This window comes from Stieleria tagensis, from assembly GCF_024129865.1.
Classification (GTDB): Bacteria; Planctomycetota; Planctomycetia; order Pirellulales; family Pirellulaceae; genus Stieleria; species Stieleria tagensis.
Map to the genome: position 1 here is coordinate 230,686 of NZ_JAMYFE010000033.1, position 50,555 is coordinate 281,240.

A 50,555-nucleotide genomic window follows, 5' to 3' on the forward strand; every position below is an offset into this window, starting at 1 on the left:
TGAAATCCAAGACAGTCGCCGAGCAGTTGATCGCGATCCTGGTCCACGCCCCCAAACCGCTCCGTGAGCGGAACGAGAAAATTCCACAACCGTTGGCGGACCTGATCCACCGATTGATGGCCAAGGAACCGCGTGACCGCGTCGCCAGCGCCGCATTGCTGGAATCGGAGTTGGACCGGGTGGCGGTCGAATGTGAATCGAAATCGGAAATGGCCCAGGCGATCAATCAATTGCAACTGGGGCTGGAACAGGCAGTCAAAAAACGAGATTCTGGCGACAGCGGCGTGGATTCAATCGACTCCGGCCAATCGCCGCCGAATCCGTTCGAATCGCTGCCTGATGTGTTGCCCACAACGGCCGCGCTGCCCAGCCCCTCCGGCGTTCATTCGCTCGGCGCAGCGGTGGGGCCCACCGCATCCGCAACGGGTTCGTCCGCTACCCGTTCTCTACCTGGCGCGAGTGCCGCCGCCGGCCGACAACCCAGCAAACAGACGGTTCCCGCCGGTGAGAGTTCCAAAGGGCTGTGGATCGCGATCGGAGTTGTCGTGGCGCTGCTGTTGGCGCTGATCCCAGCGGTCGTTTACTGGAGCACGACCAGTGCCATCGCACGCCAGCAAGACGGCGCAGCGGTGGTCGTCTCCGATCGAAACTCGGATTCGGGGGCCTCCCAGTCAAACAACAACAGTCCGAATATCGCCCCCAAAGCACCGTCAAAAGCTCCGGCAAAAACGCCCAAGCCGAAAACCCCGTCGCAGCCGGCGGCGCCCGCCCCGCCGGCCGACGAAGCGGAGGTTTTGGTGACCAAAGTGACGGCCAAATCCATTACCGACATCGCACCGGCCGGCGCGACTTGGATCGTCAACAAAGATCACTACAACGGCTCGTTCGAACAAACCGAACCGGCGGCCGATGAAACGGTAATTCCCGGCTGGACGATGCGTCGCAGCGGCCCCGACGCCGGTTGGAAAACGACCCCCAAATCCAAACGCCCCAACGACAAAACACACGCCTATGCCGGTGCCAAAAGTGAACTCGTCGTGACCAGCGAAACGCTCAACCACGCCGCCAATGAGGGAGATGTTTTTCGTGTCGGAGCCAGCATCGGTGGCGAAGGCCCGGGCATGACGGATTATCAGGTTGTGCTCGGTTTCCGCGACGATTTCGGGCCGCCGTTGCGATACCAATTGGCGGCCGTTGCCAACAATGTCCCATGGAATGCCAACCGTCCCAAGCGATTGCAATACGAGTACACCGCCGATGCGACGGTAGCCGGCAAACGACCGTTTGTTGAATTGACCGTTTCCAACAAAAAACGGATTCGGAAACGAGCGATGTTGGACGACATCGAGGTCACGGTTGAGCCGGCCGCCAAACAGTCGCCCAAATCTGTTCCCGGTCCTGATCGCACGACCGAAATGGCCGACGCCCAACCGCGTCCTGACTCCACCCCCATGCCGGCCGATCCCGATCCGATCGAGCCTGCGAAATCGAATGCGGTCGCGCCGAATAGCCCGCCGATCAGCACTCATCAAGTCACCGTTTCCACCGCGGAAGAGGGCGGTGCCGATGCCACGGTCAAACGCGGTGCCAGCAGCAATGACCCGTTGGGCGAAAAACCCGTGCTGGCAATCCAAACTCGAAACGACAGCCAAATCCAGCACATCTATCTGCGGTTTCCGATGGAATCGGCTCGCGGTGAAGGATCCGGCCTGGGCAATTCCGGCCAACCTCGCAATGGCCGCAACCAAAACAACAAAAAAACCAACCCGCTGGACTTGGCGTCAGCGACTTTGAAACTGGTCTACCTGGTTGCTGATCGCCCCAGCGGCGTGGTGGTACGGGTCTATGGATTGGATCAGCCGGTCAGCGACGTCTGGCCAGAAGAAAAAATTGTCTGGAGCAATTCGCTGTCAACCAAAGGGTTGGACTCGTTACCGCTGCTCGCCGAACAGGCAACCGACTCCGACAGTGCGACCCTGGAGATCTCCAGCCCCAAACTCGCAGAATTCTTATCCGCTGCGAAACAACGCACCGTCACGCTGATCTTGACGGCCGTTGATGGCAGTCATCTGCTGACATTTGGGGCCAAAGAGGACAGCCAACTCGAGCCACCCACGTTGCTGCTTGAGATCAAGGATTAGTCGAACGCGCATCTTCGACGGCGCTGGTGTGGAGGATTTATTCGACTCGGGTGGAGGCCAGCGACGGCGTGCCAGTCACTTAGGAGTCTGATTCGTCTTGTCGTGCAACAGCGACTTGCCGCTTCGCTTTTGCTTTGCCGTTGACCGTACGGCCATTGCGTCCTGACGATCGCGTGTAATCACTATCGTAGTATCCGCTGTAGCCGCCGGCGCCATCGAACTTGCTTCCCGCACCAAAGGCGTTGAGCATCCAGCCGACGAAATTTCCGCCCGATTCGTGGATCCGCCGCATCGTGTTGAGCACTTCGTCGCGACGAGCACGCGAGACGCGTACGACCAAAACGCTGCCGTCCAAGCGTGGCAAGACGACGACCGGATCAGACACCGCCAAGACCGGCGGCAAATCGACCAAGATCACACTGAACTGGGTCTTCAACTGATCCAGAATCTCGTCAAAGCGATCTGACTGTAGCAATTCCGCAGGCACCTTGGTGGTCGACCCGGCAGTGATCACCGACACGTTCTCAATCGAAGTCGGTTTGATGGCTTCTTCGATTGACAACTTGTTTTCGAGCAAGTCGCACAGGCCGTCGTCTTTCTTGACACTGAAATATCGGTGCGCGGTGGGGCGACGCAGGTCCGCGTCAATCACCAAGACCTTCAAATCCACTTGCGCGAATGAGACCGCAAAGTTCGACATGATCGTCGACTTGCCATCGCCCTGCATCGGGCTGGTGAAGCCGATGGTTTTTAGTTTGCCGGATTTGATATCCAATAACATCATCGTCCGGCCCAGGCGAAACGCCTCGGCATCCGGTGACAACTCGGCGGAAATCAATCCTTCGATGCCACGATCGATCGACATCATTTTGCCGACGCGGCCCAAATTGGGCAGCCCGATCGCATCGTCCAATTCGGCAGCCGATCGGAAACGGCTGTCTCGGACTTCCGATCCGAATGCAAACGCCAATCCGCTGCACAACCCCAACATCAATCCCGCGGCGCCACACAGCGGCAACTTGGGCCAAATGTGAAGCCCCAGACGTGGCACCTCTAGAAATTCATACAGATACCCGCTCAACCCACTCGCCGTATCCAGTTCGCGCAGTTGGGTCACAATGCCATCGAACAACGCTTCTTGACGCTCGATGTTTTTCTGCAACACCAAATCTCTCAGTTCATATTCGATCAATTCTTTGGCTTTCACTTCCGCATCGTTCGACAGAAACTGGAGCTCCTTGCGTCGTTCGGCCGCGGCAGCCAAGTCATGCTGCAAAAATCCTGTGTAGGCCTTCAGCAGACCTTCCGGAGTCAACGTCGTGTCGTCGAACAGCCCGTTGGGATTGGTCAAGTTCTGGTTGTCTTGCAAGAATTCTTTGACCAGTGCAATCTCACTTTCGATCTCTTGCACCTTAGGATGCCCGGGACCGAAAATCGCATTCAAACGCTGCTTCTCGCTACTCAACGTCAGCAAGTGAGTGAACTGGGTCCGCGCCTCTTCAACCTTTGCCGGCAGCGTCGAACGAAACTCGGCGGTGTTGGCTGAATTCATCTGTAGACCGGCAAACAATCCCAACCGTTCCAGTGACTCGCTATCGATCAATGCTAGTTTGTCCAGGTTATCGATCGGGTCGGTTGACTCGTCCAGTTCCTTCAACACCGAAATGACTCGATCCAGACGCGTCGTCAACGTCGACTCTTGGATGTCCAAGTCCAACATCTCGTCTTGCAGTCGACGGAATCGATCTTGATAGACGTTGCTGCTGCCTTCGCCCTGAAAGAACAGCGGTGCCTCCTGTCGGGCGCGCAACTGTTCCTGTTCGGCTTTGGCCAACGACGATTCGATGTCGCTTTTCGCTTCTTGCACCAATTCGTTGGCCCGACCCATCACCTGTTCGACCTGAGCCACGATGAATTTTTCGTATTCTTTCATCACCGCCGTCAGAACCAACTGTGCGTCTTCGGGATCGGTATGGGAAAACGCGATGTTCAAACTCTGGGCGGTTTTGGCCGAACCGGCACCGCCTTTGACCAAATCCAGATGTTCGATGACGTAGTCGGTCGAATCGGTTGTTTCGGTCAGATGCGGAGTGATGGAGTCCAGATTCGTCAGCCCGTTGGACTCCAGCGCCTTGCCGACGATCATTCGGCTGGAGATCAGCTCGATATGATTGGCCAGCGTGTCCTCTTCCACGACGCCGGTGCCCGTTCCGGCCGTAGCACCACTGTTGCCCAAGCCGGCGGTCCGCTCGGCGATCAGCAGTTTGGCATGGGACTGATACCAGTCGGGCGCATTGAGCGCATAGATCACACCTACCGCCAGACCCAGAATCGACAGCAATCCGATCAGCCACCGTTGGCGACTGACAATCTCCAAAATGTCCATGGTGTCGGAATCAGCCGACGCGGCGCGACGTGTTTTTTTATTCGTTGACTTTGCCGATGGCATAGCAGCTATTCTCTTCGCAGAGGTTTCGAATCGGTTGGGTTCGACCGATCGCTCTGCAAGGGGGCTCGGGACAGAGGTGGTTGGCCGCGTATATTAGTTCCGATGCTGGAGCGGGCCGTCAAGCATCAAGGTGCGGTGGTACGGATTGCCACCGTTGTGGTCCACCTGCGCACGTTAAAGCGACGTGGTAAAAGAAAAGGATATTCAGGGTCACTCGGATTTTGCGGAAAATCCGGCCAAAAACCTCACTCTCGCCTACATCTACCTGAACAAGCGACACCCCATTCTTGGTCGCAAAAAGTCATTCCACTCTCAAGAAACGCTTTTCCGTGACCACTTTTACCCCACGCACAGCCGGAACAGCCGACGCAAACACGCATGTTGACGCGTCGCAGCCGAAGCCCGCCTGGCAGCAATCCGGCGAGCGGCACATTTGGATGCCGTATTGCCAAATGAAGACGGCGCCGCAGCCGATCGCGGTCCAGCGAACCGAGGGGGTCTACCTGCACCTCGCCAACGGGCGGCGGCTGATCGATGGGTTGGCATCGTGGTGGTCGGCTTGTCATGGCTACAACCATCCGCACCTGGTCGCGGCGATGCAGCGGCAGGTGGCGACGATGTCGCATGTGATGTTCGGCGGGGTCCAGCATCGGCCGGCCCTGGCGCTTGCCGAACGACTGGCGGCGCTGTTGCCGGGCGATCTGAACCGCGTGTTTTTTGCCGACTCGGGATCGGTGGCTGTCGAAGTCGCCATGAAAATGGCAATCCAATTCCATCGCAATCATGGCCAGCCAAACCGCACCCGTTTCGTCTCGTTTGCCAACGCCTACCACGGTGACACCACCGGTGCGATGTCGCTGTGTGATCCCCAGCGCAGCATGCACGCGGAATTCGACGGCGCGCTGCTGCAGCAGATTCACACCGAACTGCCGCGTGACGCTGACGCCGTCGATCGGTTTGATCAACTGCTACAGGAAAATGGTGATCGATTGGCCGGCGTCTTCGTCGAACCACTCGTTCAAGGCGCCGGTGGAATGCGGTTTCACGATGCCAGTGTGCTGCGCTCGATCGCCCGGTGCTGTCGACGACACGGCGTGCTGTTGATCGCCGACGAATTGGCGACGGGTTTCGGACGCACCGGATCGATGTTTGCCATCGAACAGGCCGACGTGGTGCCAGACATCATTTGTTTGGGCAAAGCGTTGACCGCGGGCATGATCGGCCTGGCCGCAACTGTCGCCACCGATCATGTGTTTGACGCATTCTGGTCCGATCGGGCATCCGACGCTTTGATGCACGGGCCGACTTTCATGGCCAATCCGCTGGCTTGTGCCGCCGCCGGTGCGTCGTTGGATTTGTTTGAAAGTGAACCTCGATTGGATCAAGTGGCATCGATTGAGTCCGATTTAGTGTCGTTGCTGGCTCCCTGCCGCGAACTGCCGGGGGTGGTCGATGTGCGTGTCAAAGGCGCCATCGGGGTGGTGCAGGTCGGGCAATTGGATCATGTCGATCGATTGCGCAGTGCATTGATTGACCAAGGCGTCTGGATTCGACCCTTCGGAGACTGCATCTACACCACGCCGCCCTTGGTTGTTTCCCCCACTGAACTTCGACAAATCGGGCGGGCGATGGTGTCGGTGACCGAGCAGTGGTCGACGTGGCCGCGCTAGCCGACGCCGAATTCCTTTTTCGCGTATGTTGTTCCCGCCGCTCGTTCCGAAGATAATGGCCATCCCGATTCCGTCGGTGGACGACGTGCCCCTGTCCCTGTTTCCCTCCACTCTTTTTTTCCTTCCCATTGAAGTACCGGTGTCCTCGCATGAATTTATTGAAGTGTCCGGGCGGATTTTCCGCCGCGTTTGCATTGATTTGCATGATCAACGTTTCCGGTGTTGCGCCGGCAGAATCCGACGCGAACCAATTGAGCGAAGCGGAAAAACGAGGCGGGTGGGAATTCCTATTTGATGGTCAGTCCACCGACTCCTGGCGCAACTACAAAAAAGATTCTGTCAGCGAAGGCTGGAAAATCATCGACGGTGCGTTGGTTCGCGCGGAAAAAGGTGCCGGCGACTTGATCACCAAACAAAAATACAAATCGTTCGAACTGTTGCTCGACTACAAGATCAGCCCTGAAGGCAATAGCGGGCTGATGTTCCATGTCACCGAAGACAATCCGAAACCATGGAACAGCGGTCCGGAAATCCAAATTCAGGACAACGCCGATGGGCACGACCCGCAAAAATCGGGCTGGCTGTACCAACTGTACAAACCGTCCGCCCCCAAATGGTCCAAGAACAAAGCCGAAGTCGACGCCACACGCCCGGCCGGCCAGTGGAACCAAATCTATCTGCGGGTCACGCCGGACAGCGGCGAAGTTTGCGTCAACGGAGTCCGTTACTATCAGTTCGATCTTGGCAGCAAAGATTGGAAAAAACGCGTCGCCGATAGCAAGTTCGCCGCCTACTCCGGTTTCGGTGCCGCCGGCGAAGGCCATCTCTGCCTGCAAGATCACGGTAACGAAGTCGCGTTTCGAAACATTCGTATTCGTCGCATCAACGACGATGGTACGGCCCCGCAACCGATCGACGGAAAACTGGGACTCAAAGGTGAGCTCGCGTTCCCGAATCTGAAGTGGGACCAGTGGGAACCGATCGATGAGAACGGAAACCTGCGTGAATTGCGTTTGATCGAATTGACGCACGCCGACGACGACAGCAACCGACTGTTCGCCGCATCGCAGTACGGTGCCATCTGGAGCTTCAAAAACGACCCCGAAACCTCTCAGTCACATCTGTTTCTCGACTTGCGAGACAAAGTTTATGACTGGAAAAAACCTGGCGCCAACGAGCAAGGTCTGTTGGGACTGGCAATGCATCCGCAGTTCAAATCCAACGGCAAGTTCTATGTCTATTATTCCAAAGCCGGCGCCAGCAAGTCGATCATTTCGCAGTTCACGGTCTCGGCCGATGACCCGAACAAGGCCGACCCGGAATCCGAATTGGTCTTGATGGAAATCGACCAACCCTATCAAAACCACAATGGTGGTAGCATCGAATTCGGTCCCGACGGATTCTTGTACATCGGATTGGGCGACGGCGGCGACCGCAATGACCCGCTGGCCAACGGCCAAAACCTTTCCACCTTGCTGGGATCGATCCTTCGCATCGATGTCGATCATCCGGCCGAGGGACTCAACTATGGGATCCCCAGCGACAACCCGTTTGTCGACACCCAAGGTGCCCGACCCGAAATCTATGCCCATGGCGTTCGCAACCCTTGGCGGATCGCGTTTGACAGCCAGACCGGCCAACTTTGGATCGGCGACGTCGGCCAAGAACTTTGGGAAGAAGTGAATCTGATCACCAAAGGCGGAAACTACGGTTGGAGTGACCGCGAAGGCATGAATAACTTTGGCAATCGTCCCGCCGTTGAGGGTGTCGGCAAAGCCATCGATCCGGTCTGGCAATACGACCACCGCGTCGGACGCTCAATCACCGGCGGCCGCGTGTATCGCAGCGACAAGCTGGCTGAATTGGCTGGCAAGTACTTGTACGCCGACTATGTCACCGGTGTCGTTTGGGCATTGACCGTTGATCCCAACAGCAACCAAGCCACACGCAACGAACAGGTCTTTCCGGACAGCGTGCCAGTCCTTGGATTTGGCGAAGACAACCAGGGCGAGGTCTATTATTTGACCAACAGCCCGCGCGGTGAATGCATCTATCGATTCGCCAAATAGGCTGGATCGGCTAGTTTGTCTCCGGGCTCTGCGAGCCCGGACCGGCAACTTCGAGACGTCAAACGTATTACTTACGTTTGCATCAAGAAAATGAGCCAGTGTTTTTCCTCTCCCACTGGGAGAGTCGGGCTCTCTGGCCCCGAAGAGGTTCGTGGAAACCTCCCCGGGCTTACACCCGACCCTCGTTGGAAAGGAGGGTGAAATCCGTCACTGTCCCGGATGGGAACGGCTGAGCAACCAGGACGGTTGAACGTCTGCGGTGGGTCTGCCCAGCGTTTTCAACCGGCTTGATTAGACGTCAAACACCACGACCAGATCGACGGCTTGGTGACCACCAATGGTCAGTGTCACCGCACCATCGTCGCATGTCACGTCGTCGGGCAGCTCGGTCAACGGTCGCTCGATACCGGAGCGATCGGCCAGGAAGGCGGCACTGGCAGACGTACAGAACTGCAGCTTGACCTTCGAGGATTTTGGCCTGGTGGCAACCAGTTGCAATCGTGCCGAAAGCAATCCGTCGTGGCGGCGTGCCGTTTCCATGTCGGTGATCAACACATCGCTCGATGAAACATGCACCAGCCAAGCCTGACTGGTGTTAACGGGTTGATCACCAGATTCGATCGGGATCAGCACTGGTGGCGCCAACGACGCGCGGGCGATCGCCACAGGACTCGGTGAGTCCAAGGCATAGGTGATTTGGAAATCAAATCCTTGCTGGTCGTCCTCTGATGGAACGATTGATCCCACCAAGGTATCGACAAATCGGTCTCCGACACGACGATGCAGCGGTAGTCCTGCTCCCGAGATCAAGGTTTGTTTTTCGGCTTCGTCGACCAACACGCCCAGCGGTGCGACGATGCGTCGTGACGAAGCGCTGTGGACTTTGTCGCGAACCAAAGCGCGGACAATTGATGCGTCGCCAGCGACAGCGGTTCGGACGGCAAAGTAGTTTTGCCACAAATCGATCGAGTCCGTTTGTTTACCGGCTGCGACGGGCACCAGGTTGCCGTTGATCTGCAACTGCCGGCTACCGCGCTGCAGCTGATACCGCAGTGTAAAGGTCGCTAATGGCTGGCCGTCCGCGGATTGGAGTCGTCCGGTCGCTTCCAGCTGGCCGCAGACCCGATCGGAATGCAGCGTACGGATCTGATCACAGATCATCTCGCCACCCTGCGAATCGCTACCTCCGGATCCACTTGATCCACCACCGATCGCGACCAGTCGCATCGACAGTCGGTTGCCACGCGATGCGCTGAACACACCGCCGATCCCGCCGGTGGATTCGTTCAGTGAAACGGCCATGAATTCATTCCGCAACACACCGTCTTCGGCGATCCCTTTGCCGCGTCCTAACAGGCGTTTCACCATGCCGATTCGTTTGATCGGCTCGCTGCCGACCAGACGCGTGAACCCGGTCGCTGGGGTGTCAAACGTCACCCCGCATCGCCCCTGGCCGACATCGCTGACCGCGTAGATCGACCGTTCTTTGGTGGGCGCACCGCCCTGCAAAACGGCCTGGGCGCGAACGGCTGATCCGTGTGGATTGAAACACAACAGCTCGTGACCGCAGTTGGTATCGGGACTGCGTGTGACGCCGATCGCATCGCAGATCGCCTGGGGATCCATTTGGTCGATTGGGGGCCGATTCGGGTCTGCCGCCGCGGTCTCCAATAGCCGAGGGTTGGCCAATCGAGCAATCGCAGTGGCCACCCGCGCCGTCTCCCGTGCGACCGAGTGGCGAAACGACTCGGCCATTGTCTGCAGTGTCACTGTCGAATTTGGATCGCTGATGATCTCGCCCAGCACCGTCGCCGATTGGCGTGAAACGGCGGCGAGTGATCCGTTGTGATAGGGCCGTTCGCCGTCAATGAAATACTGGTCGAGTTGCCAGAACCGCCCGAGCGCTACACTCCAGGTCGCCGCGCGACACAGGTCACGATACGGGTCGCAAACTCGATCCGGCCAGTGCACCAACAATCCGGTCGCGATTTCGCCGGTGTCGATCGCCTCGCCCAGTCGCGCGCCGATCGACAGAAACGCGACATCGCTGGCGGCATCGATCGGCTTGGCGGTCAACGCTTCGATTTCCGCACCAGCGCTGGCCACTTTCACTTTGCTCTCTTCGCCGAATCCGGTTCCCGTCGAAAAATCGATTGGGATCACACCGACGTATCCGTCGGCAACCAGGGTTGGGATCAGGTCGACGGGCGTCATCCCGGCCAGCTGCGCGAACACCTTGGGCATTGTCCCCACCGCGGATTCCGCCAATGCGAATCCCGATTCAAACGCCGTGCGTCCGTCCGACATGGTCATCGCATCCAAACAACCCATCCCGGCGCGAAGCGGGCCATTGGCCTGCGGGGGCATCCCGCCGCCGGCCCAACCGATCGCGGGTTGCTGTAGCGTTTGCCGAAACAATTGATACGGCTGTTCCTCGCCAACAGTTTCGCCGGCACTGCCAGCGGCATCCACCATCGCGGCTGCAACCGCCCCATCGATCAAGACATTGCGTGGTGTACCCAGGATGCCGTTGGCCTCGTCGGCCGTGCGGGCGCTGTCTTGCAGGCGTTCCAACCAGCCGGATTCAATGGCGGTGTCCAAAACGCCGGGGGTCAATAACGTCAAATCAACCAAATGGGGGTCGGTCGAAAAATAGTGATCGCGTTCTTCCGACAGGCAATCAAAGACGTCGTGCAGTTTCTGCACGGCGAGTTCACCGTCGCGCGCCAAGAATGCTTTGGCCGCCTCGACCACCCGGCCTTGAACGTACAGTTCGTCTAGGTTGCTGGTGTACCGCAGCCGGCGGGTCATGATCTGAATTTGCAGTGACAGATAGCCGGCGGCAAAAAAGTCTTCGACGCCCAACCAGCGACCGCTGTGCAGCAACGGTTGGCAGGCCGCATCTTCCGAATCCAGTTCCAGTGCCGCGAGCATTTCCGTCCGATCGGCCCCGACCACCCAGCGGCAGTCCGGATTCGCATCGCATTTTCGGCGAAAATCAGGCGGCAATTGCTCTAGCGACGAATCGGGAACCACGATCACCCGCGAGCCGTCCGGCGTGGGCGGGGCGTCAGCGCGATACCAAGTCGGCAATTGCTCGGTTTGCGCCAACAAACGCGGATGCCACAACACAGACCACCCGGCCAACAGGCTGCGGGCGTCGGATTCGGCACCACCCACCGGAAAATCTTCTAACGTGGTCGATGGCAGTAAAACGGAGCACTCGTCGAGCGGAGCCATGAGGATCCAAATAGCGGGGGGGAGGGGACAAGTAGGGCGTCAATCGTCGTGAAATAATTTGACGGCGAACGGGACAGGCGGATAGACTATCAGTGGCTGAATACTTTCCACGACTGGCTTGTTATTGTTTTTTCTACGCCACTGGTCAGAATGACGGCCGACGAATTGCCTGACTTACGGCAATACGCCTCCTTTTCCAAAATCATTCTTCTCATCTTGTTTGTCGATCCATTTCCGCCAACGCGGACAGAATGTCGTTGATTGATACGAATTTGAAACCCCCGGGGCGTTTGTTCGCTGGGCTGCAGCGATCGAAAATTTGTGTCAACCAGTACATTCGGATCAACTCCCACACTCTAAATGTTGCATCAATCGTGACCAATCGTGGATACGAAACCATGCGGCGAGTACTGTGCGTGAACACATCCGAGCGACTTTTTTGCCGAAGATCCTCAATTTGGCTTAGAAATCTGCCACAATTCAATTGTAGACAAGCAAACTTGATTGCGCTGCGCTCTAATTTTTCCACTTCGCCGATCCTGTCCCGTTAACTTTCCTTAGCGTTTTACTATGGCCAAAAGCTCTTCCGTTTGGGGAATCGAAATTGGGCAATCCGCGCTCAAAGCGCTGCGTTGCAAATTGGTCGATGATGAAGTGGTCGCCGAAGCGTTCGACTTCATCGAATATCCCAAGATCCTGAGCCAGCCCGAAGCGGTGCCCGAGGAACTGATTGCCGAGGCGATCCTTCAGTTGCTCGAACGCAACGAGGGCATGACGGACAAAATTTGTATCAGTGTGCCCGGCCAAAGTGGTCTGTCCAAGTTTTTCAAACCACCGCCGGTCGAAGTCAAAAAGATTGCCGACTTGGTGCGTTATGAAGCGCGGCAACAAATCCCGTTCGAACTGTCGGATGTGGTTTGGGATTATCAGATGATGCCCGGCAGCCTAGTCGAAGACGGCTACGCACTGGACAGCGAAGTCGGTTTGTTCGCCATGAAACGCGACCAAGCCAATCGCCAATTAGCACCCTTTGATGAAGGCAACTTAGAAGTCGACGTGGTGCAACTGGCGCCGATCGCACTTTACAACATGGTCGCCTATGACCGGATGAGCGAACGGCTGGAAGGTGAAATCTTCAACGCCGATGACCCGCCGCCGTCGAGTGTCGTGCTGTCGATCGGTACCGACAGTTCGGACCTGTTGGTGACCAACGGCTTTCGGATTTGGCAGCGGAGTATGCCGATCGGCGGGAATCACTTCACCCGCCAGCTGACCAAAGACTTGAAGATGACGTTCGCCAAAGCCGAACACATCAAACGCAATGCCCGCGAGGCGGTGGATCCGAAATTGATCTTCCAGACCATGCGTCCGGTGTTCAACGATCTGGTCACCGAAGTCCAACGTTCCATCGGGTTCTTTCGCAGCATCGATCGCAAAGCGGAAATCAACGAACTGTTGATCACCGGAAACACGGTCAAAATGCCTGGGTTGGCCGCCTACCTTGGTAAAAACCTGGGTTTTGAAGTCCACACGCTTGACCGTTTCAATCGGCTCAGTGGCGATGATGTGCTGTCGATCCCGACCTTCCGTGACAACGCGACGACCTTTGCCGTCTGTTACGGTCTGTGTCTACAGGGGCTGGGCGTTGGCCAGATCCACACCAGTTTGGTCCCCCAAGAAATCATCACGCAGCGGATGATCCGGGCCAAAAAGCCCTGGACGGTTGCCGGTTTGGCGGCGTTGATGTTCGGCCTGTCCGCTAATTTTTACTTTGCACAAAACAGCTGGAACAAAAGTCACGATGACATATGGAAGGCTGCCAACGCAGAAGTCGTTAGCATGGAATCGTATGCCACCGACCATCGCAATCAGGACACCGAACTAGACAAGAAACTGACCTACTTGAACGCGGTCGGACAAGAGATCGCCGGTGACGCCGAAGACCGCTTGGCGTGGATGGAATTGATTCGTGGCGTCAACCAGATCATCCCCCATGGCAAGTACGAAGGCGTCGAGCCTGGGAAGATGCCAACGGCCAAAGAGGTGCCATACGAAGATCGAATCGATTTTCATATCACTTCTTTCGAAACCAAACACTTTGACGACATCGCCCCGTGGTACGAAAAACGCAAGTCGCGTTTCAAAGAGGAAAACGCTGACTGGTTGCGTTTGATGGACGTCCAGAAGGCTGCCGATGGCGAGGTAGCGGTCGAAGACACCGGACCGACCGGCGAAGCCTGGGTGATCGAACTGCAAGGCTATCACTACTACAACAATCCGGAACGCGTCGGACTCGATGGCAACAACCACATCCGCCGCTACCTGACGACGGCCTTTCGTGATCCCTCCCTGCTGCCGCCCGATGTCCAAAACCGCATCATCGAGCTGCCTGATCCCAAAGATCCGGCCAACACCATCAAGTACACGCCGAAGGAAATCGGTATCACTTATCCGTTGCTGCTGAACATCGAAAACGTCATCACCGACTCGATTCCGAACCCCGATTACGAACCCCCGGCAACCACGACCGGTGTGGCCGTTGTCGCAACGGAACCCGTCGAAGGCGAAGAACCCCAGTATTTCAAACCACGGCGGATGGATTTTGTGTTCCAATTTGTTTGGAACCAAACCAACCACTCCGAGCGGATGGAAGCGCGGCGGTTGAAAGCCGAAGAAGAAAAAGCCATGCAACAAGACGGTCAAGAACCGGGCGACGAGGAAATGGATAACTCCGTCGCCACCAACCCCTAACATTCAACCCCCGCAATCCGCATCCGGTTTCACCGAAATCGCGGAAACGCAGCGTCTGTCCCACTCGTTCACTCAACCGAAACACACATCATGGACCAAGTCAAACAGTACCTGGCCGTCGCAATCAAATATGGATTCTGGATCGGCAGCGCCGTCATCCTGATCGGTGCGCTCGCGATTTGGTATTTGACGACGAGTGACCTGGACCAGCAGACGACGCGGCAGATCAGCAAGATCGAAGGCGACTTCAGCAAGGTTTCTCAATTCCGCAACGAGTTGCCGACGCAGCCGAATGAAATCTCGCATGAAAAGATGCAAGTCAAGATCGATGCTCAAAAGCAAGAGGTGCTCACCGCATGGCAGTCCGTGTTCGATGCTCAGCGCGGCATTTTGACATGGCCCGAAGTCATGCAAGACAGCTTTCTAAACGAATTCAAGTATGCCAAGGATCCGGAAACCGGCATCGTCGATAAGACCAAACTGAAACTGCCGTTTGAAAAATACGAGTTGTTCCCACCGACGGAAACAGACGATGCCGTGCCACCGTTCCTGTTGCGTCGTTACGAACAATACATCGACCAAGTCCTGCCAGATTACGCCGCGATCGCGCAAGCCAAATGGACCGCAAAGTACACCAAACGCGGTGGCGGGGCGATGAGCATGGAAGACTCGATGATGAACTATGGACGCACACGGCGTCCCACCGTGGACATCACCGGTGCCAGTGATGAACCCGTTGTTCGCTGGAGCATGACCAGTCAGGAAGCGGTCATGAAAGACTTGTTCCCCTGGCGCGGTACCAAAGATTATCCGTCGGAATTGGACGTTTATTACTCACAAGAAAACCTCTGGATCCTGCGCCAATTGCTGCAAATTGTGGCCACTGTCAACGGTGATGCCAAGCAATCGTTTGAAGCCAAAATCCATGAAATCAAAAAGCTAGCCATCGGTAAGAGCGTGACCTTTGATTCAGGCACAATCTCCGACCCGGGCGTTCGAGCCAAAGGCGGGTTTGGCGGGATGATGGACGGCGGCTACGAAGACATGATGATGGAGGGAATGGATTCCAGTTACGACCAAATGGACAGTATGGGAGGCATGGGACTCGAGGACGCCATCGGCACTGATCCCGGTGATAACCGCTACGTCAACACTGCCTTTGAACCGATTGCTGCCTCGTCACTACGCGCCGCATTCACCAGCAACGACCCCAGCCAAGTCGCGATCGCGGTCGCCAAACGAGTGCCGATCATGTTGCAACTGCAAATGGACCAGCGCAGCGTTCCAACGCTACTGGCCGCTTGTGGCAGTGCGCCGCTAATGGTTGATGTTCACCAAGTCCGTATCGTTCCCAAAGGCGGCTCGACGTCATCCGGTGGCGGTGGTGGATACGATGAAATGATGATGAGTGGTGGGATGGAAGACGAAATGATGGGAGGAATGGGCGGAATGGGAAGCATGGGGCCGGGAATGGGCGGCGGCGGCCGCAGTGCAACCAGTGACGAGCCTTACCCGCTGGACATGGATGTGGAGATCTATGGATTGATTTACTTTTACAATCCGCCCAGTGAAGAGTCGCTGGGGATTGAGAAAGTCACGACGGACGTTTCCATCGATCAATCGGCCGAAGTCATTGACGCCCTGCCAGGGCCAGCCGTGCCTGCCGATACCACGCCTGCTGTGACGCCTCCGGCAAATACCACCGGTCCAGCGGTCACAACACCCGAGATGCCCACGCCAGATGCGGGTACGACACCCGATGCGGCGGCGCCAGTGCCTGACACCACGGCACCGGTTGCACCTGGACCGGCCACGCCGGGACCGGGAACACCCGCCGATGACCCTGCGGCACCGGCTCCCACCGCACCAGCTCCCACGGCACCGGCTCCCACGGCACCGGGCACGCCAGCGGCTGATTCAGGAGCGGCCGATGCTGCACCACCGGCAACACCCCCCGCGGCAGTACCACCGACTGCGATGACGACTCCCATTACCAATTAAATGCAGCCATTCGGTTTGGCGCAAATTTGTTTGCCCGAGATCACGGTCTCGGACATTTGACCTCACACGCGTACACTCAACACTTCTTCCCGCCCGTAAGGGGATATCACGATGGACTCCGACAAGATCAAAACTTTCATCGTTTACAACTTCGAGAAACTGATCGTTGGGCTCGTGGTGTTGCTGGCCGGATTCCTGGTCTACTCGGGCCTGGGGAAACCGGTCATTACCGAGAAACGCGATCCGCAAAATTTGGCGACCACCGCAACGGAAGTGCGGCGCCAGGTGGACGAGGACCACAGCGAAGAAATTATCTCTGAGCGAACGACGTTTGACATCGCCCAGAAACAGAAAGAGTTTCGGCACAAGGTCAATCCTGAACCATACACTCCGGACGTCTGGGACGTTGCCATCGTTTCGTCCGATGAAGAACGTCGTCAGGATCCGGATTTGTTAAAACCAGTGGGGCTGCAGGTCCAAGGTGTACTGGCGTCATTGGCCTATCGCTCGACCGATGGAGTCTACGCACTGACAGAATTAGAAGGGGCAGATCCGGTCGAAGTGGTTGAACAAAAACCGAAACGAGAATCGCGCCGCCGCAACAATCGCGCCGCGATGATGATGATGGAGGAGCAGGGCGGGGGCGACTATGAAATGGAAATGCAGATGCAGATGGAAATGGACATGCAGTCCTATGGCGACAACGCCAATTCAGCTTCTGGCCCCGTTCGAAAGCTCGCAGCCGACAAAAATCTGGGTACCAAAGCGGCTCCGACTCACTCGGTCGCCAACGGTGCCGAAGAGCTTCCGATTCCGGGCGCCGGTTGGTTCATCGCCGGTTCGGCTGCTATTCCACACAAGGAACTGGTTGCCTCGTACCAGAAAGCGCTTTCCTACGCCACGGCTTACGATCCTCGACTGCGCGACTTTCCTGAATACATTGCCTATGAAGTCCAGCGTGCTGATGTCACGAGTAAAGCCATCGATCAACTGACCGAAAAAGATTGGATTCGTCGAGACACCAACCTGTTTCGCATTGATGGTGCCGCCCGCTACTCAACACTGGTCAACGCGGCCCGATACTGGTCTGGATTTGCTCCCGAAGTGGTACCGCCCGACTACTGGATCCCTGGGGTGACCATGTGGATTCCTCCAGTGCTGCTTGATCCCTACACTGACATTGCCACCAATCCACTGATCCCGCTGAAAACCCAGCGTGAATTGCAACAAGAGCAACAGCTCAAAGAAGCTGCTCAAAATAAAGAATCAGAGGTCTTCGACCCGACAAAGTTCGAGCTCGATCGTGGCGGCAGCCAGTCCCGCTCCTACGGCGGCGGCATGGAAATGGAAATGGACATGATGTACGACGGCGGCATGGAAATGGAGATGGACACGATGTACGGCGGCGGGGGAGGCGGCCCGAAGATGGTCGGTAAGCCCGCGGAAGAAAATCCCGTCGACCACAAATTGCTGCGTTTCTATGACTTTGCATTTATCCCAGTCGCCAAAAGCCAAGATCCAGAGGCGCCAAAGCGCAATCGCAAGTACGTTTACCGAGTCCGCTTTGCGGTCAACGATCCTAACTTTCCCGAAAAACCGGAGCTGCAACCCAAAGGCAGCGCGCTAGCGCCAGAGGCCTACACACGCTATGTGTCACTGGCTGCTGATGCGGCTCAGAACAAGGTCCGTGACTTTCGCCGCTGGAGTGAGTGGAGTGAAGTCAGTCAGCCCGTCTCCTTGCCCGAACTTGACCGCGTGTTTGTCGGCGACGTCAAATCGGAAAAAGCGAGACGAACTAGAATCGGTTCACGCGAATTGGTCATTGAATCCGAACCGCCTGTCGCGGAAGTCGTCACGTCCAGCTTTGACCCCAGCCTGGGTGTTTTTGTGCCGGCCATGATGCAAGCGACCGAAGGCACGGTGCTGAGCAAGAAAGTTGAGGTCGCAGAAGTCGTGGATCCGATCACGTTGGAGGTGAAAAAACTTGAAAACGCCAAGATCGATTCGTCTGCGACGGTGGTCGATATCGAGGGCGGTCTGCCGATGGCGATCACCGACGACGAAACCATCACCGAGCCCGGCATGTTCTTGATTATGAATAGCGATGGAAGCCTCAGCGTGCACGGCTCCGTCGATGAACAGCGACAGTTCCGGATCAAGTCTTTCGCCGAAGAACGTGGGCTGTAGACCAGTCGCTCGGGTTAACTATGTTTGAATTTCAACGCGGTCCCTTTCCTCGGACCCGACCGCGCCGCCAGCGTCGATTTGAATGGTCCCGACGACTGGTTGCCGAATCGACACTCCAGCCGAGTGATCTGATTTGGCCGATTTTTGTGCATCCACAATCGGGCCTCCAACCGATCGACTCGCTACCCGGCGTTGATCGTTTAGGTATCGACCGAATTGTAGATGCTGCAAAAAGAGCTTGTGATTTGGGGATTCCCGCGATCGCGATTTTCCCCGTGACGCCAGCGGATCTCAAAACCGACACTGGCGCAGAAGCGGTGAACCCCAACAATCTGGTTTGCCAAACCGTGCGTCGGATCAAATCGGCGGTCGGCGATTCACTGGGGGTCATCTGTGACGTTGCACTCGATCCGTATAGTTCACATGGACATGACGGAATCGTTCGCGATGGTGATGTCGTCAACGACGAAACGGTAGCAATCCTGTGCCGCCAAGCGGTCATTCAGGCTGATGCGGGATGCGATGTGATCGCCCCGAGCGATATGATGGATGGACGCATCGGATCCATCAGGGATGCACTGGAATCCGCAGGGCACGTCAACGTCCAAATCATGTCGTACGCGGCAAAGTACGCCAGTGCTTTTTACGGGCCGTTTCGGGACGCCGTCGGATCCAAAGGGAATTTAGGAGGCGCTAGCAAGAAGACCTACCAACAGTCACCCGAACAAACCGACGAAGCATTGCACGAGGTCGCAATTGATTTGGCCGAAGGCGCCGATTCGGTGATGGTCAAACCGGGCATGCCCTATTTAGACATTGTGTCCAAAGTCAAACAGGTCTTTGGTGTCCCGACCTTTGTTTACCAGGTCAGTGGCGAATACGCGATGCTGTCCGCCGCAGGGCAATTGGGGTGGCTAGATCGACGCGACGTGGTCTTGGAAAGCTTGATGGGATTCAAACGCGCCGGAGCAGACGGTGTGTTGACCTACTTTGCACCCGAAGCTGCTCAGTGGCTGGCCTGATCCGCCGCGCGAACGTTTGATCTCGGTTTCGCCTATGCTGTGTGCGACCTATCCCCACCAACTGGTGTTCTCGTTTTGCAAAGAGAACTAGATCATTCTTTCGGCATCACAGAAGCTGGGGGAGACGGGCGTTATCGTCAAATAACGGTCTGGAATTGCACGATATTGTGGCGATTGCGCACTACCCTTGTCGAACCGGGCGAAGCAAGCATGCTGTGTCAAAAAGGCATTCAAAAACGCAGTTAGATCGACCGCGGTCGGTGGTTCGAGAAAGGTGAATCTCGCTCGCTGCGTGCAACCGTCATCAAACTGACATCACGAATAATTGAATCAGTCAATTTGACTTGCGAAGTGAATTCGATGTGCGTTCGAATCGGAATTTGGAGAATAGCGAACGAATGACTGAAACCGACATTTAATTTTGTATCTAATGGACGATGCAGGGCTGATGCTTTGTTTCAATTCCGGTCCGGTAGGAATTCCGGACCTTGACGACAGGATAGTGAACCCTCGCTCTATCAGACGATTCAGCGGAGGCACCATTGCGACGAACAACCAAAACCGTTCCCAGCCAATCGATTGAATTGAAGATGCGTGCGACTCCCAAGCCGAAGAAGGATAACAACGTTTTACCGTTATCGGTAACGCCGGTGTCCGACGACGATTCGGTTCAAATTGAACCCAACTTGACAATGCAGCGTCCACCGGACCAATCGTTCGGTCATCGCAATGATCAATCTTGTCTCGTACAGATCTATCCGGCAGACGTTGTCGACGGGATGCTACTGATCGAATCGGAAAGACTATTGATCGGTCGTGACGGCGATGCGGATCTGATCTTACCGGACCACAGCGTTTCACGGCGCCATGCATTGATCACTCGCAGCGACAACGGATTTGAGATCGAAGATCTTGACAGTACCAACGGAACCTTTATCGCGGGGCAAGCGGTCAAGAAAGCAACGCTGCGTTCGGGGGACACCATTCGGTTGGGAAGTTTTCTCTTCAAATTCCTCTCTGCAGGAAGTGTCGAGTCACAATATCACGAAACGGTTTACTCGGCTTTGACACGTGACGCACTGACCGGCACGATGAACAAGCGTTACTTGGTCGAAACGCTCGATCGATCTATCGCGACAGCGGTCAGACAGCAACAACCGCTCAGCGTAATCATGGTCGATATCGACCACTTCAAATCCGTTAATGACTCGTATGGACATTTGGTCGGCGACGAAGTGCTGCGTGAATTTGGGCGACGACTCGGCGCCACCTGCCGCGAGGACGACCTGTTGGCACGCTATGGCGGCGAAGAATTCAGTTTGCTGTTATCGGCGACGACGGCGGATGATGCGATCGACGTCGCCCAGCGATGTCGCCATGCGGTTTGCGACCTGCCATTTGAAACTGCCTCTGGCCCACTCGAGGTTACAGCCAGTTTCGGCGTTGCTTGCTTGGAGCTCACCAAGGGCGAAACGGGAACGCAACTGATCCAACGTGCCGACCGAAACTTATACGAGGCCAAACGAAGCGGTCGGAATCGAGTTTGTGGAACGTCCCCGTAAGGGCGTTTAATCGCAGACGCCCAGGTCGTCGTCGAATGAGTGAAGAATTAATTTCAATTCGTCTTCCTCGTGCTGTTCGAAATGCTTTCGGAAACGATCAAATTTCCGCAGCCATTTTTGGATGTGTTCGACTCGCTCGCCATTGAGTTCCATCATTTGGTCGGCAAGATCACGGATTTCGGCAAACAATCTTGGATGCTGCGACTTCAGTGATTCGGCGGTCAAACTAATCTGCGGCTCAATATCCAAAGCATCATCAAAATAGCCATACGCCTCTTCTAGAGAAAAGTGAATTGCCAGTTGGTCCCGTAGTTCGGCCACATCAGCGATCAGTTCGGACCAATGATTTTTCGCCGTTTCCTGGTGTGACAACTGGGGGAGCATACGATCCCACAGCGACTTTAGGTGGCGATTGTCGTCTTTGATCTCTTTCAGGAATGCCGCGTTCACGGCCAGACTGCCAACCGCTGGCTTATTCAAAAAAGATTCCCCAGGAATTGCCCCGACGGGCCGCGAAGTACTCGGCACGAGTGTATCAGACATCAGCGTTATCCTTGTGTAAGAGGCGTTCTACATTGTACCCAGCGAACCGTGTCGGCGTCGAATTTTGGGTTGTTTTTCAGCGACCTTGGTAATTTGTACGCCCTGTCCGCCTCCGATCATCGCGATTGGCCAAACTTCCCGCCCCCACCACATCATGTGGTGCCAGCCACCACTATTTAACCTTTGGTGCCAGCCACCGCCAATGATTGCGACCGGCACACCGATTGTGGCTGAAGTGGATCTGGCTTGCTGCCGGTTGGGGGCGATCCACTGAAAGACGGCTGGGTGGCTCGATTTTCGGCCTCCGGGCGTGGACTCTGCGCAGCAACGAACAGGGAAACGCCTCCGTGTCGACCGACTGAGCATTCGACTCTACAAACGTTGTGTGAGGCTAAGTCACAAAGCACTCGCTCACAGTGCGGTGTCCTTTGGCCCAGCGGCGGCCGGTGGATTTGGCAAAGGATGCCATCCCGTTGGGCGATCCGGCGCAGCAGCTTTTGCCGAAGTAACGTTTGAAGTTCCATACCAAGTCACGCCACATCGACAAATCGATGCCTAGGCGCGTCAGTATCGCTTGCAGTCGCTGCGGAACGTTGTGTCCCGATCCTTCCGCTTTCTGCTCGGCTGTCCAGTTCAGCAGGGTCAAGTAATCGTTCAGATTCAGACTCAGAAATCCTTTGTCGCTGGCTCGCACACCGCCGCTACTGGACTGGGGGTCGTCTGCTAATTGTTCGCCGAGAGTGAGCGGTGCGAGCCAGGCGTCGCGGCGGATCCGCTTGCCGGTTGGGTTGCGGCGTTTCTGTTTGCGTTTTTCTTGTAGTTCGTCAACTGGAGTATCGCGGATCTGTTTTCCGGCCTCACCAGTGGGGACGGGCACCAAATCAAACGCTGCCGAATCAATCAGTTGACCGCTTTCGCCTTTAATGCGGTCGTAGGCAGATGTGTGCAAAGACTGTTCTGGCGTTTCGGCCAATGCAGCCCGCACCGGATTGAGGTCCACATACATGGCACAAGCCAAAAGGCCAGCCTCGTCAGTGATTGGCTGTGCTTTGAAACGACCTTCCCAGAAGTGTCCGGTACACTCGTCTTGCTTGTTGGCCATCCGTGCAATCGGTTCGCTCAAGGCACGCATGAACCACGATAGATCCGACAGACGCTGTTTGATTTCGCCGAGTCTCTCGGAGTCTCGTGCCAGCGTCTGGACGTCATTCTCGGTGGGTTCGGCGAGATGTTCATCTAGCCTGCGGCCAGGAAAGACTCGAAGCCACCGGATCGCGACTTCTTCGTCGCTCCAGCTGCTGACCACGTCAGGCCGATTGCGGAGGATCAGATGCAGATGATTCGACAGAATGGCATACGAGAGAACATCGATCCCAAAGACCGATGCCAGAGCCTCCAGACGCTTGCGGATCCATTCGCGGCGATAACCGTAATCGGTCCCCGTTTGGGGATCGACGCCAGCCAGAAAGGCTCGTCGGACACATCGCTGAACCGTGTGCACGATTGATATTTCACCCGCCGAAAACTGCTCCGCCCGCAACGCACGTCCCATCGCATTTCTCCCAAGGGGTCAATAGAGCCCCTATCGTACCACCCGGCATCCAGCCGTCAACTATTTTGGTGGCTGGCACCATGGAGGAATGGTGATCTGATGGCTGGCACCAATTAGAGATAGGCTAAAGATGGCTGGCACCAATTAGGGAATTGTTAGGCGTCGTGGATTGGGAAGGCAATCACGTCGCCGATTTGAGGTGCGCTTTGTTGTTGCATCAGCAATCGATCGACCCCTAACGCAACGCCGCTACACGCAGGCAACCCACGCCGCATCGCCCGAACCAAGCTCGTTTCTGGTTCTAATGCCTCTAACCCGACCTGGACCCGTTTCTGGTTGTTGCAAACACTCCGTTCCAAAAGTTCCTCCGCATCGAGCAGTTCGTCGTATCCGTTCGCAATCTCCACACCGCGAACGAACAGTTCAAATCGTGCCGCACATTGCGGATCAGTTGCAGATCGTTTCGCCAAGGCCGCTTGTCCCAACGGATAATCGGTCATGATTTCTGCTCGATTCAGACCCAGAGTCGGAGCAACTTCGGCGGACAAAACCACGTCCAGTAACGCGTCGTGATCGCTGCCAATCGTTTCAGCTATCGAGGTATCCAATCGCTGGACATGGGCGTGAAGCGCCGATGTCGTCACATCGATCGGATCAAATCCCACACTGCGTCGAAATGCTTGGCGGTAGCTGACGCGGTCAAATCCGTCAGTGCAAAGTGCCTGCGAAACCAAATTTCCTAGCAACTCAATCGCCGAATCTACATCGCCGCCGACTTCATACCATTCCAACATCGTGAATTCGGGATTGTGCCAATGCCCCGCTTCGCCTTTGCGAAACACCGGACCAATGCTATAGATCGAAGGGGCTCCGTCGACCAACATCCGTTTCATCGCCGATTCGGGTGATGTCTGCAAGTAAAACTGCGGTGGAAAGCCGGGGTCGGCAATTCCCAGTTCGCTGGTCGCCACCCGAATCGGATCCAAATAGGCATCCACCACACAGTCCTGTGACAAACAGGGAGGTTGGACTTCGATGAACCCCCGTTCGTCAAAGTAACGTCGCATCAAACGCAACAGGTCGGCACGCTCGACAAGATGATTTAAATTGGCCATGACACCCTCTGATCCACTAACACAATCCCTTTTCAAAAGAATTTCGTGACCACGTCCGCTCTAGATCGCTACGCACGTCAACGCCAGTTCGCCCCGATCGGCGCCACTGGCCAACAACGCATCGAAGCGGCAAACGTTGCCATCCTCGGCTGCGGTGCTTTGGGAACCGTCGCCGCAGAACTACTGTGTCGCGCCGGCGTCGGGCAAATTCGAATCATTGACCGTGATGTTGTCGAGTGGACCAATCTGCAACGCCAGTCTCTGTTCGACAGTGAGAACGCGCGACGTGGTGACAGCAAAGCCGAGGCCGCTTGTCGACGCCTAGCACAAATCAATCCAGAAATCGACTTGAACCCTGATGTCGTTGATGTCAACGCAGGCAACATCGAATTGGTGCTGCATGGCTGTGATCTGGTGATCGACGCCACGGACAATTTCGGCGTACGGTTCCTGCTAAACGACTGGGCGCTGACCACCGCAACGCCCTGGGTCCACGGGGGCTGCGTCGGCGCCAGTGGGCAGGTGCGACTGTTTGACGGTGCAGATCGTCCCTGCTTCCGTTGCCTAGTCGCTGACCTACCGCCCGCCGGCGTTGTCGAGACCTGTGATACCGCGGGAGTGATCGGTTCAGCGACTCACGCCATCGCCAGCCTTCAAGTCACCGAATCGCTAAAGTGGTTGTCCGGCAATCGCAACGTGGTTTCCCAAGCGGTCCTCTCGATCGATTTTTGGAACAACCGTATTCGCCAAGTGAATCTGGATGCATCGTCATCGCCCAACTGCGTCGCTTGTGTCAGGCGGCAGTTCGAATTCCTACATGGAAACCGATTGGCAACTTCCGACGGTACACTCTGTGGACGCGACGCAGTCCAAATCAGCCCCGCGCAAACCAACACTCAGATCGACCTGCAGAACATCAGCCAACGCTGGCAATCGATCGGCCCAGTCACGGTGACACGCTTTTTTGTCCGCTTGCAAATCGATGCGACCACGCAATTGACACTGTTTCGAGATGGCCGCGCCGTTGTCCAAGGCACCGATGATGTTGCCAAAGCCCGTTCGTTGGTCGACCGTTTTGTCGGCAACTGAAGGATCCTTGGCCCAATGAACGATCTCACTGCGGAACAACTGCTCGACCGTTACTTCGGATACCAATCCTTTCGTCCCAGTCAAGCGGCAATCATTCGACACGTGATGTCCGGTCAACACGCGATGGTGGTGATGCCGACGGGAATGGGGAAATCACTCTGCTACCAAATTCCCGCCCTCGCGCGGCCCTGCGGTGACCCGTCGATTGTGTTGGTGCTTTCGCCGCTGATTGCACTGATGCAAGACCAGGTCGACTCGCTACTGCGACGCGGTATCGATGCGACATTCATCAATTCGTCTCTCGATCGTGAAACTCGCTTGGCACGCTATGAAGCCTTGAGCGATGGAGACTTTAAAATCCTGTTCGTCACTCCCGAACGATTTCGAAAATCTGATTTCTGTGACGCAATCGCTAACCGCCGCGTCAGTTTGCTCGCGATCGATGAAGCTCATTGTGTCAGCCAGTGGGGCCATGATTTCCGCCCGGATTACACCCGTGTCGCCGAGATCCGTGAGCTGCTCGGCCACCCGACCACCATCGCATTGACTGCAACAGCGACCGCGGAGTGCCGCAACGACATCTACCGTCAAATCGGTATCTCTGCCAATGACATCCAACTGTTTCACGAAGGCATCGATCGCCCCAACCTGAAATTGGAAGTCTCACCGGTCTACGACGAAGAGGAAAAACTGCAACAGTTACAGCAAACCCTGATGACCGCCAACTGGGGCGATGGCAGTGCAATCGTCTACTTTTCACTCATCAAGACACTGATCCGGTTCAGCGACCACCTGTTGGCCGCAGGCATCGATCACGTTTGTTACCACGGCGATCTGCCCCGACGCGCACGGCGGAGAGTCCAGGATGAATTCATGTCTGGCGATGCGGATCTGGTGCTGGCTACCAACGCCTTTGGAATGGGAGTCGACAAAGAAAACATTCGACTGGTCGTTCACGCCGAAACGCCAGGATCGATCGAGTCGTACTACCAAGAAATTGGACGCGCCGGTCGCGACGGATTGCCCAGTCGTTGTTGGTGGCTGTACGCCCAGGAAGACCTGATGACGCAAATGCAGTTCATCGAATGGTCTAACCCGGATGCTGCGTTTTACACACGGCTGTACCAGCTACTGTCCGAACACGGCGAACAGTGCCGCGCCTACGGACTGGACTGGATGAACCAACAGCTTCAGCGACGCAGCAAGCACGATCATCGCTTGGCCACCGCGATTGCAATCCTGGATCGCCACGGTGTCCTGGCAGGCCCGCGACCCCCGGATTGTTTTGACATCCAGACACCGCTCCCCAGTCGACTTCAAGACGACGACCAGCTCGCCGAAAAAAAACGTCGTGACCAGCAACGCTTGTATGCCATGGTTCAATTGGCAGCCGAGACCGGTGACCGCAAAGAATTCCTGAACCGCTATTTTGCGGACTGTTGATGCATTGAGCCAGTCGCTCACTACTGGATCAGACGCGTTCTCCGCCCAGAGGCGGTCGCCTGTGCTTGGCTGGGCAACGGTCGTTCATAGGCCTCGAATTCTGCCCACAACGGCAGGTGGTCACTGATCGCCTGGGCCTGCAGCTTGGACAGCCCAAAGTCTTTTTGCAAATCGATCACACCCATTTGACCGGTGTATTCGCTGGTGACGGTTTTGTCGATCAGAATGTGGTCGTGTGTCGTCGTCCTCGCGATGTCCGTGGGAACGTCACCAGCAACCGAAACGATGCCTGGAATCAAATGCAATTGGCCCAGTTGCTCGGTTGTGGCACTTAAATCGCCTAGCAAGATGCAGTCGTCTTCAAAGTGTTGCTTGTATTCGAACTGACGCACACTCTGAAAAACATCTGCCAAAACAGTGAGTTCATCGGTCGGCGACTCCGAATCCATTTGCGTAGGATAGGTGTGCGCGTTGATCAAAGTGAATCGGAACGGGCGGCGGGTGCTGTTTGCCGGCAGACGCGCCTGGAACGAAGCCACCATCGGTTCTCGATGCATTTTTTCGCCATCGTCCTGGACCACGTAGGAACTGCCAGGAATAAAATCGACTCGCTGCGGGTCCCAGACAAACGCGTATGATTCCCGCAGTTCATCGTCCCCAATCAAATCGCTAATGGTCGCCGTGTAAGGACGTCCCGATGCGCGTAAGAGTTCCACCAGTCGTTGGATCGCAACACCGTCCACGCCTTGGATTTCTTGCACCGCGACCAAATCGAACTGAGCCACAATCTTGGCGATCGTCCCCAGCACATCGACGCCCGTCTCGTGCTCGCGTGTCGATGACTTTTTGTCTGCAAACTGGCTGACATTAAACGTGGCAATCCGCAACACACCCTCAGGACGCTGCTCGCGACCGGTCAATGACACGGGTTCGCCGATCACACTGGCGACCGGATCAGCACTCAAAAGGTCATCCAGCGCCGAAAAATGCCAACCACCAGAGAGTACCATGAAGCCACCGTACAACAGCCCGACAGCCGTGGCACCAGGACCGACCCAGCGGGTGACCGAATGGATGCGTGACACAGAATTCTTTCGGCGACGCTTTGAAAAAATTCCCACTTCGGCCTCCCACCGACAGGCATACATTTTGAATGATTCTTTGTGGATATAGGTAAACTCGGCACGTGGGGCCATAGCAATCGGCCAACCGCAATCGGAGGTTCTGGTTTTCTTGGCCCCGATCAATCATGAGTTTGCCATCGAACGGCACAAATCCATCGTTGGCAAAGTGTTGCAAGAACCTGTCAGAAAACGTTGTGTACCAATCTGCTGGCGCGCGCTTGCGTCCGGTTGCTGAGGCTGTGCACTGTCTGTACCGAGGAACCGTGAGCTAGCGTTTAACGGTTGATGAATCGTCCGGGGTTGGCATGTCGGCAATGCGAATGAGGTATGATTGCGAGTGAGACCAACGCGAGTGCGTTTGGCTGGATCTAGAACGAAACGGCGAAGCATGGACCAATGGAAAGACATCGAACGGCGGGTGGCCAGAGTGCGGCGATTTGCCAGTTGGATGGACGACTCGTTCTCTGTCCCAGGGACGCGAATTCGCTTCGGACTCGACAGTTTGATCGGTTTGATTCCTGTCATCGGTGATTTTGCGACGGCAAGTGCAAGCGTCTGGCTGGTCGTCGAAGCGGTGCGGATACGGGCCTCCACCGCCGTGCTCGCTCGAATGGCCTCCAACGTGCTGATCGATTTGACGATCGGAGCGTTGCCTGTCATCGGTGATCTGTTCGATGTGTATTGGAAGTCGAATCGACGCAATGCGATCTTGCTGGAAAAACACGTGCGAAAGCAACAAGAGCGTTCCCAATGAGAAAGCGTTTTTGCATCTTGCAACACACGGTCGGCGGCGGATTGCAGCGTTCTGTTGGGGTGTGTTCTGATGCACAGACAACCGCAGATCGCTCTACAGACGCGATCGCCAGCGGACCGATTCACTGGGACTGGTTGTTCGATCCCCGTCCAGCCAATCGCCCCGCCCGGTCAAACGACGAGGTTGTGTCCAATTCCAATGAAACGCTGCCCAGCCAAACGCACCCGCTTTGGACCTGGGCAACCGACCCAATCCCAACCGATTTTTTGACCCGGGCTGATCCAACTGGCACCGCTGGTGGCGACCTCCCCATGATCTCAATCCCTGCGCTCCGATTGGCAAACCATCGGCAACGGTATTTGGATTTTGAAGGTGACATCGGATCGGGGCGCGGTTGCGTCGTACCAATTGCCACGGGCCAATACGAATGCGTGACAGATTCAGCGCACCTGTTTGTCGCCAGACTGTTCTTCGGCGAGGCGCAATGGGAACGTCGTCAATTCGCTTGTGACCTACACCTGATTCAATCGGACTCGGCCGACCCTGCGGAGAGTTCGTTGTGGACGTTGAGAATCGGGAACTGGAAATCAGGATCCGATTTTTCTTCGACCGCAGCAATCCGATAAACGGCTCCCTGTGGCTGGAAGGCAAACGAATCGGTATCGCCGGTACTGCCGGCCACGGTCAACTGTTGATCCGCCAACTCGATTGATTCGATCACAATCGCCTGATCGACTTGGCCGGGATATTGATCGGGGACATCGATCAACGCCACCGTTTCTCCGTCGCGAGATTCCCACTGCAGGTTCAAATCGGTAGGGGCGGTTAAACGTTGCAACTTGTCTTGGAATTGGGACAGCGGCAGCGGCAGCGCACCGGCACGGATTTTGCCGACCGTGACCGCCAATCGATTCGGCTGGTCGGTCAGTTGGACACTGATTTCGCACGACAGCACGGCATCAAACCGATTGTCCTGGAATCGTGCGGCAGCCTTTAGAATCCCGTCTTCGATCACAATCCGTGGTTCTTGCAGACCACGTGTTTTCAGCTGCGGAAATCGCTTCGGCAATTGTTCCATCAACCATGCATTGATTTGTTCGGCCGCAAACGATGCCTGCCATTGTCCGACCGTTGTCGCATCGGTTTGCAATTGCTGCATTTCGGCTTCGAGTTGCTCACTTGACGCAGCGACATTCTCCGGCGGCGGAGCGGTGATGGCCCGCTCGTAAAACTCGGGAACATGTTGCGATTGATTGATCGCCCACCATGTGGTCGCGCCCAACGAGACCAACAGCAGTGCACCGACCAGCACGAGTCGCTTGATCAGACGCAGCCACATGAAATCGATTCCTTTTAAAAGCGAATGGGTTTGGGCAGCCAATCGCGAATCCGATCAGCAACGCTGGTGGGTTCTTCCGACGCAGTGGTCTTGGAACCCCCTTCTGTTCTGGCTTCTGTTTGGGGGGAATGACTTGAGCGAACGTTCGGAGCCGAACTTTGAGCGACGACGTCACCGCGTGCCCCGATGTTGTTGGTCGGTAAATTATACCGCGGCGACAATGCAGAATCGATTGTCCGGGAACCCGGCGCGGCAATTCCGCTCCGCCCCGAGTGAACCAAGAGATACTTTGACCATTCATTATGTAACAAATTGGCCGCCGGTGTCAGATTTCCATTCTGCAGTCCTTGGACCGCCAAGAACGCGTTGCCTTGCAAGGCAGTCCGTTCGCTTTGAGTCGGAAAGCGATCGTGCAAGTGAACATCATCAATCCACAGTCGTCCGACGGATAAACTGTCGATAGTCAAACGCAACGAATCGACTTCGCCGGGAATCAGCTGATCAGTCTCCAATACAATTCGTCGGCTTTGCCATTGTCCATCGTGCGGTACAGCAAATTCAGCGGCAAACTGAATGGGTTTCCCCCGCCGATTGCCTTCCAATGAGACACGCACACGGTGGTTTGACGTTTCCGGTTTTTGAGGATCGTTTGCCGACGTTGCAGCAGGGGACGCCGCAGTGTCTCCGCTTGGTTCTTCGGAAACGAGAACACTACTGCTGGCGCGGGTTGCCAATGAAACCGCTAGACGGCCTGATGACGGGACAGGAATCGGCTCGCTAACCAACCATGTCCGACCGGCTGATTTTTGATCGGTGATCAAGCGGATGGAATGAGTCCCGACCAAGGCTTCGGTCGAGTCAATTGCGACTGCCGTTGCGGGGAACTGCGTGTGCATCCAACCGACGACGCCCATTTGTCCGGCAACTTCGAAGCCGCCATTGCGAAGCGCGTCATAGTCTTCGGGCATCGCCAATGTTCCGATCTTGCCGACAACCTCGCTGACTTGAGTCTTTAGACTTTCAACCGCAAGCGTGCCACCGGTCATCGAGCACCGCCAAGATTTAATGGGGCGCTGTGATTGTGAATCGGGGACTTGCAAATTGACGATCGAATCTGCGGGCAATGTCAGAACGCCGATCGAATCTGCATGTCCGCGGCGATAGGCAGCCGTGGATTGATGCCGATCCGACATCGCGCACTGCCGGGCAATCGGTTGAAAGAAACTCAGTTCCACTTCACAGGACCACGGCGCCGTGTTGATCACGGTCACAGGCAATGCGTTGTCCGTCCGGTCTCCATCGCCACCGCGCGACGCGCGCTCGGCACCGCGTGACTCTCCGACGAGAACACGTACGTATTGGCCACCGCCATCGGAGGAACGCAACTGATGTGTCACGTCGATGGGCATGTCACCGTATTCCGCAATCGCCTGTCGCACCGCTTGGCAGTGAACCATCGGCAATTGACCGGCTCGGACCACCAGCAGCTGCGGATTGGACTGAACCAGCAATTCCATCAGTCGACTGCTGGACAAGCAGGATGCCGATTCCGATACACCCGAGGGCTGTTCGAGCCTGACGACCGCGTGGTCGATGTTTGAATGGAGCGGCTCAAGTTGCAATACCGTATCGCGATGCAAACGATTGCCCAAGGTTCCCGCTCGATTCTCTTTTCCGGGCGTCGGCAAATGATCGTCGAACACTAATCGTAGATGACCTGTACCAGGTTGGTCCGTTTGTCCCGCCGCGTTTAAGCCGCACTGGTCATCGACCAAAATCCACAACGTCCCTGACATGGAATCCGCGATCGATTGCAGTTCGGACCGTTGCAGCGGACCGTGGCCGCGCAAGTCCAGGCACAGATTTCCAGCCGGGGATTCCGTTGAACCCGTCGACGTCAGGTCACTAACCAGCGTCGCCATGGCAGCATGTTGTGACCGATCAAACGCCGCGGCCGCAACCGTCGATGTCGCAGTCTCCGAAGGGGCGTCCTGAGTCAGCTGAAATCCGCCCGTCAATTTCGGAATCACTTGCAATCCGGTCGGCGTGATCCAACGTTGAAATGCGAGATAACGCATGTGCCCGGCCCAAACGATTCCCGGCGATTGCGCGGTTGCCGCTGCGGACTGGTCGACGACCCGGGGATGAGCAAACCACATCGTGCGTTTGTCGATCGGAAACATCACCCGATCGTAGCCGTACCACCGCGCATGTTGGGCGAGCCGTTCGGTGGCCTTCCAAAATCGGAACAGCGCCGCGGTGGTATCCGCATAGCCACCGATTTGTTCTAAGTTTGCATAGTCGCTACTGAGTCGCTCGCCCCAATTCGCGGTCTGTAGATCCAGGACGACATTGCGCCGCGACGATGGTTGCTGGGCGGGCGGTCGCTGGGCAAGCGGTGTGTCGGTACCGCTTGACTGCAGAAACTCAACGTCCTCAATGACTAGCGTCTGGTTGGTCGAACCGTTGCTGATTCGAATGTATTCTTGCCCGCCAGTGGGATAGTGAATCAGTTCAAACGTCCGTCGGTTCGCATCCACACTGCCCGTCATCGCGATTGCTTGATCAACGCCTAACGTCACGGTTGAAAGCGGCGAATCAAATTCCGTCGAATCGTCGAATTCAATCTTCAGTGGGACCGTGTCAATGCCCGCAGCAACGGTGGCCATTGTGATCGAAACTCTAACCAGCTGGTGCGGCGCTAGGACCGGTAATTTTCCCGCGTACCAACCCGCCGGAGCAATGCTAATTTGTTCTGGATGAGAATCATCGCGCCAGACGCCTAGCGGTAAAGACTCGCTGACGCGTTTAACGCCCGGCACCAATCGTGTCGCTCGGCTTTGCATCCAAGCCGTTGCCTGCCAGTCGGCTGGATCAATGGCAATGATGCTGCCAACGGATTTCCATGGCGTCTGGGTGACCGCTGCAATGGGATCGGACGCTGTGTCTGCCTTCGTCGCCTGGTAGATCATCCAGGGCGCGGCGATGGCAGCGATCTCGGTTGATTCCCGGCGCAGTTTGGACCAGATCTTGTCCGTTTTTTCTAACAACCGACAACGGATTTCATACACGCCTGCTCGCTCTGGCGCAGCCGACGCGATGGCGACTAATTCGGATTCGCCCGCTTGGTCCAAATGGATGGTTGTTTGTTCGCGGCCGACGACGACTCCGTCATCGACTCGAATCAATTCATATTGCAACACGACGTCGTGGTTGGCGTGTTGCGGCAACGAACGCACACGAACCGATAATTTGCCGACCTGCCCGGCGGCAGCTAAAGGCGAAAGGGGCTCGGCAAACTCAAACACAAATGGTTTGGTCGATGCGTCATACAGATCCTGTGACGGTCCAGGCCGCTGGCCAGCCTGGGCGCTGCAACTCCAGCCGTAACCGACCAATGTCAGCCAACAAGCCAACAGTCGTATCAGGGCCGAATCGCTTTTCAGCGGAGGACTTCCTTGTCCGAACATACGTGATACGGGGCAGGCGCAGTGAAAATGCAATACCGACTGGGGACACTAACCGGCAGCCGCGTCCGCCGGCAAGATGAATCGATTGCGAATCCAGTCGGCTGCCGCATCAAGCGTTTGTTCGGCCGCTCGCGTCTGATACCCCAATTCCTGCTGGGCGCGTTTGCTAGTGTACCAATGGTACTGGCCGCTCATGGTGACGCCGGCACTATTCACATCTGGCTCTTTGCCACTCAGACGCGTCCAAACATCCCCGGCCAGACCCGCCAGGTATTCCAATCCCGGGCCGGCCGGTCGCAACGGTGGACGAGTCCCCATGCGGGTGGCCATTTCAGTCCACAGACGCTGATAGGTCCAGTTGTGACCCGCCAGAATGTATTCACGCCCCGAAGCGGTCGACTTTTTCAGCGCCGCGATGGTCCCCGTCGCGACGTCTCGTGAATCACACAGACTGCAGCCGCCCGACGGCGAAATCGGTTTCCAACTCTTGCCGACCTCCAGCATCATCCGTCCGCTGCTGGGTTTCCAATCCCAGGGGCCGAGCATGAAACCCGGATGCACAATCACCGCGTCCAATCCGTCTTGCACGGCTTGCCGAACCACCGCGACGGATTTGCGTTTGCTTTGCACATACGAGCACTCCACTTGACCGCCGGCATGCTCCAGTGGCGTCGTTTCGTCGGCCAACGTTTGCGGCGACCCGACGGCGATCGTGTTGACCGAACCAACCCAGATCAATTTTTTGCCATGCCGCAAACAGGCGTCGACGATCCGACGGGTTCCGCCTTCGTTCACGTGAATCGACTGGTCGAGTTGAGTCCAACCCAGATGGATCATGGCCGCGGCATGAATGACAGCATCACAGTTGGCAATGCTGTCATCAATCAAATCGGGACCGCTCTGCACAGGATCGCATTGACCTGGATCAGACAGAGATTGCGCCGAGCCCAAGTCCTCGGAGACCAATTCACTGTGCACCAGTTCGACGTCTAACGCGTCAAACACGGCGGGGTCAGGATCGCTGCGGACCAGCGCAACGACCTCATCACCCGCTTCGATCAACTGTCGGATCACCGTATTGCCCAGCAGTCCTGTACCACCGGTGACAAACACTCGCATAATGGGAATTTCGTTGGAATGAGGGAGAGGAAGTCTCAAATCATCCTATTTCGGAACTAACGTACACAAGATCGGATGTTTTTTAAGGGAATTCCATCTTCCCTTGCAGGCCGTCAGAATCAGCCGGTCGATCGAAAATGCCGACAAAAGCGATTTTCCATCATGGTTTAGTCGCCCCTGCTGAAAAATCGGTGAATTGACAACCGACCCCAATGTTGACCACTCTGTCGGCCACAAATGTGAAGTGGTGATTTCGTGACGGCACCGTGTAGCCGTTGCGGGGCGGATTTCGAGTCGGTTCGACGCGTTTCAAAGTGGAATGTGAACCGATCGCTACGCCACTTATCCGTGTCTGATGAGAGAACTGCATGTCGCGAGACAAGCTGGAGCTAATTCGAACTGCCGGACCGAGCGTACTGCCGAGTCTGCTGATGTGCGATTTTGGTGATCTGAAAGGCGAAGTTGCCCGATTGGAAGACGCCGGAACCCGCGTGTTGCATCTGGATGTGATGGACGGCCATTTTGTTCCCAACATGACTTACGCAATGCCGATCGTGAAAGGCATCCGCCGGCACACAGAGTTGCCGATGGATGTTCATTTGATGATCAGCGACCCAATGGCCTATGCCAAACCGATGGTGGACGCCGGAGCGGATCTGTTGACGTTTCACGTCGAAGCCGTGGACGATGCGGCCGCAGTCGCGGCGGAGATCCGCGATTTGGGCGTCGGTGTGGGCGTGGCGCTCAATCCTGATACACCGCTTTCGGCGTTGGATGGTTGCCTGGATCAGGTCGATATGGTGTTGGCGATGAGCGTCAATGCAGGGTTTGGCGGCCAGAAATTCAATCCCGTGGCGCTGGAGAAATTGGCATCGCTCAAACAGTCACATCCGGAACTGCTGCTGGAAATCGATGGCGGCATCAATCTGGATACCATCGCCGCGGCCCGATCGGCCGGATGCGATCTATTTGTTGTCGGTTCGGCAATCTTCAAACACGACGACTACGCTGCCGCCATTGCCGCGCTTGATCGCGCAATCGCAGGAGCCACATCATGATTCGAACTGCAATGCTTACACGTGTCCTGTTGGTCCGCCCCGGTGCGACCGAGTTCGACGACCAGGGACGAATGAAAGGCTGCCTGGATATGCCGCTGAGCGATCTGGGGACGGAACAAGCCAACCTGCTGGCCAAAGAACTTGCCAGTGTGCGCGTAAAAACCATTTTCGCCGCGCCCTGCGAATCGGCTCGAGAAACCGCGCGACGGTTGGCCGATCAACAGCGTGCCTCGGGGCGCGAGGTCAAAGTCAAAGTGATCGATGCGTTCCGCAATTTGGATCACGGATTGTGGCACGGAAAATTGATCGACGAAGTCCGACGCAATCACCCCAAGGTTTACCGTCAAGGCGCAGAACATCCCGAAGAATTTTGCCCCCCCGGTGGCGAACCCGTTGCCGAAGCCAAGGCGCGTGTGACCAAAGCGGTGCGCAAGTGTCTGAAAAAAGGGCGTGACGACGTGATTGCGATGGTCATCCCAGAACCGCTGGCAACAGTGGTTCAATCGCTGCTCAGCGGCAAAGATTTGACCAGCGTCTGGAAAAGCGAAACCGATTCGGCAAGCTGGTCACTGATCGAAACCGAACTCTGATTCGGTTCACGGTGCCAATTTCAAGGTGCCAGCATCGTGGCACCACAGGCTTTTGCCCAGCGTGGATGAAACGTTCCCAGTAACTGGCTGGGCTTCATGCCGGGCGCGAACGACGACAAGATTCCGATCACGCGGTCGATGTCTTCCCACAGATGCTGCGACACCAAGGCGGGCAATTCGTGAATCAGTTGACGGTCGTAGCGTTCGCCGGGCGCCGCCTCTTGTAACATTTCGACCAGCGGCTGACACCAACTGTCGATTGCCACAGCGGTGGCACCGAGTGCAATCAGTTTTGCAATGTCACGAGTGCTGACCGGGCCGGGAACGATCCACAACGGTTTTTCTCCCGCCTCGTGCTGAATCATCAACTCACGCGCACGACGGACTAATCCCGCCAATTGCAGACCCTCCAGTTCGCTTTGGTCCATGCGTAGGATCAATCCATCCGGCTTTGCCACCAGCGCCGCAGCGATCTCTTCTTCCAATCGATACGGCCCCAGCGAAATCAACACGGCGGCGCGGGGCGCCAATTCACGCAATTGATCCAATTTGACCTGCATCTGGCGCAGTGAAACGACATCCGTGGGAAACGCTGCTGCCGCCACATAGCCACCGCCGGCGATCGCCGCGCCCTGTGAGGGTCGTTCCCAACGCTGCAATTGCTGCGGCGAGTAAGCCAATCGGCCTGTCGCATCCGGGTAGGCCGACAACCTCACATCGATGATCCTGGTGTGGTCAAAATCACGCGGTGTCAAACCGTATCGTTCGACACGATAGGGCAACATCCGAGGCAGGTAAGTGTCCGGCTGGTCCTCTTTTTCCAGTGGCGAAAACAGGGTGCTCTCTTGGCCGTCGTCAGACAGATCTCGCTGGAGTGCTGAAACAACGACATCTAAGTTGGCGACTCCCCAAGCCAAGTGGTCGGCTAGCTCTGGTTGCAAATCAATCCAGGGTGGGTCGTACCAAAATAGCGGCAGTTCCACCGGCACCGCATACTTGTCGGGACGTGGGATCCATTTGGCAGCGGGGAACAATGGATTCGCCGACCAGACGCTACGCGTCGGCGGCGGCAACAGGTGCAGCGAAGATAGACGGTCCTGGTTCACCGGATCGCCTCCGGTCGGTTACCGATTCGAATTTGATTCAATCCCACCACCATTGCCCCTGACATATACCTGACACGTTCCCGTCTGAATTGTGATCCATCATCGCCAATTGGGGACGACTTCGCCACGCGCCGCATTTTCCGCTTCCAGCTTTGCGGTGGGGACGATCCGGCGAAAGTCCGACGCGTCGCCACGAATGCCTGCGGTGATCAATAACAGTCCCAGTTGGACTTCCTGTTTCTTTCGCAGTTTGGCGGCGGTCACACCCTCGGCCAAACTCTTTGCCGTACCGCGAATGAACACCGTGACGTCACTCAGCGGGTCGCCCAGGTTATCTCCCGCATCGCCGCCGATCACGATCGTGCCCGCCAAGGCCCCCAATCCGACGTCGTTGCCAACGCTGCCACGCACGAACAATCCGCCACCCCGCATTGCGCCGCCGGCTCGATCACCAGCGTTGCCATAAATGGCAACGGTACCGCCGGTCATCGCCGTCGCAGCGCCATGGCCGGCGTGACCGCGGACCCGCACCGAACCGCTGACCATTCCCTCGGCCACCCCGTGGCCGACATTGCCAAAAATCTTGGCGGCTGTTTGATCGTTCATCGAAAACGCATAGTCACCCAACGAACCGCGAACGCGAACTTTTAAATGCCGTTCGATCCGCATCAACGCGGAATGCTGGCCTTCGGCGCCGATCACTTCCACACGCGTCGGATGTTCCGAATCTTTTGACAAGGGCACACTACGGATCGCCGTTCGCATCTCGGAATTCGAAAGCTGCAACAGCGAAAACAGGTACTCCCGTTCCTCTTCACTCAACGCGTCGCGTGACTCCTGATCAAAACTGACCAGCGAATCGTTCATCGGATCCGATTCCGGCTGCGGTGCAGCGCTGCTCGGTTTGGGGACGTGAGGCATAAGACCAGTTTCTTCCGCCGATCAATGTCGGCAATCTTCAACTTGAATCACCATCGACTATCGCAAGGTGCTGCGGACGATCTGTTCTATTTTAGCGGCCGCGGCGTTGCCTGCGTGTAACACTTCTGCATGATCGGCAACAATCGCCCGATCCGGATCGGCAACATTGCTGACAATCGACACAGCAAGCACACTCATCCCCAGCTTGGCTGCCGCCAAGACTTCCGGCACCGTGCTCATTCCAACCACGTCGGCACCCAGACGCCGCATCATGCGGTATTCGGCGCGGGTTTCGTAGGTCGGCCCCAGCGTCGCCAGATAAGTCCCATCGACCGCACAAAACCCACCCCGCCGCGCAGCGCGGTGTGCGATTTCGGCAAGATTCGGACAGTAAACGTGCTCTCGCCGCGGCAAATCAGTGGAACCTGTCTGTCGGGTCGGACGTTCGGACAGCCCACTCTGTCGCTCGCACAGCCAATCCAGATGATCACGAATCACCACCACATCGCCGACCCGCAGTTTCGGATTGACGCCCCCGGCGGCGTTGCTAGCGATCAGTCGCGTCGCCCCCAATCGCTGCATCACTTGGATCGGAAAAGCGACTTGCTGGTTGCTCCAGCCCTCGTAGCGATGTAGGCGCCCTGCCATGGCAATCACCGGGCGGTCATCCAGCGAACCAAAAATCAGTTGCCCGCGGTGTCCGCCTGCCGTCGCCTGCCCAAACCCTGGAATGTCGGTAAATGGAATCGCGATCGGCGCTTCGATCTGATCTGCCAATCCGCCTAGCCCACTGCCCAACACAATCGCCGTCACATCAGGTGGTTGCCTCGATGCGGCGAAAGGCCAACCGGTGCCAAGTCGTTTTCGGAGCGTTTCAACTGCCTCGATCACGCGATTCGTGTCTGCCCCGCTTCGACCACCAAACCCGTGACCAGCCGCTGTAAATTGGGAGCCGCGCGATTGGCGATGGCAATGATTTCGGAAACATCCGCCGGCTTTAGTGAATCGGGCAGACACATGTCGGTGATCACACTTAATCCTACCGTTTTCAATCCGCAGTGCACCGCGACAATTGTTTCGGGCACCGTGCTCATCCCCACGACATCAGCGCCGATGGTCCGCAAGAAACGATATTCGGCGCGTGTTTCCAAATTGGGGCCGGCGACGGCGACGAACACGCCCCGATGAAGTTGGATGTCTTCGCGACGTGCCAACGCGATTGTTTTGTCGATCCACTGTTGATCGTAGGGTTCGCACATATCCGGAAAACGCGGCCCCAAGCGATCGTCGTTGATGCCAATCAGCGGGTTATCGCCCATCAAATTGATTTGGTCATCGATCACCATGATTTCGCCGGACTGGTAGTAGGGATTCAATCCGCCACAGGCATTGCTGACAATCAACAGTTCCGCACCAAGTCGCTTGAAAACGCGGATTGGCAACGTGATCTGTTTTAACGGATAGCCTTCATACATATGAAAGCGTCCCTCCATCGCGATCACCGGCACTCCGCCCAAATGCCCGCACACCAAACGCCCGCGATGACTGGTCGCGGTGGAAGTTGCAAAATGAGGAATCTCGGAATAGTCGATCGTCGCTTTGACTTCGATTTGGTCTACCAAACCGCCCAATCCGGTTCCCAACACAATCGCAACCTTGGGCGTTTCGGAAAACGCTTGCTGGATGACTTCGGCCGCTTCTTCAATTTTGTTATACAGATCGAGCATGTCGTTTTCGAAACTCGTGGTGGGAACTGATAGACTGTCCCGATCATAACGCAACCAGCCAGAATTGGCAGTTGGGCGTTCACTTTCAGGGCCCTCGACTCGTCCGCTATTTCCCCCAGTCCCTTTTCTCTTGCCCCTGTTCTCATGGCCATTCCCGATCCCGCCCAGTTTGAGAAACTTGCTTCGTTCTATTTGGGACGCCAATTCGACATCAACAACAATCAACAACTCGATCAGTTGATGATGTATGACGCAAAAGATTTATGTACCCATGCGATGTGTGTCGGCATGACCGGCAGCGGCAAGACAGGCCTGTGTATTTCACTGCTCGAGGAAGCGGCACTCGATGGCATCCCGGCGATTTGCGTTGACCCCAAAGGAGACTTGGCGAATTTATTGTTAACGTTTCCAAATCTAGAGCCCAGTGATTTTGAACCCTGGCTGGAACAAAGCGAAGCGACGCGAAAGGGTTTGACCCTGGACCAGTTGGCTGAGCAGACCGCGGATAAATGGCGTGACGGACTGAAATCCTGGGGACAGGGGCCCGAGCGAATCCAACGTTTGAAAGATGCGGTCGACGTTTCGATCTACACACCCGGCAGCAACATCGGGCTACCGCTGACGGTGCTCAAAAGTTTTGACGCGCCGCCACCGGAATCATTGGCCGATACCGAAGCAATCGGCGAGCGGATCACCGGCGCGGTGTCTGGACTATTGACATTGGTCGGCATCGATGCGGATCCGATGACGTCTCCCGAGCACATTCTGTTGGCTTCGATTCTAAATCACCAATGGCAGGCCGGTAAAAACGTCAGCATTGCAAACTTGATTCGATTGATCCAATCGCCACCGATCACGCGTGTCGGTGTGGTCGACTTGGATTCGTTCATGTCTGCCGATCAACGTTCAAAACTGGCGATGCGGTTGAACAACCTGCTGGCCTCACCGGCGTTTGCATCGTGGTTGGAAGGCGACAGTTTGTCGATCAACGATTTGCTGTACACCGCACAAGGCAAACCGCGGCTCTCGATTCTGTCGATCGCGCATCTGAGTGACAGCGAGCGGATGTTTTTCGTCACCATCCTGCTGAACGAATTGGTCGCCTGGATGCGGCGTCAATCGGGGACGAGTTCGCTGCGGGCGATGTTCTATATGGACGAAGTTGCCGGGTATTTCCCACCGGTCGCCAAACCGCCGTCCAAGCCGCCCATGCTGACGCTGTTGAAACAAGCACGGGCGTTCGGATTGGGCGTGACATTGGCAACGCAAAATCCCGTCGACTTGGACTACAAAGGACTGTCCAACATCGGCACTTGGTTTCTAGGTCGGTTGCAAACCGAACGCGACAAAGCACGCGTGTTAGAAGGTCTGGAGGGAGCCGCCGGTCAAGCCGGACAATCGTTTGACCGTGCGGAAATGGACCAAATGCTGTCCGGGCTCAATAGCCGCGTGTTCCTGATGAACAATGTTCATGACGACGGTCCGATGACGTTCCAGACGCGGTGGGCGATGTCCTACCTGGCCGGTCCTCTCGCACGGCACCAGATCAGCGAGTTGATGAAAGCCAAGAAACAGAAACGCCAAGATCAACACGATAGCGAGAGCGAGTCGGTCAGCCAAGAAACCCAAACGGCCGAGCGTCCCGTCGTCCCCTCGGGTGTGCAGGAGCGATTTCTGCCGGCCAGCCGAGCCGTACGACCGGACAGTCGCACGGTCTATCGCCCCGCATTGCTCGGCAGCGGATCGATGCACTTCATCCGATCCAGTGCCGATCTAGACCAATGGACCGACTGCACGCGATTGATGGCCTGCAACGGCGACGTCCCCGAAGCACTTTGGGAACAGAGCGTCGCGATTAGCAACGGGGTCGAACTGCTGGAACAACCGGAATCCGGATTCGCTTTCAGCGATTTGCCCGATGCGATGCGCAGCAAAACCAAATACCGGACGTTTAAATCACAGTTCAAGGAGTATCTGTATCGCCACCAGCGGATGACGCTGTACACCTGCCCGGGGATCAAAGGGTACGCACCGGGCGGCAGCAATCAGTCTCAGGCACGGTTGCATTTCGAACAACAGTTACGTGAAAAACGAGATTTGGAAACGGAAAAGCTGCGTGACAAATGTGAAAAGAAGATGCAGACTCTTGAGAACAAGATCCGCACGGCTGAAGACCGTGTGCAGCGCGAGCAGTCGCAGTACAAACAGGCCAGTTGGTCGTCGATGGTTTCAGTCGGCTCGTCGATTCTGGGGGCCTTTCTAGGCGGTCGACGTGGTGGCGTGATGACTGCGGCACGTGGTGTCGGCCGCGCGAACCAACAGAAAGATGACATTCGCCGCGCTCAAGACGCTTTGGATCTGTTGCAAGACGACATGCGTGAACTTGAAGACGATCTAAAAGATGATCTGAAACAGCTTTACAATGACTGTGATATCGATCAAATCAAACTCGAAACCACAGAAATTCCTCCGCGCAAGAGCGATCTGAAATCCGACGACTGTGTGGTCGTTTGGACCCCGTGGCAAGTCGATTCGACGGGCATCGCAAGCCCACTTTATGACGCTGCTTAAAATGACAGGCCGATCGACGCCTCTCTCGGCAGCCCCCCAACCTGGCCCACTGACATCCCATGAAAGATTTTCAAATCATCCCCACCGAGAACGAACTCGATTCGCTTCAGCGTGACCTCAGTTTTCACCCTGCCGGCGTGCCTAATCCTTCCACGCTGACCCGCGATCAAATCGAACACTTCAACCAGCGCGGTTTTGTTGCTCCGCTGAATCTGTTCTCCGACGACGAAATCGGCGACATCCGCAGCTACTTTGATGATTTGTTGGCAACCGTCACCGCCGGTGGGGGCGATAGCTACTCGATCAGCTCGGCACATCTCAAATATGGCCCTGTCTACGACATCCTGAATGATCCTCGAATCATCGATCCGGTGGCCGATTTATTGGGCGACAATGTGATCGGCTGGGGATCCCATTTCTTTTGCAAAATGCCTGGTGATGGCAAGGCGGTTGCCTGGCATCAAGACGCCAGTTACTGGCCGCTCTCGCCTAGCAAAGCCGTTACGGTGTGGTTGGCCATCGACGATGCCGACCAAGAAAACGCCTGCATGAAATTCATCGCCGGATCACACACCAAAGGACACATGACATATCGGCCCAGCGATTCGGCCGAACACAACGTGCTGAACCAGACGATCGACAATCCCGAGCAATATGGGGACCTGGTCTATGACCCGCTGCGCGCCGGCCAGGCCTCGATCCATGCCGACCTGCTGCTACACGGCAGCGAAGCCAATCAGTCCGATCGCCGTCGCTGTGGGCTGACCCTTCGCTATTGTAGCGCCGATGTCCGCGCCGCACTGGGCTGGAACGAAAAAGGGGTGCAAGTCCGCGGCAGCGATCCCAGCGGACACTGGAGCAACCGCCCACGACCCTAAATCTTTGAAGTTGACGACCCGCTAGTAGCGCATTAAGGTTAATGTAACGGTGCCGCTCCTTAGAGAGCGACACCGTTCCCGCCTGCCCCTTCCTGGGCTACCTGCACTGATGTGAGTCGAAACGTCCCTCGGGGGACCGATTCACGCCAGATGTTGGACTGGCGTTTGTCAGTAAGAAACGTTTTCCGCGGCCCAACGGCCCACCCACAAAACCTTTCTCTGGTCGCCAGTACCGGTCATTGAAATGAACTCGGGTGAGTTGAGCACGTTCGCGGTGCCGACGAGATTGATCCCAGGTCCAATCTGTGAATACTCAACCGCTGTTCCGCTACGGCTTGGCCGTTGCGTGCCTTTTTGGCTGCGTTGTCCCTTTCTCGGTGAATCCGTGCGCGGCTCAGTCGCCGCCGCCCAAGGAAACTCCGACGAGTCCTGCCGCGGCTGCGGTCAGCTATTCGAAACAGATCGAACCGGTGCTGCGACGCAATTGTTTCGGTTGCCACCAAGGCGCCAAACAGCTCGGTGACTACGTCATGACTGACACCCATGCATTGGTCGCCGGCGGCGAGAGTGGCCAGCCAGCGATCGTGCCTGGAAAGCCAGACGAAAGTTTCCTGGTCCAGCAAATCACCGCAGTCGATTCGGTTGCGGAGATGCCGAAGCCGCCCGCGAAGCCGCTGAGCGACGCCGACGTCGAATTGATTCGCCGCTGGATCACCGAAGGTGCCGTGGATGATTCCCCAGCCGATTCCGCCACAAAATACAGCGTTGAAAATCCGCCTCCCTACAACGACTCGCCGACGATCCCGTCGATCGATGTTTCCGCCGACGGCGAACAAATCGCGGTCGCCGGCTATCACGAAATCCTATTGGTTCGCGCCAGCGATGGCACCACCGTGCGGCGGTTGGTCGGCATCAGCCCCCGCATCAATTCGGTTCGTTATTCACCTGATGGGGCATTGCTGGCCGCGGTAGGCGGGACACCCGGCGTGCAGGGCGAAGTCCAAATTTGGGATCCGACTAACGGTGAACTGGTGCTGTCGACCACGTTTACCTACGACGCACTCGCCGGCGCCAGTTGGTCACCGGATTCCAGCAAGTTGGCGTTCGGCGCGGCGGACAACGTGGTCCGCGCGATCGATACCACAACAGGCCACCAAGTGCTCTTTCAAGGCGCGCACGATGACTGGGTTCAAGACGTCGCGTTCACTCCTGACGGAAAACATTTGGTGTCGGTCGCTCGCGACATGTCGTGCAAATTGACCGAAGTCGAGACGGAGCGTTTTGTCGACAACATCACCTCGATCACTCCCGGCGCACTCTCCGGTGGGCTGAGCAGTGTCGCGATGCACCCGACGCGTGACGAGATCGTGATTGGCGGCGCGGACGGAGTCGTCAAGGTTTACCGTATTTTCCGCGAGACGGCTCGTAAAATCGGTGACGATGCCAACTTGATTCGCAAACTACCCAAGATCAACGGGCGTATCTTTAGCGTCGCCATCAGTCCCGATGCCTCGCGGATCGCGGCGGTTGCCACGATCGATGGTGCCTCCGAAGTCCGCGTTTGGGCTTACGATTTTCAGGGCGACCTGCCGGACGAGTTAAAGAAAATTGTTGCCAAACGCGTCAACGAGCGGTCGGCCGAAGAAAACAAAACGCTGGAAAAACACCGTCAAGCGGAAACCAAGCAGTTGGCGGCGCAGCGGATTGAAACCGCTGCCAGCTACGCCCTGGCGTTTGCACCGGATAACACGCTGATCGTGGCCGCGACCGATGGCAAACTGCGTCAGATTTCCCCTGACGGCCAGTCGTCCGAACCCCACAACCTTTTGCCAGACAGCAACAAAGTCGACGTGGCGGAGTCCCCGTTCGATTCGGGCAATTGGCTGGAACAACTGGCACAGCCCGCTGCTGACACGATCGATCTGGATACGATCACTGCGATTCAGGTGCACCCCAAAACTGTTGATCTGGATTCGCCCTACGCCTATGCCCAGTTGGTCGTTACCGCGACCACCGTTGATGGCGATTCAATCGATGTGACCCGGAATTGTCACTGGGATGCGCCATCCTGTGTCGCGGCAAACCAAAGTGGACTGGTCAGCGCCACCCAGAACGGCAGCGGCAATCTAGTCGTGCGTTTGGGGGACTATCAAGATTCCGTCGCGATCACTTCCAAACGGAACGAAGACGCGCCCGTCGACTTTATCCAAGACGTCAATCCGGTGCTCAGTCGACTCGGTTGTAATCAAGGAACCTGTCACGGGGCTCAAAAAGGCAAGAACGGTTTCAAACTCTCGCTGCGTGGTTATGACCCGATCTATGATCTGCGCGCACTGACCGATGACCTGTCCGCACGGCGGATCAACCCGGCCGCCCCTGAACAGTCGTTAATGCTTCGCAAACCGCTTGGACAAACCCCACACCAAGGCGGTGTGTTGATGACCAAGGGCGATCCGTATCACGCGATTCTGCGCCGTTGGATCGCTGACGGCAGCCAGTTGAATTTGCAGTCGCAACGCGTGAAACGTTTGGTCGTCTATCCGATCAATCCGGTCGTGCAAAAAATTGGTACCAGGCAACAAGTTCGTTTGGTCGCACACTATGCCGATGGCAGCACCCGCGATGTGACTCGGGAAGCCTTTATTGAAAGTGGAAACACTGAAGTCGCAACGGCCGGTGCGGGCGGTCTGTTGACAGCGGTGCGCCGCGGCGAAGCGCCGATTCTGGCCCGATACGAAGGCAACTATGCTGCGACCACGCTGACCGTGATGGGCGATCGCGAGGGCTATCAAGAGGAACAGTACCCCAGTTTCAATGCAATCGATGAACTGGTCAGCGAAAAATGGCGCCGCGTCAAAGTGGTTCCCAGCGAACTGAGCGACGATGCCTCTTTCCTACGCCGCGTCAGTCTGGATCTGACGGGACTGCCACCGACCAGTAACGACGTCCGTGAATTCCTGGCGGATAAGACGCCCACCAGACAGAAGCGTGCCAGACTGATCGACCAACTGCTGGGCAGTGAAGCGTACGTTGATTTCTGGACGAATAAATGGTCCGACCTGCTACAGGTCAATCGAAAGTTCTTGGGTGTCGAAGGCAGCGAGTTGTTCCACGATTGGATTCGCAACGCCGTTGCCGAAAATCGCCCCTACGACGAATTCGCTCGCCAGATTTTGACCGCCAGTGGATCCAACAAAGACAATCCGGCAGCCAGCTATTACAAAGTGCTTCGTAACCCCGAAGACACGATGGAAAACACCACGCACTTGTTTCTGGGAATTCGTTTCAATTGCAACAAGTGCCATGACCACCCCTTCGAACGCTGGACTCAAGACCAGTACTACGAGATGGCGGCCTTTTTTGGTCGGGTCGGTTTGGATCCCGATCCCGCGGCGGAGGGAAAGAAGATCGGGGGAACCGCTGTCGAAGGAGCCAAACCATTGTTTGAAAAAGTCGTCGACCGACAGGAAGGCGACGTCGAACACGCGCGGACCGGTGCGGTGGCGACGCCGGCATTCCCCTATCCCGTGGACTGCGAACTTCCCGAACAAGCGACCCGTCGTCAGCAGTTGGCAGCTTGGATGACCGATTCCGACAACCCGTATTTCGCTCGCAGCTATGTCAACCGACTATGGGGCTATCTGCTGGGCGTGGGGTTGATTGAACCGATCGACGACATTCGCGCCGGCAATCCACCGACCAACCCGAAATTGCTAGACCATTTGACCGCACAGTTCGTCGATTCCGGGTTTGATACGCGATCGATGCTGCGAATGATCTGTAACAGTCGCACCTACCAATTGAGCGTCCAGTCGAATCCGTTGAACGCCGATGACACGCTAAACTATGCCCGCGCCTTGCCCCGACGTTTGCCTGCCGAAGTGATCTACGATGCAGTGCATGCTTTGACCGGTTCGATCAGCAACATCCCTGGCATGCCCGCCGGAACGCGCGCCACTGCCGTGACCGACTCGGGCGTGAAATTGAATGACGGGTTCTTACAAAACCTGGGACGTCCCGTTCGCGAAAGCGCTTGTGAATGTGAGCGTTCAAGTGAATTGCAACTCGGACCCATCATGGCACTGGTCGGTGGACCAACCATCGCATCCGCCATTTCAGATCCCAAAAATGAACTCGAACGCATCGTGGAAGAGAACACCAGCGACCGAGAACTGGCCGAAGAAATCTTCCTTCGATCCCTGGGGCGATTTCCGACCCAACCAGAACTGGAAGCGTTTGAACATTTCAAACAGCAGATCTCGCTGGACCATCAACTGCTGACCACACAGTTGGCTGAACAAGAGGCCCAATGGGCCGAGAAAAAACAAACGCTGGAATCGATTCGCACCAAGCAATTGGCCGACACCGAGTCCGAGCTGGCCGCGCGAATCGAAGCGGCGCGACCGCAGCAGGAACAACTGGAAAAAGAACGCGAGGATCGTATCGCCAAAGCCAGCGAGCATCTCGATCAAGTCAACCAAAAACTGACCGAGAAAGTCAGCCAGTGGGAGACCGAGCAGCAGCAGCAGGCGATCGAATGGCACCCGCTGCAAGCGACGATGGCAAATTCGACCAACAAAGCAACTTTGACCGCTCAACCCGATCGATCCATCATCGCCAGCGGCAAAGCCGGCAAGGGCGTCTACACGATCCAGTACCCGACCTCGCTGCGCGGTATCACTGGATTCCGGCTCGAAGCCCTTGCCGACGCGTCGCTGCCTAGCAACGGTCCCGGCCTGCCGCCCAACGGGAACTTTGTGGTGACGGAATTTGAGATCCAGGTCGCAACGAAGGAAAAACCGAACGCCAAGACGGCGGTGAAAATCGCCAGCGGCCAAGCGGATTTTTTGCAGGGCGGCTTCACCGCCGAAGCCACCTTCGACGGCAATAAACGTGGCCAATCGGGATGGGCCGTGTCCGGCGCGACCGGCGTTGATCACTGGGCGACGTACCAACTGGAGAAGCCGATCGAAAACCCGGACGGCTGCGTCCTGACCTTCCAGATTCACCAGTTCCATAACGCCGCCGATCACCAACTCGGACGCTTTCGCATCAGCGCGACGACCGACACGAGGGAAATCCCGCTGGATCTGTCCGAAGGTCTGCGAGCGATCGTGGCCACACCGCCGGCCAATCGGAGTGACAATGCGAAACAGCAGCTGATCGATTATGTCAGCCGCTCAGATGCCGACAAAATCAAGGCTGAAGCGGCGCTGGCCGAAGCCAAAAAAGCCGTTCCACGGGACGCCGAAACCGTGCGTCTGGAAATGCGACGCGATGCACTGGCGGTTCCGACGCCCGATGACCTTCGTCTGGTCCGACTGCGTGAAGATGCCCAGCACAGCGAAAAACAACTGAAGAACCTGCGGTTAACGGCGGCCGAAGACCTGACCTGGGCGCTGATCAACAGCCCTGCATTCCTATTCAACCACTAGACGGAGACTGACCATGCTTTCGTTCAAAGGCTATCCAGCAAAGGACCTTTGCGATCCACATTTGGCTGCCTCGCGGCGTACGTTTCTGCGCGTTGGCGGTTGTGGAATGTTGGGGCTGTCACTGCCATCCCTATTGCAAATGCAACATGCATCGGCCGGCCAAGAAATCGGCGGCGGCCCGGGTTGGGGCAAAGCCAAAAGTATCATCATGGTGTACCTGCAAGGCGGCCCCAGCCATTTGGATCTATGGGATCCCAAGGACAACGTTCCCGATAACGTTAAAAGCCAATTCAAACCGATCAGCACCAAGATTCCAGGCATCAAGTTCACCGAAAACCTGCCTCAGTTGAGCCAGTTAAACGATCGGTTCACGATGATCCGTTCGATGTCCTACACGCCCAACGGTTTGTTCAATCACACCGCGGCGATCTATCAGATGATGACCGGTTACACGACCGACAAAGTCAGTCCGTCGGGGCAACTCGAACCGCCATCGCCCAAAGACTTTCCCAACTTTGGCAGCAACATCGTCAAGATGCGTCCGATCGAGCAACCGATGCTGCCGTTTGTGATGCTGCCGCGCCCCCTGCAGGAATCCAATGTCGTCGGCAAAGGAGGCACCGCTGGGTTCCTCGGCAAATCTTACGATCCCTACACGCTGTACCCTGACGGCGATGATTTGGACATGAGCAAGATGAACCGCATCAAGATCGATGACCTGCGATTGCGGCCGGAAGTTTTCAGTGTGCGCCTTCAGCGGCGCGCCCAGTTGCGCGACTTGCTAAATGCCGAGATGCCACATATCAACAAAGCCGTCGAAAACTTTGAACTGGACGAATACTACGATCGAGCGCTCTCGTTGATCGTTTCCGGACGGGCCCGCGAAGCCTTTGATTTGAACAGTGAATCCGATGCACTGCGCGACAAGTACGGCCGTAATACCTTTGGCCAAAGCTGTTTATTGGCACGTCGTTTGGTGGACGCTGGAACTCGAGTCGTCGAAGTCATTTGGCCGAAAGTTGCCAATAGCGATAACCATTCTTGGGACCACCACACCGGGCTCAGCAAACGCATGAAAGATCAGTCGGCGCCGATGCTGGATTCTGGGTTGTCGACTTTGATCGAAGACCTTGATGAACGCGGGATGCTGGAGGACACGCTGGTCGTCGCCGTCGGCGAATTCGGTCGCAGTCCCCAACGCGGTGTCAGCACCAGCGGCAACAACAACTCCGACGATGGACGTGACCACTGGCCGTACTGCTACACCGCAGTGGTTGCCGGGGCGGGTACCAAACGGGGATACGTGCATGGCAAGAGCGACAAAACCGCTTCGGCACCCCTGGAAAACCCGGTGCACCCGGCGGAATTGTTGGCGACGATCTATCACAGTTTCGGCATCCATCCCGAAACCATCGTCTACAACCACCTGAACCAACCCCGAGAACTGGTCAAAGCCCAAGCGCTCACCTCGCTGATGGCATGAGCCAGGGACGTTGCAAAGCGCCAGGTTGCACCTGGCCTACTGGGAGACGCTAGCGATTGAGCGGCATTGTTTCTTGGTAACCCGCGCGTTAGTTTTGAAGTTGCGCTTTTGCGTGGGGCAATGTCCTTTGGTAACCCGACGCGTCA

30 protein-coding genes (1 of these 30 running past the window's edge) are annotated in these 50,555 nt (G+C 56.5%); 17 read left to right on the forward strand and 13 right to left on the reverse strand.

What is annotated here, in order from left to right:
* A protein-coding gene (locus NHH03_RS07340) for a serine/threonine-protein kinase (protein ID WP_253155109.1) crosses the window boundary here: on the forward strand, positions 1-2,141 show its 3' portion. It extends 691 nt beyond the left edge of the window; only the last 2,141 of its 2,832 coding nucleotides appear in the window; the start codon falls outside the window, past its left edge; it ends in the stop codon at positions 2,139-2,141.
* Positions 2,142-2,220: 79 nt separating this feature from the next.
* Here NHH03_RS07340 and NHH03_RS07345 read toward each other — a convergent pair whose 3' ends face one another.
* The gene (locus NHH03_RS07345; RefSeq protein ID WP_253155110.1) at positions 2,221-4,590 is read right to left on the reverse strand and encodes a polysaccharide biosynthesis tyrosine autokinase; all 2,370 of its coding nucleotides are present in this window, start codon (positions 4,588-4,590) and stop codon (positions 2,221-2,223) included.
* A gap of 329 nt (positions 4,591-4,919) precedes the next feature.
* Between NHH03_RS07345 and NHH03_RS07350 the strand changes: the two genes are divergently transcribed.
* Entirely contained in the window at positions 4,920-6,260 is a 1,341-nt protein-coding gene (locus NHH03_RS07350; RefSeq protein ID WP_253155111.1) for an adenosylmethionine--8-amino-7-oxononanoate transaminase, read from the forward strand.
* A gap of 149 nt (positions 6,261-6,409) precedes the next feature.
* Positions 6,410-8,329, forward strand: coding sequence for a family 16 glycoside hydrolase (locus NHH03_RS07355; protein WP_253155112.1), 1,920 nt, complete (start codon positions 6,410-6,412; stop codon positions 8,327-8,329).
* Positions 8,330-8,620: 291 nt separating this feature from the next.
* On the opposite strand, the gene NHH03_RS07360 is transcribed toward NHH03_RS07355, so the two are convergent.
* On the reverse strand, positions 8,621-11,569 hold the full coding sequence (locus NHH03_RS07360) for a hypothetical protein (RefSeq protein WP_253155113.1): 2,949 nt from the start codon (positions 11,567-11,569) through the stop codon (positions 8,621-8,623).
* A 570-nt stretch (positions 11,570-12,139) separates the two neighbouring features.
* On the opposite strand from NHH03_RS07360, the gene pilM reads away from it, so the two are divergent.
* The 5 genes from pilM (at position 12,140) to NHH03_RS07385 (ending at position 21,092) form a co-directional block, all read left to right on the forward strand.
* Positions 12,140-14,320, forward strand: a complete 2,181-nt coding sequence (gene pilM, locus NHH03_RS07365; RefSeq protein WP_253155114.1) for a type IV pilus assembly protein PilM — start codon at positions 12,140-12,142, stop codon at positions 14,318-14,320.
* 90 nt (positions 14,321-14,410) lie between these two features.
* Entirely contained in the window at positions 14,411-16,321 is a 1,911-nt protein-coding gene (locus NHH03_RS07370) for a hypothetical protein (protein WP_253155115.1), read from the forward strand.
* 111 nt (positions 16,322-16,432) lie between these two features.
* Complete coding sequence (locus NHH03_RS07375) at positions 16,433-18,508, forward strand: hypothetical protein (protein WP_253155116.1); 2,076 nt, start codon at positions 16,433-16,435, stop codon at positions 18,506-18,508.
* 20 nt (positions 18,509-18,528) lie between these two features.
* Positions 18,529-19,530, forward strand: a complete 1,002-nt coding sequence (hemB, locus tag NHH03_RS07380) for a porphobilinogen synthase (RefSeq protein ID WP_253155117.1) — start codon at positions 18,529-18,531, stop codon at positions 19,528-19,530.
* 542 nt (positions 19,531-20,072) lie between these two features.
* Positions 20,073-21,092 (forward strand): GGDEF domain-containing protein, encoded by a 1,020-nt coding sequence (locus tag NHH03_RS07385; RefSeq protein WP_253155118.1) that lies wholly within the window; start codon positions 20,073-20,075, stop codon positions 21,090-21,092.
* Between the two features lie 6 nt (positions 21,093-21,098).
* Here NHH03_RS07385 and NHH03_RS07390 read toward each other — a convergent pair whose 3' ends face one another.
* From NHH03_RS07390 to epmA, 3 genes are all read right to left on the reverse strand, one after another.
* A complete protein-coding gene (locus NHH03_RS07390; RefSeq protein WP_253155119.1) occupies positions 21,099-21,635 on the reverse strand; it encodes a hemerythrin domain-containing protein in 537 nt (178 codons plus the stop codon).
* 391 nt (positions 21,636-22,026) lie between these two features.
* Positions 22,027-23,187, reverse strand: coding sequence for a transposase (locus NHH03_RS07395; RefSeq protein ID WP_253155120.1), 1,161 nt, complete (start codon positions 23,185-23,187; stop codon positions 22,027-22,029).
* A 155-nt stretch (positions 23,188-23,342) separates the two neighbouring features.
* Entirely contained in the window at positions 23,343-24,302 is a 960-nt protein-coding gene (gene epmA, locus NHH03_RS07400) for an EF-P lysine aminoacylase EpmA (RefSeq protein ID WP_253155121.1), read from the reverse strand.
* A gap of 45 nt (positions 24,303-24,347) precedes the next feature.
* On the opposite strand from epmA, the gene NHH03_RS07405 reads away from it, so the two are divergent.
* Positions 24,348-25,391 (forward strand): ThiF family adenylyltransferase, encoded by a 1,044-nt coding sequence (locus NHH03_RS07405; protein ID WP_253155122.1) that lies wholly within the window; start codon positions 24,348-24,350, stop codon positions 25,389-25,391.
* 15 nt (positions 25,392-25,406) lie between these two features.
* Complete coding sequence (locus NHH03_RS07410; protein ID WP_253155123.1) at positions 25,407-26,834, forward strand: RecQ family ATP-dependent DNA helicase; 1,428 nt, start codon at positions 25,407-25,409, stop codon at positions 26,832-26,834.
* Positions 26,835-26,854: 20 nt separating this feature from the next.
* Here NHH03_RS07410 and NHH03_RS07415 read toward each other — a convergent pair whose 3' ends face one another.
* Positions 26,855-27,919 carry a deoxyribonuclease gene (locus tag NHH03_RS07415; protein ID WP_253155124.1) on the reverse strand — a complete coding sequence of 355 codons (1,065 nt, stop codon included), beginning with the start codon at positions 27,917-27,919 and terminating at the stop codon, positions 26,855-26,857.
* 427 nt (positions 27,920-28,346) lie between these two features.
* Here NHH03_RS07415 and NHH03_RS07420 point away from each other — a divergent pair, with 427 nt between their 5' ends.
* Positions 28,347-28,712 (forward strand): DUF4112 domain-containing protein, encoded by a 366-nt coding sequence (locus NHH03_RS07420; protein ID WP_253155125.1) that lies wholly within the window; start codon positions 28,347-28,349, stop codon positions 28,710-28,712.
* A gap of 523 nt (positions 28,713-29,235) precedes the next feature.
* Here the strand turns inward: NHH03_RS07420 and NHH03_RS07425 are convergent.
* From NHH03_RS07425 to NHH03_RS07435, 3 genes are read right to left on the reverse strand one after another with little or no spacing between them, the layout of a single operon-like run.
* Positions 29,236-30,051, reverse strand: a complete 816-nt coding sequence (locus tag NHH03_RS07425) for a hypothetical protein (RefSeq protein ID WP_253155126.1) — start codon at positions 30,049-30,051, stop codon at positions 29,236-29,238.
* A 14-nt stretch (positions 30,052-30,065) separates the two neighbouring features.
* Entirely contained in the window at positions 30,066-33,521 is a 3,456-nt protein-coding gene (locus NHH03_RS07430; RefSeq protein ID WP_253155127.1) for a hypothetical protein, read from the reverse strand.
* A 48-nt stretch (positions 33,522-33,569) separates the two neighbouring features.
* Positions 33,570-34,640 (reverse strand): NAD-dependent epimerase/dehydratase family protein, encoded by a 1,071-nt coding sequence (locus NHH03_RS07435; protein WP_253155128.1) that lies wholly within the window; start codon positions 34,638-34,640, stop codon positions 33,570-33,572.
* A 368-nt stretch (positions 34,641-35,008) separates the two neighbouring features.
* Between NHH03_RS07435 and rpe the strand changes: the two genes are divergently transcribed.
* Together rpe and NHH03_RS07445 are read left to right on the forward strand one after the other, a co-directional pair.
* Positions 35,009-35,698, forward strand: a complete 690-nt coding sequence (gene rpe, locus NHH03_RS07440; protein ID WP_253155129.1) for a ribulose-phosphate 3-epimerase — start codon at positions 35,009-35,011, stop codon at positions 35,696-35,698.
* On the forward strand, positions 35,695-36,288 hold the full coding sequence (locus NHH03_RS07445; RefSeq protein WP_253155130.1) for a histidine phosphatase family protein: 594 nt from the start codon (positions 35,695-35,697) through the stop codon (positions 36,286-36,288). Before rpe ends, NHH03_RS07445 begins: the two co-directional genes overlap by 4 nt.
* Before the next feature lie 20 nt (positions 36,289-36,308).
* On the opposite strand, the gene NHH03_RS07450 is transcribed toward NHH03_RS07445, so the two are convergent.
* From NHH03_RS07450 to NHH03_RS07465, 4 genes are all read right to left on the reverse strand, one after another.
* Positions 36,309-37,394 carry a hypothetical protein gene (locus NHH03_RS07450; protein WP_253155131.1) on the reverse strand — a complete coding sequence of 362 codons (1,086 nt, stop codon included), beginning with the start codon at positions 37,392-37,394 and terminating at the stop codon, positions 36,309-36,311.
* Positions 37,395-37,493: 99 nt separating this feature from the next.
* Complete coding sequence (locus tag NHH03_RS07455; RefSeq protein WP_253155132.1) at positions 37,494-38,315, reverse strand: tributyrin esterase; 822 nt, start codon at positions 38,313-38,315, stop codon at positions 37,494-37,496.
* Between the two features lie 57 nt (positions 38,316-38,372).
* Positions 38,373-39,206 (reverse strand): purine-nucleoside phosphorylase, encoded by an 834-nt coding sequence (locus NHH03_RS07460; RefSeq protein WP_253155133.1) that lies wholly within the window; start codon positions 39,204-39,206, stop codon positions 38,373-38,375.
* A complete protein-coding gene (locus NHH03_RS07465) occupies positions 39,203-40,042 on the reverse strand; it encodes a purine-nucleoside phosphorylase (RefSeq protein WP_253155134.1) in 840 nt (279 codons plus the stop codon). The genes NHH03_RS07460 and NHH03_RS07465 overlap by 4 nt, the downstream gene beginning before the upstream one ends.
* Before the next feature lie 144 nt (positions 40,043-40,186).
* Between NHH03_RS07465 and NHH03_RS07470 the strand changes: the two genes are divergently transcribed.
* From NHH03_RS07470 to NHH03_RS07485, 4 genes are all read left to right on the forward strand, one after another.
* Positions 40,187-42,613, forward strand: a complete 2,427-nt coding sequence (locus tag NHH03_RS07470) for an ATP-binding protein (protein ID WP_253155135.1) — start codon at positions 40,187-40,189, stop codon at positions 42,611-42,613.
* 59 nt (positions 42,614-42,672) lie between these two features.
* Entirely contained in the window at positions 42,673-43,491 is an 819-nt protein-coding gene (locus NHH03_RS07475; RefSeq protein ID WP_253155136.1) for a phytanoyl-CoA dioxygenase family protein, read from the forward strand.
* A gap of 377 nt (positions 43,492-43,868) precedes the next feature.
* Complete coding sequence (locus tag NHH03_RS07480) at positions 43,869-48,926, forward strand: DUF1549 domain-containing protein (protein WP_253155137.1); 5,058 nt, start codon at positions 43,869-43,871, stop codon at positions 48,924-48,926.
* Between the two features lie 13 nt (positions 48,927-48,939).
* Positions 48,940-50,409, forward strand: a complete 1,470-nt coding sequence (locus NHH03_RS07485; protein ID WP_253155138.1) for a DUF1501 domain-containing protein — start codon at positions 48,940-48,942, stop codon at positions 50,407-50,409.
* The last annotated feature ends 146 nt before the right edge of the window (positions 50,410-50,555 follow it).

What these genes read in the sequence shown, in the direction of transcription:
- NHH03_RS07465 (WP_253155134.1), bottom strand. Translation starts at nt 40,042, where the DNA reads ATGCTCGATCTGTATAACAAAATTGAAGAAGCGGCCGAAGTCATCCAG.
- NHH03_RS07375 (WP_253155116.1), top strand. Translation starts at nt 16,433, where the DNA reads ATGGACTCCGACAAGATCAAAACTTTCATCGTTTACAACTTCGAGAAA.
- NHH03_RS07390 (WP_253155119.1), bottom strand. Translation starts at nt 21,635, where the DNA reads ATGTCTGATACACTCGTGCCGAGTACTTCGCGGCCCGTCGGGGCAATT.
- NHH03_RS07370 (WP_253155115.1), top strand. Translation starts at nt 14,411, where the DNA reads ATGGACCAAGTCAAACAGTACCTGGCCGTCGCAATCAAATATGGATTC.
- NHH03_RS07455 (WP_253155132.1), bottom strand. Translation starts at nt 38,315, where the DNA reads ATGCCTCACGTCCCCAAACCGAGCAGCGCTGCACCGCAGCCGGAATCG.
- NHH03_RS07430 (WP_253155127.1), bottom strand. Translation starts at nt 33,521, where the DNA reads ATGTTCGGACAAGGAAGTCCTCCGCTGAAAAGCGATTCGGCCCTGATA.
- NHH03_RS07475 (WP_253155136.1), top strand. Translation starts at nt 42,673, where the DNA reads ATGAAAGATTTTCAAATCATCCCCACCGAGAACGAACTCGATTCGCTT.
- rpe (WP_253155129.1), top strand. Translation starts at nt 35,009, where the DNA reads ATGTCGCGAGACAAGCTGGAGCTAATTCGAACTGCCGGACCGAGCGTA.
- NHH03_RS07360 (WP_253155113.1), bottom strand. Translation starts at nt 11,569, where the DNA reads ATGGCTCCGCTCGACGAGTGCTCCGTTTTACTGCCATCGACCACGTTA.
- NHH03_RS07410 (WP_253155123.1), top strand. Translation starts at nt 25,407, where the DNA reads ATGAACGATCTCACTGCGGAACAACTGCTCGACCGTTACTTCGGATAC.
- NHH03_RS07345 (WP_253155110.1), bottom strand. Translation starts at nt 4,590, where the DNA reads ATGCCATCGGCAAAGTCAACGAATAAAAAAACACGTCGCGCCGCGTCG.
- NHH03_RS07355 (WP_253155112.1), top strand. Translation starts at nt 6,410, where the DNA reads ATGAATTTATTGAAGTGTCCGGGCGGATTTTCCGCCGCGTTTGCATTG.
- NHH03_RS07425 (WP_253155126.1), bottom strand. Translation starts at nt 30,051, where the DNA reads ATGTGGCTGCGTCTGATCAAGCGACTCGTGCTGGTCGGTGCACTGCTG.
- NHH03_RS07485 (WP_253155138.1), top strand. Translation starts at nt 48,940, where the DNA reads ATGCTTTCGTTCAAAGGCTATCCAGCAAAGGACCTTTGCGATCCACAT.
- NHH03_RS07445 (WP_253155130.1), top strand. Translation starts at nt 35,695, where the DNA reads ATGATTCGAACTGCAATGCTTACACGTGTCCTGTTGGTCCGCCCCGGT.
- epmA (WP_253155121.1), bottom strand. Translation starts at nt 24,302, where the DNA reads ATGGCCAATTTAAATCATCTTGTCGAGCGTGCCGACCTGTTGCGTTTG.
- hemB (WP_253155117.1), top strand. Translation starts at nt 18,529, where the DNA reads ATGTTTGAATTTCAACGCGGTCCCTTTCCTCGGACCCGACCGCGCCGC.
- NHH03_RS07395 (WP_253155120.1), bottom strand. Translation starts at nt 23,187, where the DNA reads ATGGGACGTGCGTTGCGGGCGGAGCAGTTTTCGGCGGGTGAAATATCA.
- NHH03_RS07435 (WP_253155128.1), bottom strand. Translation starts at nt 34,640, where the DNA reads ATGCGAGTGTTTGTCACCGGTGGTACAGGACTGCTGGGCAATACGGTG.
- NHH03_RS07420 (WP_253155125.1), top strand. Translation starts at nt 28,347, where the DNA reads ATGGACCAATGGAAAGACATCGAACGGCGGGTGGCCAGAGTGCGGCGA.
- pilM (WP_253155114.1), top strand. Translation starts at nt 12,140, where the DNA reads ATGGCCAAAAGCTCTTCCGTTTGGGGAATCGAAATTGGGCAATCCGCG.
- NHH03_RS07470 (WP_253155135.1), top strand. Translation starts at nt 40,187, where the DNA reads ATGGCCATTCCCGATCCCGCCCAGTTTGAGAAACTTGCTTCGTTCTAT.